This is a genomic window from Streptomyces cinnabarinus, assembly GCF_027270315.1.
Lineage (GTDB): Bacteria > Actinomycetota > Actinomycetes > Streptomycetales > Streptomycetaceae > Streptomyces > Streptomyces cinnabarinus.
The window spans coordinates 1-57,671 of record NZ_CP114413.1 but is presented as its reverse complement, the minus strand read 5'-3'; the positions used below and the strand labels follow the sequence as shown (position 1 = coordinate 57,671).

Sequence of the window (57,671 nt, the reverse complement as noted above, 5' to 3'; positions counted from 1 at the left end):
GATCGGCCGCCATCGGCGCTACACGCTCGTCCCCTCCCGGCTGGGAGACCTCGCCGCCTGGCTCACCCAGTTCGACACCCAGCAGGCCAGCTGGTCGCAGCGTCTGGCGGCGTTGGAAACCGAGGTCCACCGCACCCGACGGGACCGCCGCCGGGCTGAGCCCGACCACGACCAGCACACCGCACGCCACCCCAAGGAGGACACGGCATGACGCCCGAACCCACCGGACAACTCATCCCCACCCCAACGGGGTACGACCTGATTCTCACCCGTACCTACCGCGCCTCCGCGGACGACGTCTGGGCGAGCGTCACCGAGCCGGAGCGCACCGCCCGTTGGTTCGGACCGTGGCGTGGCCAGGCGGCACCCGGCAGCACCATCGAGGTGCAGATGGCGTTCGAGGAGTCGGCGCCCTGGTGCCCCCTGCGGATCGATGCCTGCGAACCGCCGCGTCGGCTCGCCGTCTCGATGGAGGACGAGGCCGGATCGTGGCTGATGGAGCTGCTCCTGGCCGAGGCCGATGGCACCACCGAACTCCGGCTGGTCCAGCACCTCACCTCCACCGAACAGCTCGGCCAGACCGGCCCGGGCTGGGAGTACTACCTGGACATGCTCACCGCCGCACGCACAGGCGGCCCGCGGCCTGACTTCGAGGACTACTACCCCGCACAGAAGGCGTACTTCGAGTCCCTGGCCTGAGCCTGGCCCGCGGCGGCCTTGAAACCCTCACATCGCGCTGGACGCGCCCACTCGTCCGAGCAACCGGCGGGCAGCCGGACAGCCCTCGCATGGTCCCTGTGCTTGCCGGGGGGCGGCGCCGGTCGCGTAAGCCGACAGTAACTCCCCGGCGTCATAGGCAGGGCGTGGTAGCGCATCTGTCCGTCTGGGTGCTGCACAGCCGCCGCGGGGTCGGACGGTCAGCCGCAAGTATTAGCGTGTGAGGTTGTGGCTGACATCTACGAACTCATGCTCGCGGTGGACCTGTGCGATGACGTGTCGGAGGACGAGCTCGCCGAGCTGCAATGGCACTTGGGGCTGGGCCCCCGGCCGGGGGCGCTGCGCATCGTGACCGGTTTTCCGTGCGTGGTGGAGGACGATCACGGCGAACTCGCCGTCGAGGACCATCCCGAGCCTCTCCTGGGCTGTCATGGCGAGGCGTCCATGGTGGAAGGCGTGCTGGTCTCGGTCCTGGTGCGCAGGCAGGACACCCGGCGCGGTGCCTGGGCTGTGACCAGCCGACAGGAGATCCACCCCGATGGCTTCGAGCGCACGGGCGAGCTCCTCGCCTGGCTCGCGGGCAAGGCTGGTGACGGCCATCGACGTCCCGATGGCAGCGTAGAGATGGGATGGACCCGGTTCTATGAAGAGCGCCGGCCTGAGCCGCTGGTGGTGCGTGACGGCGTGGTCGTCTGGCCGTCGTAGCCGGCGCCCCGTGTCAGTGCTGTGACCGTGAGCGTTCGCCGGGTCGGGGTCGCGATGTCCTCCATCGCCGGACGGTTGGACAGCCCAACCTGTCCGGCAGTGGAACCTCCTGAGGTCCTCCCTCAGCGGGTGCGCCCTCCTCCGCAGGTCGGAGGCAGTCCGCCGTAGTGGACGACGCGCGGCTGCCCCCTTCAGAGCCAGCATGTACGTCATGACGACAGCGAACGCCCCCCTCCCCACCGCTGTACCCGCGCCCGTCTGGGCTCGCCGCGCTGCCCACGCCATCGCGCTGTGCGCGGTCCCGTCGGGTCTGTGGCGGATCGCCATGGCATCCGGTGTCTATGTGGGTTACAGCGACCAGGTGTTGCGCGACGTCTTCGACATCCCGGGCTGGGGCATCGCTTACGTCGTCGGTCTGACCGTCCTCGCCGAACTGGCTGCTCTGTTACCGCTGCTGCTCGTCAGCGACCGGTGGCGGCCGCTGCGCCCCAGGGCCCTCGCTGCGCTGGCCTGGACCGCCTCGGGCGTCCTGGTCCTGGTGGCGCTGTGGCAACTCGTGGTTGCTTTCACCGTCGAGAGCCAGACATACATGTCGAGCGGCACGGCACAAACTGTCTGGGGCATCGCTTTCGCCCCCCTGTTCGCCATCCCTGCCCTGATGACCGCGGTGACCTGGTCGTACGCAAGTCGGCACCGGGCACGGGGGCAGGCATAGCCGCGATTACGTGCCTGAGATCGGCTACTCCCATCTCCCTCCGCTTCACGAGCCGACCCACGTGCCGAGCTGCCCTGTGATTACTGGCCACTGGGTCGAGCGGTCAGTGAGCTGCTGTGAGAGGGGCGTCCGCCCCAGCGCAGGGAGCGGTGGAGAGCCCGGGGCTCTGCGTAGGGTGGCTTCGGTGTGGGGAGTTGGTCAGGGGAGGCGCTCGTGGCATTGGTGAAGAAGGGGTCGCGACGTATCACGGTCGACGGCGTCTCCTACCGTTGGCGGATCCGGCGAAAGCCGACCTACAGCCAGGCCCTTGCCTGGTCACCGCTCACCTACGCAGTTGAACTCGCCGACTCACCGGGCAGCACCCTGGTGGTCACGACCAACCAAGCCCATCCGGACAACTGGATGCTCGTGCCGCCAAGTGCGGTCGTCCCCTCCGCAGTCGCTGAGGGTATCCGCTGCGCACGCTCCCTCGGATGGGCGCCGAAGAGCACCGGCTCCCCATTCCATCTCGACCAGTCGGACGGCTTCGTCTCTCCCCACTGACTGACTCCGTATCGAAGGACGCATCACCTGGTAAGCGGCGATTCCGTCGGCTGTCCGCCTTTGCTGGGTCGCTGCGCGATCCGAGAGGGCGAAGAGCAGCACTGGGGATACTTCCTTTCACCGATGAACGACGCGCAACGGCACGTGCGCCGTGCGGTCCGCCTGTCGTCTGTGTGCGGCGGTCCCCAGCCCGGCTGGGGACCGCCGTTGGTCAGACGCTCCGACGCAGGCTGATGGCCAGCAAGAAGGCGGTGGCATCTGCCGGAAGCAGGCCGGCGAAGATCATGGCGGTGAACGTTCCGACCGTGACGACGTTCACCACTGCTTCGGGCCAGCCCATGTCGGTGCGGTTTTCGGCAGGCGGGGGCGGGAAGATATTGTGCATGGGTAGGTGCTCCTCCGTGAGTACTGACCGAAGGCCCCGGCTTGAGCTTCGCAGGCAATGAGCTGGGGCTTTCGTATGTCCAGGCTCGGACATTTACGAGTATGGGATGCAGAGGGTCGATTGAAACCCCTAGATCACAAAGACGGGCGAGGTGTGTCCGATCTTCACCCTTGCCGTTCTCCTCGCACTCACTGGATACCCACCGATCAAGATTGGAAAGCGGCCGGAGCGCACGTCAAAGCGCTCAACACCCATCAGATGAAGTCCAGTTGGCGCCGCTGACCTGGGATGAATCCCGGGTGCAAGCGTCACGGAGTGGATCGAATGAGACCCGAACGCACTGCTCATAACCCCTACTGGCATGCCGGAAATGACGCTGGTCTGAGGCCTGACCTGCGGCGGCGAAAACGTCCGGGTGAATGCATCGAAGTACGTCGGACTTCGGACATGATCCGCGCCGGATCTGCCTGACCCAGCCGTGCGAGGGGACTCGCGAGGCGCCAAATAGCCCCCAGCACCTGTCGGCGGGGCAGCAATCAGCCGGTGGAGCCGATCACTCCGTGGTCCGCTGGATAGGAAGGCCGCGTCATTCCGCCGTGGCTTGGGGTTCCCGCGCTGGGAGAGCCGAGCGGGCACAACACAGGTGGGTGGTGCCTTCGTGTAGGAGCGGCGCTTTCGAGGGTGAGTTGCCGGACAGCCGCCTCGGACAGGGCGAGGCGCGCACCTGGATGCGCGGCCGAAGTAGGCGTCGATCAGGTTGGCGTAGTGACGGTGGAAGGTGGCGTGCGGGATGCCGAGGGACCGCTCGTCTTCAGTGATCGGCGGCGTCGGGCAGTCGTAGCCGCGGGCGAGGGCAGGGCTCAGTGTTCGGACCGGGGACGACTACCGCAGTGGTGTGAGGGCCGAGTGCGTACGGCGGTGGATGCCCGTAAGTCACCTCAAGGTCGCGACACGGCCTGTCAGTTCTCTCCTCTATGGTCGCCCGCATGCCTGAGCCCTCTTTTCTGGCCGCTGTGCGCGAGTCGTACGACACGGTCGCCGCCGATTACGTCGAACGCGTCCCGCCCCCGGCCGCGATGGACCCGCTGTCACGCGCGATGCTGGCGGGGTTCGCCGAATACGTGCAGGCGGCCCGTCTGGGGCCGGTCGCGGACCTGGGATGCGGCCCCGGCCGCGTGACGGCGCACCTGGCCGGGCTGGGAGTGTCCGCCTTCGGCCTCGATCTGTCGCCGAAGATGATCGGGCTGGCCCGGCACGCCTATCCGAACCTGCGGTTCACCGAGGGCTCGATGACCGCGCTGGAGATGAGGGACGACGAGCTCGGCGGCATCCTGGCCTGGTACTCCACCCACCACACGCCCCCGCAGTGGCTGCCGGCGGTGTTCACCGAGTTCCACCGCACGCTGGCGCCCGGCGGCTACCTGCTCTGGGGAGACTATGTCGGCGATGAACGACTGCAGCCGACCCAGGGCTATGGCCGTCCGGTGTCCTACGAGTCGTATCTCCTGCCCCTGGATCGCATGGTCGGCCTGCTGGAGCAGGCCGGACTCGTCGTCACCGCGAGGCTGGAGCAGGAGCCTGGCGGACGGGTGAACAGACCGCATGCCTGCCTGCTGGCCCGCAGGCCCAAACAGCCCTGACGGCGCTTGTGCACGCGGTGAGCCCGTTTGCGCCAGATTTGCCGACGGTCACGGCGCGGCGGTCAAGGCCGCGGGGAGGGCGGCCGCGGGAAGCGAGGGCTGCCCAGCGAGATCTGACGCGTCGTGACCTGTGCTCGCCGGGGCGCGAGGCTGGTCGTGTCAGGGCGTCACCCGGAGGATCAGGTCGTGGTCGGGGCCGCTTCGTCCGTTGGTGAGTACCCACAGTGAGCCGTCCGGGGCCGGTGTCACCAGGCGTAGGCGGCCGTACTGACCCGTCAGCAGCTGTTGGGGCGAGGAGCCGTCGGTGGCGATGCGGTAGAGGCGTTCTCCGCGCAGGCAGGCGATCCAGATCCGCCCGTCGTGGTAGGTCATTCCGCTGGGGGAGGCGTCGGCGGGCTTCCAGGTCGCGATCGGATCCGTGAACTCGGGCTCCCCGCCGGTGCCTTCGACCTCGGGCCAGCCGTAGTTGCCGCCGGGGGTGACCCGGTTCAGTTCGTCGAGGTTGTGGTGGCCGAAGTCGGAGACGTACAGCTGGCCCTTGTCGTCCCAGGCGAGCCCTTGAGGGTCGCGGAATCCCCAGCTGTAGACCGGTGAGCCGGCCGTAGGGTTGCCGGGTGCCGGCTTGCCCGCGGGAGTGACGCGAAGGATCTTTCCGCCCAAGTCCTTTTGGTCCTGGGCGCGGGGACGGTCGTCGGCTTCCCCGGTGGTGATGTAGAGCATGCCGTCGGGGCCGAACCTGATCCGTCCGCCGTTATGGATCTTGCCGCTGGGTATGCCGGTCAGGATCGGCTCGAGGGGAGCCGAGGACTCCAGGCGGAGCCGGCTCACCCGGCTGTCGTGCTCGGTGGTGTAGTAGACGTAGATCCAGCCGTCCCGTTCGTAAGTGGGGGAGATGGCCACGCCCTGCAGCCCCGCTTGGACGGTCGGCTCGGCGATCTCATCAATGATGCGGACATCGGTGAGCCCTCCGTCTGGGGAGATCTGGCGGAGGCGGCCCGATTCACGCTCGGTGACCAGCGCCGACCCGTCGGGGAGGAAGGCAAGGTCGAAGGGGTAGCGCAGGCCACTCGCGAGCTGCTCCACAGCCGCGGGTTCGGCTTCCGGGGCGTTGCGGACGGTCGGGCGGGCCCACCAGCCGAAGAACGCACCGTAGAAGTAGATCCCGATGGCAGCTGCTGTCACCAGTAGGCCTGTTGCGCCGAGTACGAGTGTCTGTCGTCTTCGCACGCGGTGATGCTAGGAAGCGCCCGGTCAGAGCAACTACCGCGAAACGGTGACCGCCAGCTGAAGGGTTGGCATTGCCGATGATGCAATGACGTTCCCTCGCCGGCCCGTTGACCGGCCCGACGCGTGACGGCGAACAGGGCCACCATGCCCGCAGGCCTCCGGCGTCGCGGCCCGCAAGGCGGCATTCACCGGGGTTCGGTGGGGCGTACGGGGTCTATCGCGCCTCCTTGACGGGTCTGTCGGGGGTGGGGCCGGTGAGGTCGGCTGCGGTGCGGGTGAGGTGCTGGGTCAGGACGTCGGCTGCGGTGTCGGCGTCGCGGGCCAGCGCGGCTTCCTCCAGCCGGCGATGTTCAACGGTGCCGTTGCGGTCGGGGTTGCGGTGTGCCGACCAGCGGCGGGCCAGCTCGCTCGCCGTCCACATGCGGTCGAACGTCTCCAGCAGGACGGGATTGCCGCACCCCTCCAACAGGGTGCGATGGAAGACCCGGTGGGCCTCCGACCACGTGCTGCTGTAGTGCTCGCCCTCGTCCGCCACGTATACGGGGGTGCGGGCCAGGCGGTGGTGGGCGGCTCGCACCCGGGCCTCCCAGTCGACGTCGCCGCGTTCGATGGACATGCGCAGCATGACCGGTTCGATGGTCGCGCGGGCCTCGGCGATCTCCTGCCACCGGCGGTCGGAGAAGGCTGGCACGGCGAAACCGCGGTTGGGCAGACGGTCGGCGAGGCCCTCGCCGACCAGCCGGACGAGCGCCTCGCGTACGACGGCCAGGCTCACGGCCTGTTGCTTGGCGAGGTCCTGGGGCTTGAGGGCGTCGCCGGGGGCGTAGTCGCCGCGCATGATCGCGTCCCGCAGGTGGACGTAGACCTGCTCGGAGAGCATCTGCTTGCCCGTTGAGGCCGAGGCGGGGGCCGTCTGAGTCATGCCTCCATCATAGACGATCCCTCAAATAATCGATTATCTATGTTAGTGTCGATTCAGTGGTCGACGGGGAACGCGGCAGCCCTGCGCGATGCAGCGGGCTTCTTGCCGGCGCCCCGACCAACCACCCCTGCCCAGCACTGCCTGAAAGGAATGACGCGATGCGCGCCAACGACCCCTTCGCCCGTCTCCCCGAGGCGGCGTCGTTCACCGTCACCAGTACCACCGTCACTGACGGCGCTCCCTGGCCGCCCGAGCAGTACTCCGGCATCTTCGGCGTTCCCGGCGGGAAGGACATCTCCCCGCAGCTGTCCTGGAACGGAGCCCCGGAGGGCACCAAGAGCTACGCGGTCACGGTCTACGACCCCGACGCCCCCACGGGGTCAGGGTTCTGGCACTGGGCGGTCGCCGACATCCCCGCCACCACCACCGAAGTGCCCGAGGGAGCCGGTGACGACACCGGCTCGGGCCTGCCCGAGGGTGCTTTCCAGCTGCCGGGCGACGCCCGCGCAGCCCGCTATATCGGAGCTGCCCCGCCGGCCGGACACGGCCCGCACCGCTACTTCGTCGTGGTGCACGCCCTCGATGTCGCCTCCGTCGGCGTTGCGGCCGACGCCACCCCGGCCGTTCTCGGCTTCACGATGGCCGGCCACATCCTCGGCCGTGCGGTCCTGATCGCCACCGCCGAAACCCCCGCCTGACGAGCAACGTGTCCAGGCTCATCGACACGACGCAGATGTATCTGCGCACCGTCCTGGAGCTCGAGGAGGAGGGCGTGGTCCCCCTGCGCGCCCGCATCGCCGAGCGCCTGGACCAAAGCGGCCCCACCGTCAGCCAGAGTGTGGCCCGCATGGAGCGCGACGGACTGCTGCACGTCGCCGACGACCGGCACCTGGAGCTGACGCAGGAGGGCCGGCGCATCGCCACCCGTGTAATGCGCAAACACCGGCTCGCGGAGTGCCTGCTCGTCGAGGTGATCGGGCTGGAGTGGGAGCAGGTCCACGCCGAAGCCTGCCGCTGGGAGCACGTGATGAGCGAGGCGGTCGAACGCCGCATCGTCACACTGCTGCACCACCCGACCCAATCGCCCTACGGCAACCCGATCCCGGGCCTGGAGGAACTCGGCGCAACGGGCACCGTGGGCCCGGTCCTCGGGGACAGCATGGTCAGCCTCCGCGACCTGCGGCTGGGGCCGAACGGCGCGAGCGCGGTCGTGACACGCATCGGGGAGCCGATCCAGGCAGACTGCCGGCTGATGTACGCCCTGCGATACGCCGGGGTGCGGCCCGGCACGGTCGTGAGCGTGACGTCGTCGTCCGTCGGCGTGATGGTCAGCAACGACGGGAGGACCGCCGAACTCCCCACGCAGATCGCCGCGCACGTCTTCGTGGCCAGGCGCTGAGCCCGACTCCGGGTGCTGGCCTGATGCATGGCAGGGAGGCAACTCCCGGTCCCCGACCCGGGCCCCGGCCATGGGGGCCCGGGTCGGGGACGGTGCGGGCGCGGAATCCGTGGTCGGGCCTGTGGTTGGCCCTGCCGCGGGTCGGGCGTACCCCCGGATGCGCGCTGATGACAGGGCGCGTCTGGTCCGGCACGGGCCTTCCTGGTCGACGACGATGTGCGGACGCTGGCACAGGCGGCGCCGCGCGACCGACGCTCGCGATGCGGCCAAGAGCCGGAAGACCCTTGCCTGCCGAATCGGGAGGTCAGTCCTCGGCGGGGACGACGCGGGTCACTGTGCCTTTCAGGTCGGCGTTGAGGTAGCCCGAGGCGTGCTCGTCGGACAGGTACACGCCCAGTCCCAACGGGGTGTCGAAGGTCTCGTCAGCGGGGCGGACGGTGAGGTAACGCAAGGTAGGGCGCGCCACGTTGAGGTCCTTCTCCGCCCGCTTCAGCAGGGCGGGGACGACATCCCAGTCGAAGTCGTCGAGGCTGAAAGGCTGTTCGCCGCCGATTATCGAGCCGCTGATGATGCCCTTCTCGACGCCACTGCCGGGGCGGTAGGTGTAGCTGTCGTGCTTCGTTTCGCTGCCCTTGACCATGATGTCCACGGTCACGTACTCCGGGTAAATGGAGAGGCTGGATGCGCGGTCCGTGCCGGTCGCGGTCTTGATCTCCGCGAGCGCCGTACGGATGCCGTCCGGCGTGAGCAGCCCGGTCTTCGTGTCGCTCGCTGCCGCTGAAGATGAGCGGGACGTGTCAGGCCTGGTGGCCGACGGACCAGGCGTGGTGGCCGATGAGGAGCCGGATGAGCCGGCCGAGGAGTCGCGGCCCTTTTCGCTGCTGTCGGGCAGCAGGGTCCACACCAGCGCTCCTACCAGTACCACCCCCGCGACGGATGAAGCGACGGCGACCGTGTGCTTCGAACGGCCGCCGGGCCGCGCTGTCGTGGGCCGGACCGTCGGGCTCTGGCTCGGAGGTGCGGGCGGTGCGCCGAAGTGAGCGGGTGGTGCGAAGCCGACCGGCGGTGGCCCGAAACCGGGCGGCGACAGCTGTGCGGACCGCGTGGTAGTCGGCTCCGTCGGGGGCGCCAGGTGATACGAAGTCGCCGCGTGCGGTGCGTCCGTGCGGCCGGGTGCGGTACTCGCGGCCGTGTCCTGCCCCTCTCCGGCCGCCGCGAGCATGTGGTCGGCTGTCGTCGTGTCGGGGCGCTGTGCCGGATCCTTGACGAGCATGGCGTTGAGGAAGCCGGTCAGCGGTCCGGACCGCTGGGGTGGTGGGAGTTCCTCGCTCAGCAGTGCCGCCAGGGTTGCTAGGGTGGTTGCCCTGCGTAGCGGGTGATGGCCTTCGACAGCGACGTACAGCATCATCGCCAGCGACCACAGGTCCGAACCCGGGCCGCCTTCGCCGCCGGCGATGCGTTCGGGCGCCATGTAGTCGGGTGTGCCGATGAGGGAACCGGTCGCGGTCAGGACCGTGGACTCCCTGATCGCCGCGATGCCGAAGTCCGTCAGGACGGGACGCTGGTCGGGCCGCAGCAGGACGTTGGCGGGCTTCACATCGCGGTGCTGGATACCGGCATCGTGTGCGGCGCGTAGCGCGGCCAGCACCTCGCGGCCGAGGCGGGCGGCGGCCACGGGTGTCAAGGGCCCCTGTTCGAGCCGGTCCTGGAGCGATCCCCCGGTGACCAGTTCCATGACCAGCCAGGGGTAGGCATGGTCCCCTCCGTCGACCACGTGGTGGATGGTCACCACGTTGGGGTGGTCGACACGGGCGAGCGCCCTGGCCTCGCGCAACACTCGGGCCCGGAGCATGGCCGCGGCCTGCGGATCGTGTTCGGCCAGCCCTGGATCCGACGGCCGGACCTCCTTGAGCGCCACGGCCCGGTCCAGGACCAGATCGCGCGCCCGCCACACCATGCCCATACCGCCGCCACCGAGCCGCGCTTCCAGCTCGAAGCGTCCGTCGATGACCCGTCTGCCGGATTGCCCGTCGTTCATGGCGTGGAGCCTACGAGATGCCGGTGACAGGCCCGCTGCGAGGTGGGTCGGATGCCTGGCGGCAGGTTGCGCTGGTGGCGGGGCCGCGGCGGTCACAGCCCGTCAGTTGTTCGCGGCTGTAGCTGTTCGCGACCTTGTCACGGTCGTGCCGCTGACGCGTGTGTGGGGATGGACCCGACTGGATGCCGTCCTGGCCGACCCCGCGCTTTCGCCTCGCGCGATCCGGGAGCATATTCGCTGACGCGGGGCCGCGCGACGCCGGCCGAGCAGGGATGAAAGTCAGCTGTCGTAGAAGAACAGTTCGAGATCCTCTATGGAGCCTGGCCCGGTGAGGAAACCCTCGGCCTGGGCAATCTCCTTCTCTTGCGGTGTCCGGCGCTCTCGAAGGAGCTGATCCATCCACATCTCACCCTGTGCGCCGATCGCGTAGATGCCGGACAGCAAATCGGCCATACCCGCAGGACGCTTCGGTCTGTGTCCGACGACAGGCTGGAGCTCCCACCTCCCTGCCCGAGCGGCAAGCCGGAGTACCCCGGCCCAATTGGCGATCCGCCCGATACGTACGTGCCATGAGTCCTCGGTGAAGGGCGCCGACCTTCCTCCGTGCAGGGCATTGGTCGATGCCATGATGTCCGCCACCACATCCCGCTCCAAGGCATCACGAACCCATCGGCCCTCCTGCGCATCCTCGATAGCGGCCGCCCACCACTCCCATGCGCCGTCCAGCCGGGCTGCGAATGAATCCATCCCGAGAGAATCCCACGCAGGCTGGCGTGAACCTGCAGGCGGAGGTCGGTCCTGAGGGCTCGTAACTGTTGGTGGCGTCTGGACCGCCGGCAGCAGGCAGGGGTCTCCCAACGGTTGCGCTGCATTCTGCTCTCGACACCGAACGCGGCCAGCAAGCTCACCGGTTCACGAGTGTGTGTGGATGACTCGCACGTCCGCGCGAAGCGGGGGAGCCGCGCCCGGGCCGTTGCCGGTCGACCAGCGCAAGATGTAGCAAACCCCACCAGATCCGCGACGGGAAGGGCACCCCGCTCAAGTACTGCAACGGTGTTGGTCGTGACTGATGGCCAGATTGGTCGGGGATCCCTGGCGTTGTCGGTGATCTCGCGAGCGGTCACCTCGCCGACGGTGAGGCAGGACGTGGCGAAGTGACCGCTGGAGGATCACGGCAGGGGTGCCTCGACCGGCGCCGCCCACGCCAGCACGGCCGCTGTCATCAAGCTGCTTGTCCAGGGTGCACTGGGCCCGATGCGTGCCGCTCGCCTGCGCCGATACGGATGTGCTGTACAGGGGCTGTGGATCGGCAGTGCTTCGAGTTGCCCAGCTTGGGTGGCCGCCGGAGCATGGAATCAAGGCGAAAGGAGTCCAGCATGAGTACATCGACTGGTGAGAACTTCGCTGAGTCAGACATTGACAACGCCGTCGAGTTTATGAAATTTCTCGCGAAGAACGATCTCTGGGACGAGATCAAGGAAACACTTCGGGTAGCCGGAATCACCGAAGTTCGCGTGAGCGCGGAACCCGTTCGGGAGATCCGTAAGATGATCAGCACCCAGGTTATGCCGGGCGACCGCCTCAGTCGGCAGGAACGTATCCATGCCTTGGTGATTGAGGAGTGTGGTTGCGGCGGTTCGCCGGGACCAGGACATGGACCGGTATCGCCGTCCGGCGGCGGAGACGGTGGCGCAGACGGCGGTCATCCGCAATAGAGGGGCACGTATTCCCATGACGGACAGTGGCCTGACGTGGGACGCTCTGGTGGCAGCCCGTGCTGCGAAAGAACGGTTCGCCGACGAATTGCTTGCCCACCCAGATGTGCACGGCATCGGAGTTGGGCGGCGGCGCCGCGCAGATCAAAAAGTCGACGAGTACGCGGTTGTGGTGCACGTCGAGCGGAAGCTGCCGTTGGAGCGTGTGTCAGAAGACCGACGTCTTCCGCAGGAGCTGCGTCTCATTGCAGCGGACGGCCGAGAGGTCGTCGCTAGGGTCGACGTCCAAGAACGTGCCAAGCCTGTCCCGGAGAACGCGCCCGCACCTGCAGGCGTCAATCTCGGTGGCAAGGAACGGCCAGTACCTGGGGGGATGAGCGCCGGCAACTCGGGCACTCTCGGTGGCTGGGTGTGGGATACCGTGACAAATCAAGCGGTGGCCCTGTCCAATCGCCATGTTTTCGGTTCTGTGACGGGGAAGGCGATTTCGCAGCCGTCAAGAGATGATGGCGGTCGACTGCCTGTCGACCTCATCGGTTCGGTGTTGAGGGCAGGTTCCCTGGATGCCGCGGTCGCTGCCCCCGTCGACCCCGCTGTCGTGAGTGCCTCGATCATTGGCGGAGGACCGGCAGTCTTCGGGATTGCCGACGCCACGCTTGACATGCGCGTTCAGAAGACCGGGCGCACGACCGGGCGCACGTTCGGCATCGTGGACCTGATCGACTACGACTCGGGGCACAGCGGATCACACGCTGACATGTGGATCGACGGCGATGGTAGTGACTTCTCCGACATCGGCGATTCCGGGGCCCTCTATATGGAGGCGGGAAGCCCCACCAATGACGGCGACTGGCGCCGGGTTGTAGGACTCCATTGGGGCGGAGCCGGCAATGACGGCGTGGGACACCACATCCGGGCCGTTTTCGACGACCTCGGCCTCACCACGCTCTAGTGTGGTGCGCCTGAAATCGCGGGCTTAAATCTGTCGCTGGTTATCGCTGGCTGGAGGAGTGACCTTGGCGAGGTGGTCGGCGAGCGAGTTGAGGATCTCGTCGGCGGTCTTGGTCCAGGTGAAGGGCCTGGGGTTCTCGTTCCACGAGTCGATCCAGGCTCTGATGTCATCCTCAAGCGCCTTTACCGAGGTGTGGACGCCGCGGCGGATGAGCTTGTCGGTCAGCAGGCCGAACCATCGCTCGACCTGGTTGATCCAGGAGGAGCCGGTCGGAGTGAAGTGGACATGGAAGCGGGGGTGCTTGCTGAGCCAGGTCTTGATCTCGAGGGTGTTGTGGGTGGCGTAGTTGTCACACACCAGGTGCACATCGAGCCCGGCGGGAACCCTCTTGTCTATCGTGACCAGGAACTTCTTGAACTCGACGGCCCGGTGGCGGCGGTGCAGTTCACCGATGACCGTGCCGTCGGCGATGTTGAACGCGGCGAACAGACTGGTGATGCCGTGCCGCAGGTAGTCGTGGGTACGCCGCTCGGGCATGCCCGGCATCATCGGCAGCACCGGCTGCGAGCGGTCCAGCGCCTGGATCTGGCTCTTCTCGTCCACGCACAGCACCACCGCCTTCTCGGGCGGGTGGTGATACAGGCCGACGACGTCGACGACCTTCGCGACGAACTGCGGATCGGTGGAGAGTTTGAAGGCATCCTGCAGGTGTGGCTTGAGGTCGAACTTCTTCCAGATCCGCCCGATCGTCGACTTCGACAGCCCGGTGCGCTCGGCCATGGAAGCCCGTGACCAGTGCGTGTCCTGACCCGGGGTCGATTCCAGCGTCGCGACGACAACATCCTCGACCTGGTCGAGCAGGATCGAGGGCGGCCTGCCGGGCCGCGGCTCATCGGTCAGCCCGTCCAGCCGCCGCTCGACGAACCGGGCCCGCCAGCGGCTCACCGACTGCTCGCGCACCCCGAGTTCGGCCGCCACCTGCTTATTCGTCCTGCCTTCCGCGCACCGCAGCACGATCCTCGCCCGCAGAGCCAGGAACTGAGCGGTCTTGGCGCGCCTGGCCCAACGCGTCAGCTGAGCCCGCTCCTCATCACTGAGCACCAGCTCCGACTTGCGCCGGCCCGGCCGCGGCTCATCCGCCAGTCCGGACCGCCACTTCCTCACTGTGTCCGCGGTGACCTGCAACTCCGCCCGCGCACGAGCGCCAAAACGCTGCGGGCCCGCTCGACAAGACGGGGCGCCACCGCCCCGCTCACCCAGCGCACCAACTCGGCGCGATTTAAGCCCGCGATTTCAGGCGCACCACACTAGACGGCGGCCGTACCATTCTGCTGAGGCGGCGGCAGCCGGTCTGTCATCTCAGTACCTGCCCACCACGAGCGATGCGTTGATGCCACCAACACCGAAGGAGTTGGACATGGCGGCGTCCACCTTTTCGTGCCGCTTGTGGTTGGCGATCACCTCCACACCACATTCTGGGTCGAGTGATTCGGCGTTGATCGTGGGCGGCAGTTGTTCTGTATGAACAGCGAGAACCGTGGCTGCCGCTTCGAGCGCTCCCGCGGCGCCCAGCAGGTGCCCCGTCATCGACTTGGTGGACGACACCAGGGGCGGGTCTTGTTGGAAGACTTTCTCGATGGCCTTTGCCTCAGCGCGGTCTCCGAGGAGGGTCGAAGCCGCGTGGGCGTTGACATAGCCTATGTCGGCGTGCGTGATATCGGCACATCTCAGGGCGGACTCCATAGCCTGCACGGCGCCTTGTCCTTCTGGATGGGGTGCGGCCCAATTGTGGGCGTCCGCGGAATGACCGTAGCCAAGGAGTTCGGCCAAGATCGGTGCTCCACGTGCGAGGGCGAAGTCGAGTCTTTCCAAGACCAGGACGACCGCTCCCTCGCTGAACACAAAGCCGTCTCGGGCTTGGTCGAAAGGACGGGAGGCGGCTGCAGGGGCGTCGTTTCGCTTGGACAGTGCCCGAGCGGAGCAGAAGCTCGCCATGCACAACAAGGTCAACGGCGCGTCGGTCCCACCGGCCAGAACGACATCGGCTTTCCCTGATCTGATCAGGTCCGATCCACGGCTCACTGCGTGGGCTCCTGAGGCGCAACCGGAGGCGATGCTCTCGGTCGGTCCGGTCGACCCGAGCTCCATCGAGACGAAGGCCGCCGCAGCATTGGCGCTGCACGTGAGGCTGATCTGCGGCGGTACTGCCCTTGGTCCCTTGGCGGCGAGCTTCACGACCTCTTTTTCGATACGGGAGATTCCGCCGTACGCGCAGCCGACGACAACACCGGCCCGGCCGCGGTCCACATCGTCGATGTGCAGGTTCGCGTCCATCAGAGCCAGGCGAGAGGCTTCGAAGGCAAAGTGGGTGAAACGCTCCGCCTTACAGGCTCGCTGCGGGTCCAAGGAGGCGGAGTGCTCGAAATCCTTGACCTGACCGGCGATTCGTGAGTCCAGTCCCGAGGCGTCGAACCGAGTAAGGTGATCGATCCCGGACAGACCGGCTACCAGCGAAGTCCAGAATTGCTCCCGCCCTATGCCGACCGGCGTGACAGGCCCTATGCCTGTCACCACGACTCGTCTCACGGCCTGCTCAGCTTGTTTTGGATGATCCCGACGATGTCCTTCACCACGAACATGTGCTGGGTTTCTTCGTCAAGGATGGTCACGTTGAACTTTTCCTCAAGCAGGGTGACGGCACTCAAGAGGTCCACCGAATCCATGCCAAGGTCGTTGAAGACATGAGAATCTGCTTTGATCTTCTCTCGTGGGATTCTCATGTCGTCGGCGAGCGCGGTAACCACCTGCTGCATGATGGCTTCGTGGCTGACATCGGTCATCGGTGAACCTCATCCCGTCTCGGTTCCAGCGGTGTGCGATCAGGATCCATCACGGGACGTTTCGAGAACACTTGACGAGGTGAAAAGTCGGCCGTTCGGGGCATCATCATCCGTCGTGACAGCCGACAGAAGCGGAGTCCTGCGCCCTGGGAGATCATCGCGGGAGATGTCCCGCACGAAGCCGAGCAGGGTGGGTGGCCATGCTGATCCGATTTCCACGACCGTTTCGTAGCCCTGGCGGAGAGCTGTCACGACTGCTTGTCGAAAACGAACGGGGTCCGTCACCCCGCGCAGTAGGAGTTCACGGATCTCCGTCGGGTCGGTTGTAAACGCCCCTGTCACTGTTGAGTAAAATGGAACGGTCGGTTTGGCAACGGACACTTTCTGCAGCTGATCCACGAGCTGTTCCCTGACAGAAGTCATGAACGGCGAGTGGGCCGCGAAAGGGACCTGGAGGATACGGGTACGCTTCGCGCCCAGTGAGCGACAGCGTGACGCGGCCTCAGGGAGCGCATCCGCTTCCCCGCTCAACACGGTCTGAGTCGAACTGTTGTAGGCCGCGATATGTATTGCCCGACCGCCTTCCCGCAACTCACCACGGACTTGGGACACGATCGTGTCCGGTAGCCCGATGACAGCAAGCATGGAGCCGGACCCGTCGGCCAGGCGGGCCATCGCCCGTCCTCGTGTGGCGGCAAGGCCGATGGCATCGTCGAAGGAGAGTGATCCAGCCACCACAAGAGCGGCATACTCGCCGAAGCTGTGTCCCAAGACACCTCCCGGCCTCACGCCCCGCTCCTGGCATGCTTGCGCCAACCCATGCGCAATAGACAGAAGGGCCGGCTGCAGCTCGGGCGAGTACCGAGAGGACTCCATTTCCCCGCTGGCGGGATCCGCGCCCGTCACGTCGATCAAATCGTGCACCAGTGCTTGGGCTCTCCGCGAGCCTGCCAAGTCGATCCACTGCCGTGACCCCTGCCCTGCAAAGATCCACAAGGGGCCTTCCGGGGCGTGGCTGGCCACAGCACACCGTCCTCAGGCATAGGCGTAGGAGCCGGATGAGTATTCCGAGTACTCTCCGCCTCCCTTACGTCTGGTCACGTCAACGGTGCGGTCACACCCCGCACACCGGACGGGACGACCACCGTCGCGGCCGCGAATAGTGATCCAAGCACCATTGCGGCCAGTGAGAACCTCGCGGAGCTGAGCGAGATCGTGTTGCCCGTCATCGATTGCTGTCTTGACGAAATCGAGAAACGTAATGACACGATCGCAGTACGAGCATTTGACATCGACTACCCTCAAGGGCCCTTCGATGGCTGCCGCGGGCACCTCAAGGTGGTCAGCCAGTTCTTGTGTCTCGCCCTCGTCCATCGCCCTCAAGTGGGGCGAAGTGTCCAGCGGAAGTCTCCTCAGGAGATCCGACGCTACGGGATAGGTTCTGGTGGCTTCAGGCCTGTCGGCAAGCAGTTCCAGCACCTCCTCGTACTTGAGCATCACGTCACCGTTCTCTCATCGGTCAGCAACGACTCCCTCCAGCAAGCCAGACCCACTCACAGTCGGCAAACTTGTTAGGGCAGCCGAGTTAGCCCTGGTCTACCTTGCTGGCGGCGTGTTGCCGCCGCCGTCCGCCTCAGGATCGACCGAAGCGACACCAACTGGCTGGGCCGGGGGTCGGCTGCCGCGGAATGTCCGTGGAACACTGCCCCCGGTGCGGGGAGAGCTCAGCGGGACCCGTTAGCGCGGCAAACGAACCTCCTGCCACTTGCGAGGCTGGGGGCGATGGGCATGCAACAAGTCCAGACTGCGCGCGTGATCATCGGTTGTGTGCGTTGTCGCCATCGGCGAGCCGGGATTTCTGTGCTGCCGGCTGCGCAACCGCCGCAACGGTTTTTCGCTTGCAGAGCTGAGTGGGCCCGGCTCGCGATGGGGCGTGGCCGAAAGGGGGAAATCCTCCCAGGCTCAACTCTCACTCGACCCTGTACGTCACGTAGTAGGCCGACCCATGGACGCTGTTCTTGGCCAGCTTGATCTTTTCCCCTTCGCCGGCCTCGGTGCCCAGCAACTGGATTGCGCCCAAGTGGTCGTTACCGCTGGGGAAAGGGTCCCGATCCCAGAGGGAGAGGTTCTGGGTTCCACCCACCGACACATCGGTGTAGGGCTCACTGGACTGGGATGCCCGCAGAGGGACGGTCGTCGGCTCACTGTCATCGTCGAGAGGCCAGATTCCGTTCGACAATGCGCCGTCGGTCGACGTGGTCAGGAAGAAGTCATCCGGGTAATCGCCCGCAGTGTCGATGGCCGTGATGACCTCGGGCAGCGAACCGAGGAACTCCTCTATACTCGCGCCGACTTCACCGAACGGAAGGCTGCCGGACAAGTTGGCGAGGGCATTGAGAACTGCTTCGTTGACAGCCTCATCGGTCCCACTGGAAGGCCGCACGCAGTACACGTTGAGAATCGTCGCAGTCGCCATGCTGCCACACCCTCTCTCGTCTAAAAGTGGCCGTGCACCACTACAGAATGGGCGCTGACAGTGGCATCAGCACCAATTGAAGCGTGGACGTTCTGTCCTTAAATCCGAGACTCCAAAGGGGACTTGTGCTCCCTTTAACCAGGATTGCGCAGGAGGTGAGATGTGCAACTTGGCAGCCCTCTGCAGCGATTGTGCGACTTGCTGTCCTGGGCACGTGGCGTAGGTATCGATTGACTCTGCGTTCCGGCCTCTTGGCTCATCTGAGGGTTCATAGGCTGTCCCTAATTGGGTGGTACCTGCGATTTACCTTTCAGCTGTCACACCGTCAACTACCTCTCAACAACAGCTACCTGCACTGGAAATATGCGGATCGCCGAGCAACGTGTGATGATGGAAGGGCAAGTGCAACTACGCCTCGACGAGGAGGCGGATCGTGCGAGTCATAGAGTGCGGTGGGGGACTGCTCACCGTGGTAACGGACTCAGCGCGGGCCGATGTTCATCTCCACGCGCCGGTTGTCCAAGGAACAGGGCGGTTCAGATCGGTCGGAGAAGACCGCTATCAAGGACTGCTGGACGTGACGCTTCCGCCGGTCTCGGTGAACGCTTTCGGGCAGTTCACCACTGGAAGTCGAGCTGAGGACTCCACCTTCCTGCTCGTGATGGGACTTGTTTTCCCGCCTCCTGGGGTCCAGGTCGGACTGGGCTTCGCGCTCCGGCGCCTCGGGGGTGTCGTCGGCGTAGGACACGCCGTCGATCGTGTTGCTCTGGCTCGAGTGGTGCTGAACGGGACCGCCGGAGACCTTCTGTTTCCCCCCGACACGGCAACGGCCGAGCAGCGCGTGCCGGCGGTGCTCGCAGTGTTCCCCCGTTCACGCGGACGCAATGTGATCGGGCCGATGTTCGAGGCGACATGGGGCCACGCCCTTGTCTCTGCCAAGCTCGCTGCGCTGATTGAACTGCCCGACCCGGTGCGGCTGTCCGTGATCGGATCGCTGTCCGTGCTGATACCGGAGCAGGCCCCCATCGTGGAGCTGCGCGCCGAATTCCTGGGCCAGTTCGACCCCGTGCAGCCCAGCATGATGATCACCGCCGCGCTGACCGGCTCACGCATTGCCGGAGTCCGGCTGTCAGGCGAGGTGTGTCTGCTCACACGGGGTGGTCGGGACGCCGCATTCGTCCTGTCCGCCGGAGGCTTTCATCCACAATTCCCGGTGCCGGTCGGCGTCCCGGAGTTGCGCCGGGTGGCGATGAACCTGAGTCCCAGTCCTTTGATGACGTTCCGGTGCCAGGCGTATCTAGCCCTGACCACCAACACTGTCCAGTTCGGGGCGCGGATCGATTTCCAGGCCCAGATTGCACGCTGCGGCCTCAGCGGTCATCTCGCGCTTGACGTCCTGGCGCAGTGGCGTCCGCACCTTGCGTTCACTGCCCAGCTGCACGCCGGAGTCTCCGTACGGGTTCTTGGCAAGAGCTTGATGGGAGTTCATCTGGACCTCCTGCTGGAAGGGCCCACACCTTGGCACGCCCGTGGACGCGGCTCGATCGATCTGTTCCTGTTCAGCGTGTCGTTCGACTTCGACACCACGTGGGGATCCGCTCCGCCCCTGCCGCAGGATCCTGTCGACATTGGGGCGCTCCTGACCGATGAGCTGGAACAGCCCCGGGCTTGGGCCACGCACCCACCAGACCCAGCCCTCTCTCCCGTCGTCCTTACGCCGGAGGCCAACCGTCTGCTCGGCGACGGCAAACTGGTGCATCCCCAGGGAACAATGACCGTCCGCCAGCAGATTGTTCCGCTGAGAACGGAGATCGAGCGCTTTGGCAGAGAGTCCGTGCCCCCGCAGATGTGGGACATCTCGGCGGTGACTCTGGGCAATGGTGATTCCGATCTGCCGACCATCGAGGTGAAGGACCGCTTTGCGCCTGGCCAGTTCAAGTCCCTCGCCGAGGACGAACAACTCAGTGGCGGGGCATACCGCGACTACCCCTCAGGGCGGCGGTTGACCGCCAGCCAGCTCAATGCTCCGGACGGCAAGGAGGATGAGCTGACCGTGGAGGCGTCCACGTTGGGTGGCGCACTCGGACCGGACCTGCGCGTCGACGCACTGCACGTCATGGTGGTGAAGATTCCCCTCGTGCTGGCCAAGGCAGCCGAGGTAGCGGCTGCGCTGCGGGCCGACCACGAACGGTGGTGGTGGCGTCCGAACGGGCGGGTCACCGTCCATACGGCACAGCCGGTCAGGCCGGTCGAGGCCTGGTCACTCGCACCGCTCTCCGACGGGCACGCCGGACTGATGATGGACGCCATGCCTTTCCACGGGGCGGTAACCGGTACGTCGGCGCCCCGGCCGGGCTCGCCCGTCCGGACCATTGTGGAGGCATGGGAGGTTGAGGATTGATGGCCAGCGTCAGGTTCCGCTCATGGGCACAAGGCCCCGTCGCGGCGGCCCTGGAAGCCGTCTCTGCGCCCTCCGACCGATTCCATCCGGGCCTTGTGCTCGATGGGCCCGGGGGAGGACCTGTTACCGGGCCCGAGTTCCGGATGCTCAGCCCGTCCGGGGTGATCGGCCTCGACCCCCGGGTGATCGGCAGAATGGAACCCGCGCCGGATGCCGCCGACTGTCCGCCGAACTTCCTCGCCTGCGTGGAGTTCTCCGCCCCTGAGCTGCCCTGGCTCTTCACACCCGCGCGCCCAAGTCACAAGGGCGACGGCCGAGAGGGACGACTGGCGCCGTGGATCGTCTTGGTCGTGGTGGAGACCAATCGCAGCAGCCTGGACGTGTCACGGGTGCCACTGCCGGTACTTGTCGTCGGCACGGACCAGCTTCCGGACTTGGACGACTCATGGGGCTGGGCCCACATCCAGGAGACGGATCGTCCCAGCGGCAGCCTGGGGGCGGGCAGCGCCCCAGGGTACGCGGTGTCCCGACTGGTGTGCCCACGCCGGCTGCGCGAGAACACTGGCTATCGCGCCTGCGTGGTGCCCGCCTTCCTGGGCGGAATGCAGGCCGGCCGCACGGGGTCGTCCCCAGCGGACGACTCCTCCGAGTACGACAAAGCCTGGGAGATCCATCCGACACACGACGTGAACCTCCCGGTGTACCTGCATTGGGAGTTCCGTACTGGGGACCAGCAGGGGTTCGAGGAACTGGTCAGGCGGCTCAAGCCCGCCGAGCCCGACACGGTCGACGCGCTCGGGTCGCGCGCCGCAGACATCTCACAGCCGTGGCGGGGCCATACTCTGTCCGAGGAGTCGGCCATTCTGCACATTCAGGGAGCGCTGCGACCGTTCGGCGACCCTCCGCCCGATACCGCGTCGCCGCAAGTGCGCGCCGATCTCACCCGTCTCCTGAGCGACCATCTGAACAAGCCGGCCAGCATGCTAGCGGGCCTGGCCGCGCCTGGCCCCGGTGACGAACAGGCCGAAGGGAACGGGTCGGTGGCCCCGCCGCTGTACGGCGGACGGCACGTCAACCGCGATCGGGTGGAGCCGGGGCAAGAGGGCTGGTTGGAAGCGCTCAACTTGGATCCGGCAACCCGCCTGGCCGCCCGCATCGGCGGCGACTGCGTTCGATCACGCCAGGAGACGCTGATGGCCACCGCCTGGCAACAACTGGGGGCTGCCCGCGAGGCCAACCGGCTTCGCGCGATCGCCGAACTCGCCACCGGCCTCTGCCAACGGCTCCATGACAAGCATGTCGCCCCCCTCACGACCGCGGAGTTGATGAGGTTCACAGCACCGGTGGCACCCCGCCTGCGCGGCGGCCCTGCGCCATCCCTTGGCCTGACTGTCGCCACCGAAACCACGGTGAGCGCCCTGCCGAACGGCGTAGCGACCAGCACCTTCGCCCGGCTGATGCGCCCTGCCGGACCAGTCGCCCGCGCCATGGGAACCCCGGTCGAGAACCTCGTACGGCGCGGCTTGGACGGAGACGTGACTGTGCCCGTGCCGGCCCCTGTAGTGCCGGCGGATCTGGCGGCGCCCGACATATCCCCGGACGGGGGCGGCACGGCATCCGACATCCGCATCGCGCTGAACGCGGCGAAGGCACGGATAGTCGGTCGGGCGCTGGTGACAGTCTCCGGTATGACCAACACGGCGCGGGTGCTGAGCGCGCCCGGCGGGGACGCCGAGCTCCCCGAGCTGCCTGACGACCTACCTACCTTGGCACTGGCCAGGGGGGACATGGACGCAGTCCAGACGTTCGTCATGGACAACCTGCCCATGGCTATGACCAGCCTTCACGCCGTCGCGGACAGCCTTGTCGACGGCCATTCCGCCATGACCGCACACGGAGTACGGGTGGACACCTCTCGTCTGCGAACGCAGGTGGTTGGGGCGCTGCAGCCGGGCACGAGGGTAGGGCGTCGGCTGGCCGACCGGGTGAAGGTGCCGGCGGACCTCAGACAGCAAGGGCCACTGGACCCTGTGCAGATGCACCCGCTGTTCCCTGTCCCAACCGCGCTGTACCTCCTGGAGACTGCACCGGAGTGGTTCCTGCCCGGAATGCAAGGGTTCCCGGCCGATCGAACCGTGCTGCTCACCCCCAACGACCGCTTCGTCGAAGCGTTCTTGGTGGGTCTGAATCATGAGATGAACTGCGAGTTGCACTGGCGTGAGTATCCGACGGACCGCATCGGCACCGGCTTCAAGCGATTTTGGCCCCGGCCGGACGGACAATGGGACATCCCCCCGATTTCCGCATGGGCCACGGGTGACCTCGGTCGGCACCTGACTTCCGCTGAAGGCGCGCTGACGGCCCTGCTGGTGCGCGGTGAGGTCATCCGGCGCTTCCCCGACGTGATCGTCTCGGCAGCCCCCGCTTGGGCGCCACCGCCGGGGGACCAGCACCTGTCGGTATCCGGGACAGAGTGGTGGAAAGCCCCGACGGGGGTCATCCCCGTCGACCCGTCCACCCGCGTCTACTTGTTCGACATCCCTCGCGACGCACTTCGCAACCGGCCCACGCGGGAGAGCCCGGGATGGTTCATCGTCTTCCAGGAGAACTGTCAGCGCCTGCGGTTCGGGTTCGACGAGGTGCCCTCCACGGAATACCGCACATGGCACGACCTGGACTGGTCCAAGGTTCCGCAGGACTCGGGACACCCAGGATTCGCAAAAGCGAGTGGGAGCCTTGCCCCTCCGAGCGACCCCGGTGACGCCCGATGGAGCACCGATGCCGCTGACGTCGCGCGTATCTCGCTGCAGCTTCCCTTCCAGCTGCGGATCCACGCCTACCAGTTGGTCGGTGAAGACCGATGACCGAACTACACGACCTGCGCGCTGCCGAACGCGACGGGTTCTTGTCCTACGACGCCCGGCAGCACTTCCTGCACTATCTCGAGATGCGGCTGGAGTACTTCAACTTCCAGTTGGCGGGCCACACTCCTGAAGAATTGGAGTCCGAGCCGGCACAGCACCTGCTCGCATGGTTGGCGGAAGCCGAAGCCCAGTTGCCAGGGGCCTCGGAGGATGCCGAGCGCGCAGGGCAGTCGTGGCAGGCAAAGGCCTCGGCCTACGCGGACGCTGTGGCGGCCACCCCGGAACTCTGGGGCGGCGACAATGCGCCGGTGCTGCTGCTGCCGTTGCGGCTGGAGACCGTCTACCACGACGGCGATGACGGCACGGAGTTGTGGATCCGCGTCTACCCCGATGACGTCCACGTCGATGTGCACGAGACGCAGCTCACTGCGGTGGAGCGGGCTGCGGGCGAGGAGTACTGGCGCCAGGTCTGGGCCGCAGGCCCCGACAGGGGGCGCCGCGCAGCGGCATGGGCTCGGCTGCTGGACCGATTGGGCTCTGGCCGCGCCACCTGGGTGGTGGAGCAACTGCGTCCCGACGGCTCGCCGCCCACGCAAATGACCCCTCACGGAGCCGTACCCCCCGATCCCGGTCCTTTCCGGGACCTGCCGTCCCGGGAGGATACGTGGACTCGACCTGCACGGACCATGCTCCTGCCCAACCAGCTGGAGTTCACCGCCTACTCGGGCGAGCGCGTCGCCTGGCGGCGCCAAGGCCTTCCCATCCCTCCTGATCTGGCCCTGGGTATGGCGCCGCCGCCCGCTGCCGAACCGCAAGAGGACCCCGCAACCGACGGGCTTCCCTGGGATGTTGCCAGTCGTTGGCTGGTCGACTTCGACGAGGCTGAACGGGTCGGCATGGGGCTGAAGGTGAAGCTGGCAGATGCACAACAGCAGTTCGATCTCCTCACTGTTGTCGGTGTCAACACTTGTGACGCGGCGGAAGGTGCCCGCAGGTTCGCTGGTGCCCTGCAAGCCCACGCCTGCACGGACGGACTGGCTATCCTGCCGACCGGGACACCCACCAACAACACCCGGGCGAGCCGCTCGGGCTGGCGATCGGACAGTACGCCGCTCAGCCCGCTGGAACGCGACGCTCAACTGTCTCGCTACGACTTCGCCGGCACACAGGACGCCTCGCGTGCCGAGCGGGCCCTGGGGCTCGGGCCGCGCAGCCCCCTGGCCGTTTCCCGAGACGCACTCGGGGGAGACGAGGACACGCTGGCCATCCTCCACGCGGTCCTGGCCCGCCAACTCAACCTCACCACGTTCGATGTGGCTCACCCAGCGGGGGGCGGATGGGAGGTCGCAGGGCCGCTCCTGGACTTCCCCGGCGCGCATTTCGCCGCATTCGTTCGCAGCCGCGGGCCCCTACCGACCCTGCGCATCGGTCGCCAGCCTTACGGACTCGTACCCGCGTCCACCCTCGATCGGCTCGGTTCCCTCCAGCACCTGCCCTCGTTCGTCAGCAACTTCCGGCGGGAACTGCAGAAGGTGCCACGAGTAGGAGAAGGCACGGACCAGGATGCAGTTCTCCTGGACATTCTGACGCGGCGCCCCGTCTCCGACCGCGTGCGGTGTGCGCGCATGGGTACGCCCTGGCGGCCTGGGGGGGAACCCGAAATGCCACGGATCGGATCGATGCCAGGGGACTGCGGGTACGCGTGGATGGACCCTCCCGCTGCGCCTGCCTCCCTCCCAGAACTCCCGGCCCCCGACCTGACCGCCGTCGCCGACCTGGCCGCCAAGCGGCCGCTGGGCAAGTACGGGGAACTGCTCCAAGGGCTGGATGCCCTCCTGGACGTGGCCGACGGGGTCGTTCCGGCAGCCTTGGACACGCTGGAGCCCGAGGCGCAAGAGCTCAATGCCGTCCTGCGCTCCCTGGCCGAGTCCATGGCCGTAGGTGTGTTCTACCGATTCGCCGCTCCGGTCGTCGGCCTCGCCTTCTCTCGAGGCGTGGAACTGCATCGCCTTCTCAGCTCGGCTGCCGCACCCGAGCGAGTGGCCCCGGCGCGCAAGGCGTATTGGGACGCGCGGAAGTCGGCTGGGCAGGTCATCTCGCTGGAGACCGCGGACCGCGAGGGTATTGCCCGGCTGGAACGCCTCACGTTCGAAGTGTTGGACACCGTGTCGCACCGCACCGATGCGTGGGTGACATCGGTGGCCACGTCCGATCTCGCGCGGCTGCGCGCGCAACGGCCCACGGGCCTGCACATCGGTGGCTATGGATGGATCACCGACCTCAAGCGTGCCGATGAGACGAGTGGTGGCGAGTACGTCATGACCCCGTCCCTGCACCATGCGACCACCGCAGCTGTGCTCCGCTCTGGCTTCGACGGCCATGCCGACCCCAGGGCGCTTGCCGTGCGGCTGACATCCTCCAGAGTGCGGCGGGCGCTGGATGTCCTCGGCGGTGTCCGCGCGGGACAGCGCCTGGGAGCCCTGCTCGGCTACCAGCTCGAACGGGGCATGCACGACGCGGGCCTCGACGAGTTCATCGACGACCTCCGCGAGGCCTACCCCCTGCCGCAGGAAGTGGACCCCACCGAGACGGGAAGCCAGGAAGCCAGGACCGCGCTGGCCGCCCGCAATGTCGTTGATGGGGAAGCATTGCGCAATGACGGGGCAGCCCTGGCCCCAGCGGCTCTCGGCGGAGACGTAGCGTTCCGTGCCTTGGTCGCGGACCTCGAGGACACGGTCGATGCCGTCGCCGACCTCCAGCTTGCCGAGAGCGTCCACCAGTTGGTGGGCGGTAGCGCGGCCCGGGCAGGTGCTGCCGCGGACGTCACCGGACGCGGCGAGAACATCCCCGATGACTACGACGTCGTCGCCACACCGCGCAGCGGCGCGGCTGTCACTCACCAGCTCGGGCTGCTCACTCGCAGGGATGCCGAAGCCGACTCGGGGTGGCCGCAAGCCCGTGCGCTCACCGCTCTGGAACCAGGGCTGGAGCAGTGGTGCCGCCATCGGCTCGGTGCTCCAGCCGACTGGAGCTTCCCCCTACGGGTCGGGCCTCAAGGTCCGCCGGACGGTAACGGCGAAGTCCGCCTCAATTTGGCCGACCTCGGATGGAGCGCCGTGGAGGTGGTGCTGGGTGCCTCGGGGGACAGAGCCGCGCCACTGCTGGGCGAGCTCCTGCGCACGGCCGAGATCGCCGGGCCGGCACCCGCTGGGCTGACCGAGGAGGGGCAGTCCCGATACAGTGAACTCACAGCCCTATGCGGCAGACTCCGCGACGTGCTCACGGCCGCGACGCCTCTTCTCGCCTCACATCTGGACCCCGCGCAGCCCGGTGGCTGGGGCGACGCAGAACTCGGCGAACTTCTCGGCCGCACCACCGCATGGCTTGACCGGGCCGTCGGCGCGGACGGCCCCGTCGGCCAACTGCGCGAACGCCTCGCCGCCCTGCGGGGCGTGCCACCGGAACTCCGGCCACAGACGGCCGAGGAGACGGCTGCCGCCCTCCGGGCAGTGGGGGACCTCGGTGTCGTCAGCGCCCGCATCGCTGGCGACGCGGCTGATGACATCGCCGCCCTGACCGGCCGGGCGGACAACGTGCTGGCATGCCTCGACGCGGCCCTCCCCGCCCTGACACTGTCACGTGAGGAGGACCGACCCACCGAGGCGTGGGCCGACAGCGCTGGCAGAGCTGTGAAGTCCCTCTTCGGAGACGCCATGATCCTTCTGCCCGCCCTGGACCTCCCGGCGGACGGCGATGCGGCCCGCTCTCTCACCCCCGAGGCCCGACCGCACCATGCCGACGGCCCTGCCGTGACGGACGACGAAGTTCACGACTGGCTGCGCGGTGTCCACCAGGTCAGGCCTCGCGCCCGCACACTGGGCGAGGCGCTCACCGCCTCCGGCGTCCTCACGGTGAGCCCAGTTCCGCGGACCATCCTGGCCCAGACCCCGGCCAGGGGCGGGACATGGGCCGCCACTGCGCCTGCCGCCCAGGGGCCGTCCGCCCCCGTCTGCACGGTTTTGTACTCGGACGACGAACCCGCCCTCGGTCAACTCCTCGCAGGGTTCCTGACGGATACTTGGACCGAAACCGTCCCCTTTGACGGGAAAGCGGCCGACCTTACGGACGATGCCGACGACACCGGCAATCAGCCGCACGAAGTTGTGGGCGTCGCTCTGCATTTCGACCGCCCTGACGCGCGTCCGCCGCAGGCTCTCCTGCTTGCCGTGTCGCCGAACCCCAACCGGGGCTGGCGGGCGGCGGATCTGCAGGCGATTGTCGAGGACACCCTTGAGCTCGCCCGCCTGCGAGCTCTGGACCTGCATGATCAGCCAGGCATCCGGCAACTGCTTCCCCTGCCCGTCCCCGACCTCCCCACCCCGCCGGCCTGACCGGAGTCAGGAGGACCAGGTCATGCAGCGCTTCGAAACGATTCCGCGCGACGATGACGTCGAAGACGCCGTGGCATTCCGGGTACACGATCCCCTTTGGCTGCTCTCCCGGCAGTGGCAGCTGGGTGAGTTCCGCGGGCAGGATGCCGCGTCCCCTGTCTTCGCCGACGTTCGCGCCGAGAGCCATGTACTGGACTCCTGGCGGGCCGACGACGACACCTGGCGTCCTTACGACCCGCGGACCCAACCGCTCGAGGAGCTCGTCGAGGCCGAGCCCGCACCGGCGGCGGACCACGAACTGAGAGTCGACGGGGGCGTGCGATGGCTTACGCAACTGGCCTCCGCCGGCTTGCCTGAGACCGCCGAGGCGTTCGTCACCCATTGCGGTTTCAGCGACGAGAGGGCCCAGCCAGCGACGGGCCTGCTCGCACTGGTGCACGGAAGGATCGCTGACGGGTTGCGGCTGGCACCCTTGCTCGACAGATTGAACACTCCCGCAGAGTCCGCCGCGGTCGCTGAGGAACTCGGCTTGTCGGAAGCCGCCCGTGTTCCGCTGTCCCAAGCAGCCGATCAGTGGCTCCGCTGGTGGCGGCCGCGAGTTACCGCCTCCGGCGCCATGGCCGGCGACACCGCATGGGACGAACACCACCTGGAGTACCGATGTGCGGCCCGCAGTAGCACGCTGCCCTCTCACGAAGTCCACGCGACTGCCTGGACAGGCGGCCGACTGGATTGGTGGGCGTTCGATCGCGTGGCCGTGAATGCCGCCCCACCGCCCGGCGGGCGGCCCATGGCCGTCACAGCCCGCAACGTGCCTGCGCCCGCACGGTTCCCCGGCATGCCCACTCCTCGCCTGTGGGAGATGGAGGACGCGCGCATCGACTTCGGTGCGATCGACACCACGGCCTTGGATCTTGGCCGCCTCCTGATGATCACCTTCGGCACGGTGTACGGCAATGACTGGTACACGCTCCCTCTTCGCCTCCCCGTGGCGTCTCTGACCCGGCTGACCGACTTCACGGTGACCGACGTATTCAGCCGACGGCACGCCGTCGAGCGCGCGGCCACAAACGACAGCGGATGGGAACTCTTCGGCCTCACGGACACCGCGGCACCCGACACTACGGACCCCTGGTTCTTCCTTGCTCCCGTCCTTCCGCAAGCTCTCGAAAGCCCGCCAGTCGAAGCCGTGCTGCTGCTGCGTGACGAGATGGCCAACCTCGCTTGGGCTGTGGAGCAGAATGTCCAGGATGACGAAACAGGCGAGGTGATCGACTGCTACGACCGGTGGACCGCGGCCCGCCCCGAGCCGGACCTGCTGCCACCGGACGCCGCCCCGCGCTACCGCGTGGACAGCGAGGTGCCCAGCTACTGGTTCCCACTGGCACCAGTACGTATCGGCGCCGGCGCCGCGGTCCGCCTGCAACTCACCCCACTCGCCCGGTACTCCGCGTCCCCGGAGGCCGCGCCCGCACCGCAGCTTCCCGAGGGCCGCTTCCTCGGCCATGTCGAAGCAGACCGTCCCGTGTGGGTGTACGAGGAGGAGGTCCCCCGCTCTGGGGCCTCCCTCACCCGCACTCGCCAGCGTGCGCGTTGGCACGACGGCACCATCCACACGTGGACCGGACGACACAAGACGAACGGCACCGGCGAAGGGGCAAGCGGCTTGCGTTTCGACTTCCTGGAATCCACGCTGCCCTAGGGTCTTCGCCCAGGGCCGGATACCGGCCCCAGCGGGCCGAGCGTTCCGACATGCCGACACGGAGGGTGTGACGCGAGAGTCATGCCGGGCGGGCGGCAGCCGGTGGAGGAGGAGTGTGCTCCACCAAGGAACGCTCATGCCCAGGGCGAAGGTCGTATGGATGAGTTTGTCGCATCCGCCCGATCGCATGCATTGGCGTAACTGCCGTGCAATCCAGGGCGAGTTCTGCGCCTGTCTGACCGCTTGTCCGGGGCCCCGTCGTTCGCGCTGGCTGATTTGCCCTTCTGTGCGGTGAGGTCGGGGGCCGAGCTATCGATGGCGCGTGCCCAATGTCGCGGCCACGGTGGCCTCTACGCGGCTGTGGCCCGTGGACTTGATGGTGTCCCTTGTCGTGGTGTACGGGATCAGGGGCTGGGAGTGCGCGGGCGTCTGCCCGGGGCGCACTTCCACGGGTGCGGACCGCTCCCTCAACAGGAGGCGGGCCATCGCGTAACTCTCCTTGGTGAACGCCCAGTTCAACCACGAGGAGTGCACGATGGCCCTGTCCCAGTCTGACCTGATACGGCTCCTTTGAGTCACTACGCTCGACCGACGGAATCGAGCTCATCCGCGCCATCGCCGAGCGAATGGTGCAGGAGCTGATCGAGGCCGAGGCAAGTGCCCACATCGGTGCGGAGTGGAACGAGCACACGCCGACACGGACCACCGTCCGCAACGGGCACCGCGAGAAGGTGCTGACCACGCTGGCCGGCGACCTGGACCTGGAGATTCCCAAGGTCGGCACCGGCAGCTCCTTCCCCAGCCTGCTGGAGCGACGGCGCCGCATCGACCATGCCCTCTACGCGGTCATCATGGAGGCATACGTGCACGGCGTCTCCACCCGCAGCGTCGATGACCTGGTCAAATCCCTGGGCGGGGACAGCGGGATCTCCAAGTCCGAAGTCTCGCGGATCTGCACGATGCTGGACGAGCCGCTGACCGCATTTCGCACCCGCCCGCTGGATCACGTCCGCTTCCCCTACGTCTACTTGGACGCGACTTACTGCAAGGCGCGGGTGAACCATCAGATCGTCTCGCGGGCCGTTGTGGTCGCCACCGGCATCACCGAGGACGGCAACCGCGAGGTCCTGGGCCTGATGGTCGGGGACAGCGAGAGCGAGGCGTTCTGGAAGGAATTTTTGCGCTCGCTGCGAGAGCGTGGCCTGTCCGGGGTCCGTCTGGTCATCACCGACCAGCACGCCGGGCTGGTCGCCGCGGTCCGCAAGGTCATGCTCGGCGCCGCCTGGCAGCGGTGCAGGGTTCATTTCCTGCGAAACGCCTTCAGTGTGATCGACCGGGACTCTGGGGAAATGGTCGCCGCGACGATCCGCACGATCTTCACCCAGCCCAGCGCCAACCTCGTGCGCACTCAGCTGGACACCGTCGCCGGCATGCTCGGCACCCAGTTCCCCAAGGTCAAAGCGTTGCTGTTGGAGGCGAAGGAGGATCGGACCGCCTTCGCGGACTTCCCGCCCAGGCACTGGAAGAAGATCCAGTCGACGAGCCCGCTGGAACGGGTGAACCGGGAGATCAAGCGCAGGATCGACATCGTCCAGGTCTTTCCCAACGACGACGTGCTCATCCGGCTGGTCACCGCCGTGCTCTTCGAGATGCTTCCCAATCTGGATGTCAAGTGGCGTGGGTGACTGGTGGGGCGACGGTGTAGCACCGTCGGTCACGGATCAGGGCCCACAGGACGTTGACACGTCGACGGGCGAGGGCGAGCACGGCCTGGACATGCCGCTTCCCTTCCGCGCGCTTTCGGTCGTAGAACCGACGGGAGTTGGGGTCACAGCGGATGCTGACCAGCGCGGAAGTGTAGAAGACACGCTGCAGTCGCCGGTGATAGCGCGTTGGCCGGTGGAGGTTACCGCTGACCTGGCCGGAGTCTCGTGGTGCTGGGGCCACGCCGGCGAAGGCAGCGAGCCGGTCCGGGGTGGGGAACGCCTCCAGGTCTCCGCCGGTCGCGGCGAGGAGCTCAGCACCGAGGATGGGGCCGATGCCGGGCATGGACGTGATCACGTCGGCGAGTTCGTGTTCGCGAAACCGGCCCTCGATGAGCTTCTCGGTCTCGATGATCTTCTTGTTGAGAGCCGTCACCTCCTCCGCCAGGGTGTGCACCATCTTCGCAATGGCTCTCTCCCCGGTGACGGCGGTGTGCTGCTTCTCGGCGGCCTCAACGGCCGCGGCCGCGAGGGTCTCGGGCCGATAGACGCTGCGGTTGCGCAGCCATGTCGTCAGACGTCGCTTGCCCACCCTGCGAATCGCTGCGGGGGTCTGGTAGCCCGTGAGCAGCATCAGCGAGCCGACGCTGCCGATGTCGAGGGCACGTTCCAGGGCGGGGAACATACTGTTGAGCAAGGACTTGAGCCGGTTGATGGTCCGGGTGCGGTCGGCCACCAGATCTGCACGGTGCTCGGTGAGCAGCCGCAGTTCGATGGCCATCTCGTCACCGGGCCGGATCGGCTGCAGGTCACGGCGCATCCGGGCCTGGTCCGCGATCACCTTGGCGTCCCGGGCGTCGGTCTTGCCCGCCCCGCGGTAGCTGGCGGTGGCCCGGTTGACCGCGATACCGGGAATGTAGACGAGTTCCTGCCCGTGATTGAGCAGAAGCTCGATCAGCAGGGCGGGCTCGCCGCCCGTCATATCCATCGCCCAGGTCACTTCGCGGCCATCGGCCAAGTCCAGGACATCACCGATCAGCTGCAGGAGTTCGGACTCGTCGTTGGCCACCCGGCGCGACAGCAAGGTGTCGCCCTCATCGTTCAGGACCAGGCAGTGGTGGTGGCTCTTGCCGCAGTCGCTCCCCGCCCATATCCGGCGCATCGTGCTCCATCAGGTCGTTCGATTCTTGGGTACCACGGACGACCTCGCCGGCATTGCTCTACACAGCGACCTTCTCGCACTTCCCAATCGGCGGCCGAGTCGTCGTGGGGATCCGGGCGGCCAAGCATCTCGAGCCACGACCGGCAGCACGACGACAGCCACACCCTGATCCCCTGGGTGCCGCAACCCTACGAATGGCTGGGGCGACCTGTGAAGGAACGTAGAGCACGACGAATGGATCGCCTTCCCTCGCCGCTACCTCCCCGAAGGCAGCATGGGCGAGATCTACCGCGAACTTCCCGAAAGCGCCCCGGCGCTGCCCAACACTCCGAACGCGCCCGCCAGTTGATCCCCAACACCACAGCAAGGGACACGACCCCAGGTCAGCGACCCCTTCAGCTGGGGTGTTGCAACGACCGATTGAACTCACCGAATACACGTCGGCGCAGTTCCGGGAGCGAATAGGGAAGTTCGGGCTGCGGCAGAGCTGCGGACGCACCGGATCATGCTTCGACAACGCCGCCGCGGAGAGCTTCTGGGCCCTGCTCAAAGAAGAGATCGGCACCCATATCTGGCCCGACCGGGCCACCGCCCGCGCCGAGGTCTTCTCCTTCATCGAGACCTTCTACAACCGCCGCCGCCTGCGCAAGCACAAGACCTTCGGCTATCTCACCCCAGCCGAGACCAGGCAGCGGTATCAGCACGCTCTCGCGGCATAACGATCATGTGTCCGAGATCACGGGGAAACTTCACCCCCTATCCCGGCTTTAGCTGAGGATTGAAGGGCAGGCTCGATACGCGGCTCGGCGGGCTGGGGCAAAGGGGGAAAGGAATGCAGCCCTCGGATGAGGACGCGGGCGGTCGTGCGGCCCCCGGGGACATGGTCGATTTCCGCCATGGCACCTTCCACGGGCCCGTCCTGGGCGAGTGGGTGCAGCACACCCACTTCACCGCGCCTCAATCAGCGGCCTCGTGGCCCTGCCAGGTCGGAACAATACCCCCGCAGGCGGCGTGCTTTCAGGCTCGTGCCGAACCCGCTCGGGCAACGCCCGCTCTGGCCGGCAGCTGGCTTGCGGATATGCACCCGACCGCGGTCGTGAGTGTGGTGACAGGGCTCGGCGGCGTAGGCAAAACCCAGCTCGCTGCGCATTACGCCCGCAGCCTGTGGCAAGCAGGTCAGCTGGATGTGCTCGTGTGGATCACCGCCAGCAGCCGTGAGGCAATCATGGACGGTTATACAGCCGCGGCCGCTGACCTCATCGGCGCCGACCCGGGCAATCTGGCCCGCGCGGTGGCCGCCTTCCTGGCGTGGCTTGAGCCCAAGGAAGGTCAGCATCCGTGCCGGTGGCTGGTCGTGTTGGACGACGTGAGCGACCCCGCGGATCTCGACGGCTTGTGGCCGCCGCCCTCACTCACCGGCCGGGTCCTCGTCACCACCCGCCGCCAGGACGCAGCTCTGACCACCGGCTGTCACCACATTCCTGTTGGTGTCTTCACACCCGGCGAATCTCTGGCCTACCTCACTCACGCCCTCCCACCCGGTATACCGCCCGAGCAACTGGCCGACCTGGCTGCAGACCTGGGACATCTTCCGCTTGCCCTGTCCCAGGCCGCCGCCTACCTCACCGACACCGCCACGCCAGCGGCGGACTATCGGCGCCTTCTCGCCGACCGCACCACTCGCCTGTACGAGGCCGCACCCGATCGCCTCCCGCACGGACAAAGAACGGCGGTGGCCGCCACATGGGCGCTGTCGATCGATCGCGCCGACCGACTCCGCCCGCACGGACTGGCCCGACCCCTGCTCCAACTGGTTGCCTTCCTCGACGCCAACGGCATCCCTGAGACCGTTCTGACAAGTGCTCCGGCCTGCATGTACCTCGCCCGCCACCGCAGCGGTATTACCGCGTCGGATGCTACGAACGGCAGGCCAGGCAGGGAGATGGTGTCCGAATGGGAGGTTCGTCTGACGCTGAGCGCACTGCGCCGGCTCAGCCTCATCGAGCACGTCCCCGACACGCCACAGACTCCCGTCCGTGTCCATCAGCTCGTCCAGCGCGCGGTCCGCGACACCCTCACTCCGGCCTCGTACGCCCCCACAGCGCGCATCGCTGCCGACGCCCTGCTTGCCGCCTGGCCCTCTATCGAGCACGACGCTGCCCTGGGAAAGGCACTATGCGCCAACACCTCTGCCCTGATCACCTGTGCTGAGGATGCAGTGTTCCAGCCAGACGCCCATAAAGTGCTCCACCGTATGAGCCGTAGTCTCGGCGAAGCAGGACAAGCTGCCGCCGCCCGCGACCAGTTACACCGCCTCGCCACCATCACCGCTTCCCGTCTCGGCCCCGACCATCCCGAGACCCTCGGCGCACGGCGCAATCTGGCTTACTGGCGGGGCGAGGCCGGCGACGCGGCGCGGGCTGCTGCGGCCCTCGCCGACCTGCTTCCCGATCAGGTCCGGGTGCTGGGCGAAGACCACCCAGAAATCCACGGCACACGGCACGACCTGGCACGAATGCGAGGGATCGCAGGCGATGAAGCGGGGGCTGCCGCCGCCTTCACCGACCTGCTTGCCGACGACGTCCGTGTGCTGGGCGAAGCCCACCCCCACACTCTTGGCACGCGACACAACTTGGCTTACTGGCGGGGGGAGTCGGGCGATACGGACGGCGCTGCTGCGGCTCTCGCCGACCTGCTTCCCGATCAGGTCCGCGTGCTGGGCGAAGACCACCCTCAAACCCTCCGTACGTGGCGCAGCCTCGCACGAATGCGCGGGATGGCAGGTGATGCGGCGGGGGCTGCTGCGGCTCTCGCCGACTTGCTTCCTGAACAGGTCCGGGTGTTGGGCGAAGACCACCCAGAAATCCTCGGCACACGGCACGACCTGGCTTACTGGCGGGGGGCGGCGGGCGATGCGGCGGAGGCGGTTGCCAGCTTCGCCGATCTGCTTGCCGACGAGGTCCGCCTGTGGGGCCCAGACCACCCCCGCGCCTTGGACACGCGGCGTAACCTGGCCGCCTGGCAGGGTAGGTCGGGCGATGCGGCGGGGGCTGCCGCGGTTCTCGCCGATCTGCTTGCTGACGAGGTACGCCTGTTGGGTGCAGACCACCCTCACACTCTCACTACCCGGTACAACCAGGCACGTTGGCGGGGGTTGGCGGGGGATGTGCGAGGAGCCGCGATCGCTTGCTCAAGACTGCTCGCCGACGAGATCCGGGTGCTTGGCGGGGGGCACCCTCATACCCTTCACACTCTGCGGAGCCTGGCCCTCTGGCACGGGGAAGCGGGAGACGCAGCAGGGGCCGCGAATGATCTTACGGGGGTGCTGCCTGCCTTCGTGCGGGTGCTGGGTGAAGACCACCCTGCCGTCCTCACCACCCGGTACAACCTGGCCCACTGGCACGGGGTAGCGGGAGACGCGGCGGAGGCCGCGGCCGCTCTCGCCGCACTGCTCGACGACCAGGCCCGGGTGCTGGGCGGGAGTCACTCCGACACCCTGGCCACTGACAGAGCTCTTGTCTACTGGCGGATGTCGGCTGAGACGCTGACGCTGCGAGGTCCGCGCAGGCTCTTGGTAATGCTGCTCAGAGGTCTCACTGCCAGGCCGGATCACCGGGTTCGAACTGTACGGACTGTCAACGGCCATTTCGTTCTGGCTCTTCGGCACTTTCCGTGAAACCAGTCAACTGGCCAACAGGATGCGGCGTTTGAGGAGATCGAATCCGGCCCGTCCGTAGTGTTGGCGCTTGAGTATCTTGATCCTGTTGACGTGGCCCTCGACGGCTCCGGAGTTCCAGGACACGGAGAGCCCGGCGGTGACGGGTCTTGACCCTTGATCCTGGACACACGAGCCACTGGATCCTGAGGATCTGAGAACAGCGTTCATCCTCGACGCGGCGGACAGCTGTACGAGTCTTCGCGGAAACGCTCCGGATTCGCCGGACTGTAACGTGTCTGTGTGGCCGCCACGGCTCGGCACGGACGGTCTTCGGGTGCCTATGCGGCATCGCCCTTTCTGATCAACATGCCGCTGTTCTGCAGCGGACGGGGCTGGCTCCGCATGCACGATCGAGCTCCCCGTCACTTGGGGTGCTCGTACTTTTCACCAACCTTCACGCGTTTGCCGGTCACGGCGTGATGCCGAAACCCGCCGACATGTGCTCTCGCTTGAAGCCTGCGCAGGTGGCGAGGGGGTGCGCATCGTGTTGTCGGCGGGGTCTGCCTCGCTGGTTGCGCCCTACGTCATGTGTCTGTCCTGGAGGTCGTCCGGCTGGGGTGGCCGTTTGTGTGGATGGTCCGGAGGCGGCCGTGCTGCGGCCGGTTTCCGGGCCGGTTGTTCGGCGGATTGGTCTACCAGGGGACGTTGATGGCCCTGGTCAGGACTGGGTCCAGCATGACTGCCGCCCGCACTGGTGCAGGGCGCTGGCCCGCGGGGCTGCCTGTCAGAGTGTGCGGGGAGCGCCGGCGGGCGGGTGCGGATCCCGGGTGCGTGGATTACGGGCTGTTGGGTGGTTTGATCCAGCCCAGGGAGCGTTCGACGGCTCGTTGCCAGTTTTGGTATTCCGATGTCCGTCGTGCGGGGTCCATGTGTGGCAGCCATTGGGCTGCTCGGTGCCAGTTGCTGCGTAGGACTTCCAGGTCTGCCCAGTACCCGGCGGCCAGTCCGGCGGCGTAGGCGGCGCCCAGGGAGACCGTTTCGGCGGCCATGGGTCGCACGACCGGCACGTCGAGGACGTCGGCCAGGATCTGCATGAGGAGGTTGTCGGACGTCATGCCGCCGTCGACCTTCAGCTCTCTCAGGGTGAGCGAGGAGTCGGCGTTCATGGCGTCGACGACCTCCTTGGTCTGCCAGCCGGTGGATTCCAGCGCCGCCCTGGCCAGGTGTCCCTTGGTGATGTACGAGGTCAGGCCGACGATGACGCCGCGTGCGTCGCTGCGCCAGTGGGGTGCGAAGAGACCGGAGAACGCCGGGACGATGTAGCAGCCGCCGTTGTCCTCGACGGTCCGCGCAAGGGTCTCGATGCCCGGTGCGCTGTTGATGATCTCCAGCCGGTCGCGGAACCACTGGACCAGGGCTCCGGTGACGGCGATCGGGCCTTCCAGCGCGTAGACCGCGGGCTGCTCGTCGATCTTGTAGGCGACGGTGGTGAGCAGTCCATTGCTGGAGCGGACGACATCGGTGCCGGTGTTGAGCAACAGGAAGCTGCCGGTTCCGTAGGTGCACTTCGCCTCGCCCGGGGAGAAGCAGGTCTGCCCGAAGAGCGCGGCCTGCTGATCGCCGAGCGCGGCCGTGATGGGCCTGCCGGGGAGTACGATCCGGTCCTCGCCGTACCACTCCGCCGAGGACCGGATCTCGGGCAGAATCGCGTGCGGAATCCCGAAGAACCCCAGCAGTTCCTCGTCCCATTGGAGTGTGCCCAGGTTCATGAGCATCGTGCGGCTGGCGTTGGTCACGTCGGTGATGTGGCGGCCTCCCGCCGTCCCCCCGGTGAGGTTCCAGATCAGCCAGGACTCCATCGTGCCGAACAGGACGTCGCCGTTCGCGGCCCGCTGTCCCAGACCTGGCACGTGGTCGAAGAGCCAGCGGATCCGTGGTGCGGAGAAGTAGGTCGAGGGCGCCAGGCCGCAGCGTTCCAGGAAGAACGCGTCGCCCGGGTCACTGCGCAGGTCTCCGACGAGCGGGGCGGTGCGGGTGTCCTGCCAGACGATCGCCCTGTTCAGCGGGGTGCCGGTCCGCCGGTCCCACAGGACGGTCGTCTCGCGCTGGTTCGCGATGCCCAGGGCCGAGACGGCCTCGGCAGCGACGCCGTCGCCCGCGCTGGACAAGGCCTCGGGCACGATGCGTCGCAGATTGCGCCAGATCTCCAGGGCGTCGTGCTCGACCCAGCCGGGTTTCGGGAAGAACTGCTGGTGCTCGCGCTGGGCCACGGACACCAATCGCCCGCGGTGGTCGAACAGGATGCAGCGGGTGGAGGTGGTGCCCTGGTCGATGGACATCACATACCGCTCGACCATGATCCGGACCGCCTTCCGATGCGTTGAGATGCGCTGCGAGGGACCTACCAGCGGGCGGCCCCCAGGTTTCGTGAGATCGCCCGGGCGGCCTCACGGAGCAGGGTGAGCAGCTTGAGTTCCGGCCGGCCCCTGACGTCGCAGATCCGCTCGACCGGGCCGGACAGGCCGATGGCGCCCACCGCGAGGCCGCCGTGCCCCCTGATGGGCGCGGCGACGCCGGCTTCCCCCATGCTCATCTCCTGTACTTCGGCGCCCCAGCCGTTCTCCCGGATCTCGGCGAGGGCGTGGGTCAGCTCGTCCGCGTGGGCCAGGGTGTGCCGGGTGTACGCCTCCATCCCGGCGTCGACCGCCGAATCGAGGTTGGCGGTGCCGAACGCCAGCAGCACCTTTCCGAGCGAGGAGGCGTGCAGGGGAAGCAGTGCGCCCACATCCAGGGTCTGGAGGGTGTCGTCCGGCCGGAAGACGTGATGGATGACGAGCACCCGGCCTTCCAGGGGAGTGCCCAGGCGGACCGCTTCGCCGCTGCGGGCGGCCAGGGCGTCGGCCCAGTTGATCGAGTGCGATCGCAGTTCGTTCACATCGAGGTAGCTGGTGCCGAGATGCAGGAGGGCCGCCCCGAGCTGGTACTTCCCGGTCGCCGCGTCCTGCTCGACGAAATCCACGTGCTGGAGTGTGCGCAGAATGCCGTGGGTCGTCCCCTTCGCCAGCCCCAGCGAGACGGCCACCTCCCCGAGCCCGAGCCGACGGGGGCCCGCGGCGAGCAGGCGGAGAATTGCCGCCGCCCGTTCGATGGACTGGACGGGACCGGCCATACCGCGATTCTAGATCCGCCTTCCCCGTCCCGTGTCGGCCATGGCACGGCGGTTCCCCCCGATCTCGACTTGCGTTCGGTAATGCCGACCGACGTTTATTGACCGGTTTCTCATCACTTCATAGCGTGCGTGACGTCGGCACCCGTCGGCACCGTTCGTCGAGGAGGGCAGATGGCCGCCCAGCTCAACATCGTCGGCCCCAAGGCAGCCGATCGCCTCGCACCCGACGCTGTCGATCATGTCTGCCCCGTGCCACACGCCCCGGGGGCGGTGCCCGTCGTCCGCGGGCGGGTCCGCACCATACTCACCGAGTGGGGCCTGTCTCCCGACGCCATCATGGACGCACTCGTGGTGGTCTCGGAGCTCCTGACCAACGCGCTGGTCCACGCCCTGCCACCGGCGACGCTGCGCTTGTCGTGGGTCCGCTTTGACGGACGAGGGGCCCTGCGCGTGGAAGTCACCGACGCGGGACCCGTCCTCGCCGGTGACGGGCTGGGAGCCCAGGACCCGGACGAACACGGCCGCGGCATCGACATCGTCACCGCGTTGGCTGCCCGCTGCGGCATACGCGTTGACACGGAGGGGATCACACGCTGGGCCGACCTCCCCGCGGCCTGGTCCACTGACTCGCAGGGCTGACCCGCCGGGCCCCGAGGCCACCGGGCTGAAGCCCGGCGATCCGGTCATCCTCATGGCCCTTCCGGACGCGAGCGCCAGGGGCAGCTACGCCGAACACCACACAGTCCCCGCGAGCCAGGTCGTCACCCGGTCTGCCGCGCTCGACATCTCGCAGGTGGCAGCGATCTGGGTCGCGTACTTGACCGCCTACGGCTGAGGGTGAGCTTGAGGCACCTCGCTGTCCTTGAGTGCGAGAGCCTTCAACTGTTCCGCGGTCAGGGCGAGTCCAAAGGTCTTCGAAGGCTCTGTTGACGCCTACGCCGACGCCCCGGTCGAGCGTCCGGCCTCCGTCGAGCGCTTGCTCGCCTGCACCGTCGCAGCCATCCTTGGCCACTCGTCCACAGCTCGTGAGCCGCTCACGCAGGGACCCCGCGGATGGCCGGCCAGGGCCTGGGCGGACATGACGGGGCCTTGGCGGGGCGGTACGGCGAGGGCCCGCCGCAGATTCGACGGCAGCCACGGGTCGAAGCCGATTCCGGGGACGGACCGGTTTGGACCACTGGCGGCCGCGAGGGCTCGCGGTGGCGTGGATGGGGCCGGTGGGTGTGTCGATGGTCAGGGTCGGGCGGGTCAAGGGCTGCTGCTCCTGCGACTCCCGGGGTTCGGTGGGATGGGTTGGGGGTCTGGCGCCCGATGCTCGGCGTAGGGGGAGGGAGGCGGGCGTCGGGGCGGCAGTCCGTCGGTGGTGTGCTGGCGAGGGTGGGCGTCCACACCCCCGGTACCGGGGTGGGGCGTGGACGGCGTCTGAAGGGGATTACTCCTTGGGCGGTTTGCGTCGGTGGAGGTTGCCCCGGTCGGTCAGGCTGGGGCGGTGGTCACAGGGACGGTCCGCGGAGCGGCGGCCGTGGAACAGGATGACCTTCCCGTTGAGCGCGTGGGCGTTGACCTTTTCGGTGGCGCCGGGAAGCGGCGCCCTTGTGATTGCAGTATCCGTCCGGTGTGATGGCGGGCTTCTCGCTCATGGGCGCTCCTCGGCGGTGGTGTGGGGGCGGTGCAGTGCGGGGGCGTGACAGATCACGAGTGGCGCGGCGTCGTGTGTGGAGAAGGCCGCGGCGGCCTGGTGGAGTTCGGCCGTGTCCATGGGGTGCAGCCACCCGTCGCGTACGTCGGGCAGGCCGAGATCAGAGGCGATGAGCGCAGCCTGGTTGTAGACGGCCGATGCGAGGCCCTGGTCGGTCCTCTTCACCGCGGTGTCGGCGAGTTCGGCGAGCGCGTGCACGCGCTGGGGAAGGGGCAGGCAGGCGGGCCGGAACCGGGCGACGAGCGGGAAGCGCTGGGCTGTGCGTCCGTGCGGGTCCATGGACTTCCCCCTGGGACTGAGTGGGAACTGCTGAGGTGGCGGTGGCCGTCGGTCGTCCTGCGGCGGCCACCGTCCGCTACTCGTTGGGCGTCACTGCCAGTCGACAGCGATGCGGTTCAGCGGAGTGTCGAGGGTGAAGAGGCCGGGGCGCTCGATGCTGGGGGCGTCGAGGGGCTGGATCTCGAACGTGGCCTCGCGGTCACGGAATTCGCGGTCCCAGGTACGAATGGCGTCAGCAACCTTCGCGGTCAGCTCGTCGCTGCCCGGGCCATGGCCGATGACGCCGAACTCCCAGAGCTTGTCGCCCTCGGGGGTCTTCTGCTCCGACAGACGCCGTGCCAGATAGGTGACGGCACCCTTGTCGACGACGGCGGTCGACGAGGGGTAGGGGTCCTCGGTGAGCAGAGTGCCCTTGGCGCTCTGGGGGAACAGCATCCGGGTCAGGCCGGAGGGAAGGGAGCAGGAGACGAACAGTTCCATCCACTCCGGCGACTCCATGGCTTGGACCGTCATGCCAGTCCATTCCTCGGTGCGGGGTTGGTCCAGGACGCCGGCAAGGGCATCGGTGTCGATGTTCTGCCCGGCGGGGGCCTGGAGCCGGACGGTGCCGTCCGCGCTGAGCGGGATGACGCGTCGGTCGTCGTCGGCGATGCCCCGCCGCAGCGGCATGAAGGTGTTCATCTCGCTGCCGAGGGACAGCCATCGGCCGTCGCGCTGCTCGTAGGCGATGGACCGGGACACCGTGCCTTTGAGGCGCTGGGGAACAAGGAGCCTGCCGCCGGGGGCGAGCTGCTGCAACCAGGCGTGCGGTACGCCGTGCGCGCCGACGGTGGCGATGATCCGGTCGTACGGTGCTCCCTCGGCGTGGCCCAGGGCCCCATCACGGGTCACGGCCTGGACGTTGGTGATCCCGGCGGCGGCGAGGTGGGCGCGGGCGTCTTGGACGAGGTCGTCGTCGACGTCGAGGGTGGTCACGTGTCCGCTCTCGCCGACCAGGTGGGCGAGGAGTCCGGCGTTGTAGCCGGTGCCGGCGCCGAGTTCGAGGATCCGTTCGCCGGGCTGGGCGTCGAGTTGGTCCAGCATGAGGGCGACGACGCCCGGTTGGGAGGCGCACGAGATCGATGTGCCGTCGGTGTCGTATTTGATGTGCACGGGTGCGTTGGCGTAGGCGTCTTCGAGGGACGCTTCGGGCACGAACACGTGGCGGGGTACGGTCCGCAGCGCGGTCTCGACGGCGGGCGTGCGGGCGTGTCCGTCCGCACGGAGCTGGTCGACCAGGGCGTTACGGAGGCGCTCGGCGTCCGCCGTGGAGGTGGTGATCGTGTCGGTGTTCACCGCGCTGACGCTATCGATCTCGGCCGTTGCCGTGTCGGGCGACGCGGTGTGGTCACTCGTTCCCATGACTACCTCTCGTGCGATGTGGGACAGGGCGCTCTGGTCGTCTTGGAGGAGACCGGCGCGGTTGGCGTGGAAGATCACGTGGTGGCAGATGACGGCCCGTAGGCCGCGAGTGAGGGCGCCGCGTGCTGCGAGGTCGGCGAGCGTGGCGCCGGTCCGCTCGAAGGCGGTTACCCATTCCTCGTGCCCCTGGAGCGGGCCGTTCGGTCGGCAGAGGCTGTAGGTGTCGGCGGTCATGAGCTTTCGCGTTGCCGGGGCCAGTTCTGCGGCTCGTTGGGGTGGCAGAGGGTTGGTGGCGGGCCGGAGGGTGGCGACCTTCGCCCATACGTCGCCCTGTTCGAACCAGTCGAGTCCGGCGCCGCGCATCATGGCGCTCGCCAGGAGGACGGCGGTTTCCCGGCGACCCAGGTGCTGGGGACTCATCTGGTAGGTGAGCAGGTGGCGACAGTCGCTGTGGAACAGCTCGTGGGCGGCGTCCATGGCCTGCGGACCGCCGAACGTGTCGGTCTCGGGCTCGTATATGCCGGGCAGACACGAGATAGCCGCGCCGTCGGCGACGAGAGCCAGGTGCGGCTGGAGTAACAGGTACTGCAGGCCGAAGCCGAAATCGCTACCCGTCTTCTGCCGCGCCCGATGCTGGGCTGGGCCTGCCGCAGCCGCCCGGTACGGGGAGGGGAACAGCCGGGGATTCGAACTCGGCGCTCCAAGATAGGCGGCCCCCCGGCATGCCTGCGGCCGCCGTCGCATCATCCCCGGGCGAGGGGGGTCTGCGGGGGTGTAGCGGAGGGGCGGGTCGGGTGGTTGCGAGGCGGGCTGGCCAGGGTCCGCGGGTCAGGGATGCGGGGCTTGTGGCTGGTGCCATGGTTGGGTCGGCCGCCACGGTTCGGGCCTTGGGGGCAGTTTGCTGAACGTGGGGAGCGGGACCCGTTCGGCTCGGTCGTCGGCGTCTTGGCCTGTCTCGCTGGCGGCTGCGGCGTGGTCCTCGGCGATCCCGTCGGGTGTCCACTGGTATCCGTCCCACTGCTGGATGACACGTGGTGCGTCGGGGTCGGTGTGGGCGCCTTGCTGCGGTTGGTCGCTGAGTGGGGTGGCCCGTCGTTCCCCGGGTGTGGGACGGCGCTGCTCCCGGCGTGCTGCCCACTCCTTAAGCGGTTCGGACTCGTCCATGTGGGTGCTCCCTGCCGTGTGGTTAATCCAGTCTGCTGTGTGCCTGGCCGGGCCTACAGGGTTGCCGTCCACCCCCCGCGGGAGAAGGTGGTCGTCCCGTCAGGGCTGATGGTGGCCCTGGCGCCGTACACGGGCAGCTCGCCGTGCTCCAGCCACCTCCAGCGGATCGCTTCGAGCACGTCGTACAGGCGGCGCGGCCCGCCCTGGTGGACGGTGGTGGTGCGGTCGCCCGGTGCCGTGCGTGCGCGAGCCCAGGAGCCGTCGGGGTGCAGCATCCACGCCATGCGGCTGCCGTCCTCACCGGTGCCGGTGCGGTGCTCGATGCCCGGCGCGGCCAGGGAGAGCATCGACCACACCTCCCACGCCTGCATGACGTTGAGCACGGGGAACGGCGAGACGGAGACGTCGCCCTCCTCGGTGCTCGCCGTGGTGAACAGGCCACTCAGACCAGGCGGGTAGTCGTCGCTGGTGCGGGTGGTCATGAAGGAAGCCCGGTCCCACTCGACGCGCCCGGCGGCGCCGCCGTCGTCGGTCTTGTCGGCGGTGATGATCAGACCGGTGCCGGTGATCGTGGTGACCAGCCGCCCGCCGGGCGCGAGGGCCGTCAGCCAGGAGGCGGGAATGCGCGGCATGGACACCATGGACACGATGCGGTCGAACGTGCCGGGCAGTTCGCTGCCTGCGTCGGCGGTGACGACGGTCGGGTGCAGGCCGATCCGGTCGAGCCGGTCGGCGGCGGCCTCAGTCAGGTACGGGTCCACGTCCAGCGTTGTCACCAGGCCGTCACCGAGCCGGTGACAGGCCAGGGCGGCGCTGTACCCGGACCCGGTGGCCAGGTCCAGCAGCCGTACCCCCGCGGTGAGGCGACCGTGCTCCAGCATGGTCACGACGAGACTCGGCAGCGTCGACGACGAGGTGGGGAGCCCGGTGACCGGCTTGCCGAGGGCGGCCAGGTCGGCGTGTACGGGTCCGACCCGGGTGACCAGCGTGGTGTCCGAGTAGGCAGCGTCCGCCCACATGCCCTCATCGGACGGGCCGTGGAAGGCCGTCCACCCCTGAGCGTCCGGCGTGAACCAGCGCTCCACCAGGACGTGCCGCGGCGTCTGTCGGATCGGCCCCCACCAAGCCGATTCAGGGTGGGTGACCTTGGCCGCGAGGGCTGCCGCGTGCGGCTTCCAGTCCATCAGGCGACTCCTTGCAGCTCATCAGCGATGGCTTCGACGATGGGGAGGCCGGTCGCTTCCTGTATCCAGTCCCACTGGCCGCACGGGTTGACCTCCAGGAACGTCCACCGTCCGTGAGGGGCCACGATGAAGTCTGCCGCACCGTAGCGCAGTTGCAGCCGTGCCATCAGGCGCCGCATACCGACGACGACGTCCTCGGGCACCGTGGTGGTGGTGTAGGTCAGCGCCCCGTAGTCCCTGCGCCAGTCCTCGTGGGCTGCCTTGCTGCCGGCGTGGATCGCGGCGGCGAGCATCCGCTGGCCGATGACCGTCAGCCGGACCTCATGCGCCTTGTCGACCCACGCCTGGAAGAGGTGCGCTGTCGTGTCGATGCCGCGCAGGTCGGCCAGGTCGGACCTGGTCAGACGCTGCGTGTAGACGGATTTGAGCTGCCCGTCCTCGATCAGCACGGGCGACGCCACTGGCTTGCAGATGATCGCACCGCCGTGCTGGATCGCGAAGGTGCGCACGTCGTTGGGCTGGTTGGTGATGAGCGTCGGAGGGATGCGCAGACCGCACTCGCGAGCGGCGGCGAGCTGCACGGGCTTGTACTCCGCGCGCGCCATGCAGGTCGGGTGGTTCACCCATCGGCAGTCCAGTGCGGACAGGACTCCGCCGAGGCCGGCGCGGGCCTGGGCGGCGGCGAATCTCTCCTCCGGGCCGGACATTCCCGTGGGGAACCGGAACGCCCCGGGGGCACGGTAGTAGACCGCGCCGACCCGGGACAGCTCCACCGTCCGGTGGTCGGTGGTGAGTTCGCCCGTCCAGCCATGCCCCTGGTCGATCCTGCCAGCCAGGGTGAGCCGCTGCGGGAAGTCGGCGGTGTCCATGCGGAACACCTCGGCTCCGCGGTTCTCCAGCTCGACGACGACCCGGTCAGTGGGCCAGTCGTCAGCCGCGGCGACGATCAGGACGGGCGCGGTCATCAGTCCTTCGGCCCCTCGTCCAGCGGCGGCGGGTTGCTGGTCGAGCCGTCCGGCACGGTCGGCGTGTGCGTGTTGGCCATGCACGTCAACAGGCCGCCGTCGTCGGAGATGTTGACCTGGCGGCCGTGGTCGTAGGTGTGCTGGGGAACCCGGGCGGCGCCGGTGGAGTCGGGGGTGCGGGCGAACCGCAGGGCCCACGGTCGGGTTCGGGGGCTGGAGGGCGTCTCCGCGCTGAAGGGGGTCCGGCCTCCGGGCGGGGTGAGGGGGAACGCCTCCCGCTCCAGTGCTGTCGTCACGTTTGTACTCCTCGTGGTGGGTTGTGGGGATAGGGGTGGGTGGGCTCGTTGCAGGGGTGGAGCCGGGGACTCCTCGGGCCCGCCTGGCGTCGGCCGCCTGTCCTTCGTGTGGCCGGCCAGCGCGTCTGGCCCCGGCGCGGGGCGGTGACTTCGCCGTGGGGAACACGAGTCGGTTCAGCTCTCCGTGCTGGGTGTGCTTGCCGTCCGGTGGCCGCGGAGTCCGAGGTCGTGCGGTCGCCGGGCGGGGGTCTATGCGGCCAGTTCCAGCTCCTGTAGCAGTTCCTCCAGGTCGAGGACGCGGAAGGAGCTGAGCCGCCGAATCAGCTGTGATCCGAGGAGGGTCGGGAGGTTGGGGTGGCCGAAGGGCAACGGTTCGTCGGGCTGCGCCACGGCGTGCACTTCGTTGCGGGCGTTGAGGCCGTAAATCGTCCCGTGGACTCCGTACAGGGGCGCGCTCCGGGCGAGGAAGACCATCGGGTTCTCCTCCAGGTGCGGGCAGAGCGCCGCAGCCGCGCGGGCGTGCTTGGCGCACACGGGAGGCTGGTTGGTGCAGATCGTGGGCCGGGTGGGGTCCTGGTCCTTCGGTCCGGCGAGGAAGATGAAGCCGAGCGGTGTGCGGGCGGGCTTCGCGCAGACCTGGCAGTGAAGGCTCTGCATGGTGATCATCTGCCGGTAGGGGTGCATGAGCTTCCAGTGCGGGGCGCCGGTGGGCATCTGCCGCCCGTCCAGGGGGTTGAAGCCGCAGCGCGCCCACAGCACCCCGCGCAGGGGCCTGTCCCTGGGGTCCTCGTCGCCGTAGTACAGCCGTGGTCCCGAGGCGTGCGGAAAGATGAGGAGGTTGTCCGGCGCGGCGTCCTCGCCCTGCCGCTGGGTGATGAAGGGGATCAGGGAGGGTCCGGTCGCGGTGCGCACGGAACGGGTCTTCTCTCGGGTCGGGGCGTGAGGATGGAGGGGAGCAGGAGGCGCCGGTCACGGCTCCTTGCTGAGGCACTGGTTCGCCGGGGCGCGGAGGCTGCGTCAACTCCACGCTCATGCTTGGGGGCTTCTTCGCCTCAGTGCGTGTGCCAGTTGCAGGGCGACGTCGGCGCGGACCTCGCCCAGCTCGATGAGCCTGGGTTGCGACGAGGCCGAGTTGACCCAGAGCCCGGGGAGGGTGATCCCGGCTTCGTCGAGGGCTGTTCTCAGCGTCTCCATCGCCTCGAAGGGGTCGACGACCACCTGGGCGGTGTCCGCCGGCCGTGTGCTCGTGGCCTGGTGAGGCTCGGTGCCGGTCACGGCGTGGCCTCGCCTTCGTCCTGGTCGGCGAGGGCTCCGCCCGCCATGGCCAGGGTCAGCACGTCCGGTACCTGGCACAGCTTGCCCGGCCGGGGCACGGGAACCGTCCAGTACGAGCAGAGCGTGCCTTGGTCCGGCTCCGTGAGGTCGGGGCGGGGGACCCCGAGGTAGGTGCCCTCTCCCAGGCACTGGGCGGCGGGTGCGCGCCAGTGGGGGGCGGTTCCGGGCGGGACCAGGGCGTAGTAGCGGCTGCCTGCGGGGTCGTGGATGACGGGTCCGCCGCACAGGTGCCGCGCCATCCGCCGGGCCACGACCGGCAGATCGTGGCTGGCGAACGCGTGGTGGGCGACGGCCGCGGGGATGCGGACCGCGTCGAAGCGCCGCCCCAGCGGGATGAGCGCCAGCCGGGCCTCGCCGTCCCACTCCCCATACGGCGTGGCGGGCGAGGGGTGCGCGGAAGCGAGCCACGCCTCAACGCCACTCGTCGTGGGCGGACTCGATGGAGCTAACGCCTCACTCCGGGCCGTACTGTTCGTCATGTCGACGCTCCTCAGCGGCGTTGGCCAGCCCCGGAGTCGTTCGCGCGGCTGCCGGGGCGCACTTCGCGACGCATGCTGCGGGCCGCGCGGACGTGCGTGCCGACGCTCTGGGAGCGGTCTGAGCACGCGTCATTGCGCCGCCTGCGCCTCGTCGTTGACCAGGTGTAAGAACAGCGTGACGCTGCGAGAGGCGTGGAACTCTCACAGTTCTGTGAGAGTTGCCAGAGCCCGTTTACAGGCCGACCCAGGCCGCCATGTAGGTGAGGGTGTCCGGGGTGCGCCGGGACATGTGCACGAGACCCGTGATGGTGTCGCGGGCGGCGGGGTGGTACCGGGTCTGCTCGGGGGCCACACGCCGGGCCTCGAGAAGCGACTTCAGGGCGGACTCGGTGTGCCCGGTCTCCATTTCTGTGCGGGCCTGGTCGATGAGGAAGTGCGCACGGCGGGAGGCGGCAAGCTGTGGCGGCAGCTTGATCTTCCGGGCCTGCTTCAGCGCGTCGTCGTACCGGCGCATCTCCACGGCGGCGGACATCCTGTGCAGGGCCACGTTGGACGGACCGAAGCTCAGCCAGTGCACATCGGAGGCGTCGCCGATCCGCCTGGCGATCTTCCTGGCTTCGCCGATGTGCACAACGACTGCCCCGACGTTCTCAGAGCGGGCCGCGATGACGGATCCACCGAGGTGGAGCTGCCCCGTGACCGCCAGAGCTTCGCGGGTTGTTTCCGCCTGACCGACGATGGTGTGTCCTGACGCGATGAGCCGCTGCCCGATGCGGTACTCGCCCTCGCGGAAGTACACCAGTGCCCGCATGTACTGGCGGACTGCGCCCAGACACGGGTCACCGGCGCGGTCGGCGGCCCACGCCATCCGGTCCAGGGCGACGGCCGAAAGGTCGTAGTAGCCGAGCTTCACGCTGATGTCGTGCGCCGTCCGGTAGAGCGAGGCGAGCGCCCGCCACCGCTCGGTGGACGGATCCGACCACGCGGTGTGCGTGAGCTCAGCGATCAGGCCCGGAAGCCTGCGAGCCGCGTTCCGCAGATGCGTAGCGCGGACCTCTTGGCACAAGTGGTCGGCTCCGGCGATGAGCTGGTGGGCCGGCCGTGCGGTCAGGTCCGGGTTGGGCCCGAGGTCGTACAGGTCGAGAGACTCACGGATGGGACGTACGAGTTCTGCGAGCCGGTCGCGTTGCAGTTCGGTCACATACGGCTGCCCGGTCAGGACGGTCACATCGACGTTCAGGGCTTTGGCACACGCAGCGACGAAGTCGGCTGTGGCCGGGCGGGCGCCGCATTCGACCTGGGTGAGCAGACTGTACGAGTACGGCAGCAGGTCGGCGAGTTGGCGTTGTGTGAGCCTGGCCAGTTTGCGCTGTTCCGCGATCCGGGCGCCCGTGTGGTTGTCGTCCAGTGGGGGCATACCGGTCTCCGTTCTGAGCAGCCACTGGGAACAGTACCGGCCCCCGACTGCCTTCAGAGCGGGGTCGGTTGCCTGTGGTCGGATGGGACCATGACGACTGATCGCGTGCTCTACCTGTTCGGTTCCGCAGCCCCGCCCGTCTTCGACGTCGACACGGTGATCCAGCAGGCGCAGGCCCGCGGCTTCGAGGTGTGTCTCGGCCTCACCCCCACCGCCGCGCGCTGGCTGGCCCCGCGGCTGGCCGGGCTGGAGCTGCTCACCGGGCACCCTGTGCGCAGCGAGTACAAGATGCCCGGCGAACCCGACGTATGGCCGAAGGCGGACGTCATCGCCGTCGCGCCGGCGACGTTCAACACGGTCAACTCCTGGGCTCTGGGTCTCACCCATGACTTCGTGGTGGGGGTTGTCGCGGAGGGCGTCGGCAAGGGCATCCCGATGGTGACGATGCCGTGCGTGAACGCCGCGTATGTGCAGCACAGCCGGTTCGAGCGCAGTATCACCGAGCTGCGGGACATGGGGGTCCGAGTGCTGTACGGCGAGGGCGGCTTCGTGCCGAACCAGCCCGGCCAGGGAAAGCCGAAGGAGTACCCCTGGCACCTGGTCCTCGACGCTGTGCAGGAAGCGGCCGGTGCGACATAGGCACCTGCTGCTCGAAGAGTCAGCAGGTGGGCGTCGTCGAATCGGTACCCGCATGCGTCGTCCGCGGCCGCCGCGACCAAGGCCTTCGCGAGCAACTGCGGGTCGGCCGCGTGCTCGTGGCACTGCCGGGCGAACAGCTTCGGGGCCACCTGGTCCAAGACCCCGTCGTGCAAGCGGCACCAACGGACCTCCGAGGGGGCCTGCGCCTGCCGGCACGTCGCCGCCGAGGCCTGGGCGAGCCCGAGCCGCGGCCGGTTGTCGTGGAGCTCCGCCGCCAGATGCACCGCCGCGCCCTCGTTGATCCGCAGCCACTCGCCCATCGTCTGGTCGGTCGACCACTGCCTGAGCGAGACCCCGTTCCACCTGTACGCCCTGCAGTCTCCGATCCAGTGGACGCTGCCCCGGCTGGGCACAGGCGAACACCGCTGACGCGTGCGGGCGCCGCTGGTAGGCCGCGGCCATCTGCCCGGCCGCCATCAACCCGGCCAGCCCGCTGACCGCGGCTCCGCCATGGGTGATCACCGCCAGCGTGATCGCCGCGCAGGACGCTATGCTGCGCGCGGACCCCGCCGACCATCGGCCGGTGTGGATGCTTGCCTTCTACGACCAGTCCGAGCTGGACTCCCTGGCTCTGTCGGCGCACTTGGCGCTCGGTGATTACGCGACCGCCGGGTACCACGCCCACCGCTGCCTGTCCGCCCTGCTGCCCCACATGGTCCGCTCCCGGGCCATCACCACCCCCGGAGGCGGTCAGTGTGCTGTGGGTGTGCGATATGGCCGTTTGGATGCGGCACCGGATCGGACACGGCAACTCGTTGCCTGGTCCCGGCCATGCTGGTTGCCGTGACCGGCGTCCCTTGTGGGTCCGGGTCGCGGGTGGAGGCGTCAATCCCCGGTCCGGTGTTGGTTGAGGAGTTGGGTGATGAGGCGGCCGAGTCCTTGTTCGTTGCGGTCGATCGCTGTGTTCGCGTCCTGCACCCACCGCTGGTCCACCGGGTGTCCCGCGATCCGCCACTGTTCCAGCATGGCCGCGAGGTAGCGTTTGGTGAATTCCGGCCGTGCCGGGTCGAACGCGTAGATCGCCCGGAGCGCGTCCAGGTGGAGTTCGGACAGTCCGCCCGGAGTACCTGCTGTCCCTGACTCGGCCCACAGCCGCACCAGCAGGTGCGCCGAGGACGCGGCCCGCCCGTCCTCCCGGCGCGCGAAGCCGGTCACCAGATCCCCGAACCCGGTCTCATACAGGCCCTGCACGGCCCCCAGCAGCATGTCCACGTCCCCGTCGCACAGCAGCCCGCTGTCTCTGAACAACTCGCCGGAGTCGCGCATGGCCCACCCCCAGATCTCGCCCATCCTGGGGTGGATGTCATGCTCCGGCCCCCAGTTACGGGACCAGAACGGGTCCGGCGCGGATGCCGGCTCCGGAACACGTTCGGCCGTCTGAGGGTCTGTCAGCCCTACCGAGACCTCGCGCCGGCCCTCGTGCCACACGCGCTGGAGCCTGACGTGTGTGACGAGCCCGTGCCACTCGGCCGCCAGCAGCTGCGACTTGGCCAACCACATCAGCGAGGTCCACCCCTCCACGGGATCGTGGGCTGCGGGGAAGAGCTCCCTGCCGTGCACGGGCTCCCCCGTGGCAAGGGCAAGCAGCAGCAGGTTGGTGCTGTGCAGGGCGTGCCGGGCCGGTACCGGCCGCTGGGCGGGCCGGTAGTCGGCGTACAGCGAGGAGCGCCGCTCCCGCTGCACCTCGTGGAAGAGGTCCAGGAGCAGCGCCCGCACCCGGGCTCGGCGCTCGTGGGGGAGCGGGTCCAGGGTGTCGATGAGGAACCGGATCACGGGGGTGCGGGCGCACAGCGCGGCGTACGAGAGCAGGGCGTGCAAGAACGCGTCGTCGGGCGCGGCGCTGCGCGTACGCCGGGCCTCAGGCCGGGCCGCGTCGGCCAGTTCCAGCAGCTCGCTCGCGACGAGCCTGGCAACGAGGAACTCGCCGAAGGTCGCGTGCGCGAACTCATACGACCGCAGCAGCTCGTTGTCGCGGAAGGCCTCGGCGCGGTGCACGAAGAAGAACCGGCCGACCGTCGCCTGCCCCCGGCTGACCGGTGCCCGCAGACCCGCCGGGGATACGGGCGGGAACTGGCGCGGCAGCAGCACGGCCAGGTCGGCGTCGAGCTCGTTGTCGGTCACCCACTGCCGGCCCCGGTTGAACATGGCGAGCGCGGCGACGGACAGCCGCAGCAGCTCCTGCTCGGCGGCGTGCGCCAGCTCACGCTCGGGGAGCGAGGGGGCGTGCTTGAGCACCTCCCGCCGGGCGAACCGCTCCAGTAACCGCTCGTACAGGTCGAATCCGGCGATGTCGTGCGCCTCCCGCTGGAAGGCGTTGTCCTGCGCGTCGTACAGCGCGAGCATCAGCAGCAGCAGCGGCTGGCCCGCCAGGTCCGGCTGGCACAGCACGCGGTCCGCCTCAAGGGGCTGAAGACCGCGCTGTGCGAAGTGCCCGGCGTTCTTGCCGTTCCACAGCTGAAGCCACTGGCGCGTCTGGGCGGGGCTGAAATCCTCCAGCCGAACCGCGATTCCCCGGGAGGTGAGCCGGGCACGGTCGGCGACGGCCGTCCGGCTGGTGACCAGGACCGCGAGAGGGCGGCCGAAACCCGCCTCGCGACGCTGGAAGGCGGCGACCTGCTCCAAGTAGTCGGACTGGTTGAGGCCGGTCGCCTGGAGGAGCTCGTCGAAGCCGTCGAGCAGCACGACGGGCAGCGCGCCGTCCGCAGCCCGCACGACAGCAGGCCAGTCCATCGTCTCGCCAGTGGCCTGACGCACCGCGTCCTCGATCTGCTCCTGCACGCCCGCATCAGCGGGGACGCTACGCAACGCCACCCGGACCACCAGGAAGTCATCGACCGGCAGCCGGGCCGCGAGCACCTTGGTCAGGTACGACTTGCCGGAACCCGGCTGACCCAGCAAGAGCACCGGCGCCTGGGCGGCAAGCGGCGCAACGAGCAGTTCCGCAAGGAAGGCGTCCAAGCCCGAGCGGCGTTCGTACGCCTCCCACCAATAGTCCTGGTGGATCGCGCCGTCCGCCCGCCGGTACTCGGCCACCCGGAAATCAGGGCTCACATACGCCTCGCGCAGAGCGGGCACGACCATGCCGTCGGCAATCTCCTCAAAGGAGCCGAGCACCGACCCATCCAGACCCATCACGCCCGCCCGGTGGAGCGCGGCCAGCCTGCCGGGCGGCAGAGCGCCGTCCACGACCCGGGCAAGGGAGTCCTCCAGGCTCACCAGCACGGCGCGGGTCGCCCGGTGGTCGGTGCGGTCAATCCAGGCCGCGACTTCGGGGAAATCCGCCGTGAGCTGCCGGAACAGCTCCTCGTAGCGCTCAACGGCCAGGGCAGGCACCCGGTCGGCAAGGACGGACCCGACCTCCTCGCGGGCCTCTGCTGTCAGGTCGTCCCACACCGCGCAGCCCGCCACATAATGGGCCGTCAGCTCAGCCGCCTGCGCGTAGTAGCCGAGGAGCTCCTCAAGGGTCTGCTCATACGGGAGGTGGGGCGAGGGCACGGGGAGGCCGGCACGGAGCAGGTGCTCAGCGACGGCCGCGAGCCGCTCCGAATCCGGGGCCCGCCCCGTGCTCAGGTGCACCGACTCAACCCGGCTCACCCCTAGCTGCCGGTGGTCGAAGGGCAGCTCGACCTGTCCCATCGCCTCGCTGTAGCCGGCGATGACGAGGACCGCGTGGGCGGCGGCAAGACGCTCGGTACGGCCGAAGCGGCTGAGCCCCTGGAGCCGTTCGGCAAGACCCGACACCAGGTTCCGGCTGAGCTCAGCCAGCTCAGCCTTGGCATCAAACAGGCCCAGCACCAGATCGGGCGCCGGCCCCGCCGCGGAAAACAGCGCCCCGCCAACGACCCGGTCGAGAGCGGCGAGCACAGGGCCGCTACCGCCGAGCAGCCTGACCGCGTCGCCGTACCCCAATGGCCCGAGCATCGGCCGCTCCCTCCCCCACTGCGCTGCCGGGAGCATGCCCTGTTCGCGGCCGCCACAGCCAGCCTGACTCTGAGCGATTGGCAAGTCCTGCTGCTCATCACAGCCGCGGCAGGAAGCCCCCGGCGCGCCCCGGACCCTGCGCGCTGTGGCCACGCCTGATCGTCGACAAGCAGAATCAGCAAAGCGTCCGATCCCTCGACTCCACCATCGAACAACCCACCTCCATCACCCCCGCCTCTGGGAACCGCCGACTTGGCGGTATGCGCGCACCGCTGAGGTGGTTAGGGGTGGTGGTTGTGCATCCACCCGGTCTTCTGGTCGGTGTCGTGGATGGGGTGCCATATGGGTGCGGTGGGTCCGTGGTGGCGGAGGGCGGCCATGGGCGTGGCGAGGACGGGGACCTGCCGCAGGAAGCCGGCCACTGCCGGTATCTGGATGGTGGCGTGCAAGGCGCTGATGCGGTTGTCGATCCCGGCAGGCCCGGTGCCGTCCAGGACGAACAGGAGCCGGGGGAAGATGGGATAGCGTCGCCGCCAGTCCTCTTCCACTTCCCCCAACCCCACCCGGCGCTGTGTCCCCGGTATGGGTGCGGGAATGTACTGGTGCAGGCGGGCGTAGGCGGTGAGTTTCGCGGCGAGACGTTCGGGCCCCATCGTCGCCCGGTCCACCTCGACGAAGGCCCTCAGCATCGCCCCGCCCCCTCCGCCCTCACGGGCACGCCGGTAGTACAACAGCGCGTCGGGGGTGACCGCCTCACCGCCCCCAAGGGGGTGGTAGACCTCGGGGATCCAGTCCAAAGGCCGACACACATCCCCGCGGCGGCGCGCGTCATGCAGGAAAGCCAGCCCTGTCTCCGTCACCGCCAGCGTGTGGCCTGCGCGCAGGCGCGCTGCTGTGGGGTCGGACAGGAGCTTCGGTGACCGGCCATCACGCAACTCCGACCATTCAGAGGCCACCTGCACCCCGTAAAGGGAGGGAAACCACACCCGCATCCGCCCCGCCCGCGGCAGGGTGATCCGATCGATGAGCCCTTCCTCGCACAGCTTGGCCAGCCGCCGCCGCGTCTGCTCGGCCCGCACCCCAGGTGCAATCACCCGATGCATCTGCTCGGTCGTGGCCATCCGGTACTGCACCAGCACCGCCAAAGCCAGCCGATCCACACTCCCAGCATCCGTATCCACCATCAGCAGCAACCCCCGCCCGGATAGGGCGCGGCACCGCCTGCCCGGCGCCACGTCTACCGGACAGGCCATCAGCCGCCCCCACCCATCACGGCGACCATCACGCCCCGACCACGGTCACGATGCGATAACCCCGCTCCCAGCCGGGCCGCAATCCCCGCCACCAAACCCGACCCACAACCCCGCCCACAACTGCACCTACACAGCACCCGCCTTGACAGCGTTTCACCAGCTCACCACGCCCGCACGGGCATGGTCGACAGCCCGACATCCCCCTCTGCACACCCTCGTTGCCCCCGAAGACCAGAAAAAGAAGAAAGGGAAAAGGGACGGGACGGGGCGGGCGGCGCGCATCGGGGGAACCGGGGCGCTGCTTCCTGCTGCGCGGCGGCCAGCGCCCGCCGCGCTTCGCGCCCCGAGGTCCCGCGGCACGCCCCCCACACCGACCGGCACCGGCAGGCACTGTCAGGCTCCGGGATCGCTGCCCGGCTCCTGGCCCTGCTCGTACAGGGCGCGAGCTTCCGCGACAGCGCGCTGCCAGCTACGCGCCACACCGCCATGCTCACGGGCGAGTTCGGCGGCCAGCCCGCGACGGTGGCCGCCGGCCTTCCGCAGTGCCTTGAGTGCTATCTCCACCGCCCGCTCACGCTCCGCCCTGCTGTGTCCACCGCCTCGCGCACCCTGCCCATCGCCGGCCCGCCGCCCCGACACCCCCAGCAAACCGGTCCCCACGTCCTGCTGCCAGGCCGCCCAAAACGCCTCCACCGCCTGCTGATCGAAATAGTGCATCCGCTCCACCGTGCACACCACCTCCGGATGCCGCAGCTCCTTCGGCTGCCGATCCCGCTGCGCGTACCACCGCGCCACCGTCGAGGACGCAGCCCCCGTGTACCGCACGATCCAGGCACGGCTGACCACCCACCGCCCCTCACACAGCCGACGCAACCGCCCATCCTCCACAGCCCACCACACCCCGCCTCACCCAAACCAGGAGCACAACCGCCGCCGCACCCCCGCACACGCCCTTCGCATCACCTACCATAAAGAAAGCCTCACTCGGGCGAGTGAGCAGCTGGCGGGGAATACCGGACCAAGGTTTGCCGACCTTACCGGACCACAAATTCCCCGCCAGCCAAACCCCAACACCCCAAACCCCACACCACAATTCCAGGCGCGCGGTCTGCTCCGCAGACGCGATGCGCCGCCGCTACGCGGCGGAAAAACCCCGAGCAGAACCGTGATGCTCCGCATCACCAAAAACAAGGCAACCCGGCATCGCTACGCGACGCACAAAAAACAGGAGAGGGAGGAGCGCCGCGCCCCGCACCACGGGACACGACACCCCTCCCTCTCCTTCTTTGGCTCTGCGGCGCTCCGCGCCACTGAAAGCCCCGGGGTGCCGGCCCAAGCGGGCCAGCACCCCGCACTCCCCGGCGGGCCAACGGGGCCTGAAGCGGGCGGGGTTGCCATCCCCGCCCGCACGCAGCCCCTGTTACAGAACGGTGTAGGCCACCGGCGGGTAGACGGACTCAGCCCCGTCCCCATCCTCATCATCCGCAAGACAGTGGACTCCGAACGCGTCGGTGAACAACGCCGGTTCACGCTCCCCGATCAGCTCCTGCGCTCGGGCGGCATCACACTCCGTCAGCGTCCCCCAGTCCAGGTCCCACGCCTGCACGGTGTAGGACGGGCCGCCAGCAGCCACGGGGGAGGGGGAACGCAGGTACATCACGCCGTAGGACAGCGTCTGGGCCAGTCCGCAGGCCAACAGGAAAACGAAGTTGTCGAAGAACTTCGGCTCCACGCCCACCAAGTCCTCCGCGCTGCCCTCGCCTTGCACCGTGATGGGGAGCGTGGCGCTCAGGACCTGGTCCTGTCCTTCCATGCCGACTCCGAGCCGGACGACGTGCTCGCCGGGTGCCAGACGGGCCATCAGGTGTGCGAGGACGACGTGGGCTTCCTCGCGGGCTTCAGCGAAAGCGGCGATGGAGACGGGCTTGAGTTTTGCCATTTTCGTGTTCTCCTCTTGTTTCTCGGGCGAGTTCATGGTTTCTGATCCGGAAGAGTTGCCGCCCCTCCAGACACTTCTAACTATACTGATTACAAGTCAGGTCTGTAACACAAATTCAAGCCAACCGAAAGCTAAAACGCGAGGCGCAGGCTGGCCCAGCCAGCCGCTTTTCAGGAATTCGCGGAGCGAATTCCTGCGTTCAGATCGCGGAGCGATCTGAACAACCGTCACGGAGTGACGGTCCATCAACTGCCTTGCGGAGCAAGGCAGTTGAACCGCCGCGTAGCGGCGGCGCGTCGTGTCTGCGGAGCAGACC

The 57,671-nt window shown here is 68.1% G+C and carries 46 protein-coding genes and 4 pseudogenes (1 of these 50 running past the window's edge); 21 read left to right on the top strand and 29 right to left on the bottom strand.

Features of this window, described 5'->3' with window-relative positions:
• The 5 genes from STRCI_RS00245 to STRCI_RS00225 all read left to right on the top strand — a co-directional run.
• Window positions 1–211: the 3' portion of an ArsR/SmtB family transcription factor gene (locus STRCI_RS00245; RefSeq protein WP_269656713.1), read on the top strand. 182 nt of this gene lie to the left of the window's left edge; 211 of the gene's 393 nt are visible here — the last part of the coding sequence; its start codon lies beyond the left edge, outside the window; it ends in the stop codon at window positions 209–211.
• Entirely contained in the window at window positions 208–699 is a 492-nt protein-coding gene (locus tag STRCI_RS00240; protein ID WP_269656712.1) for an SRPBCC family protein, read from the top strand. Before STRCI_RS00245 ends, STRCI_RS00240 begins: the two co-directional genes overlap by 4 nt.
• Window positions 700–945: 246 nt before the next feature.
• On the top strand, window positions 946–1,422 hold the full coding sequence (locus STRCI_RS00235; RefSeq protein ID WP_269656711.1) for a hypothetical protein: 477 nt from the start codon (window positions 946–948) through the stop codon (window positions 1,420–1,422).
• Between the two features lie 202 nt (window positions 1,423–1,624).
• Window positions 1,625–2,137 (top strand): hypothetical protein, encoded by a 513-nt coding sequence (locus STRCI_RS00230; RefSeq protein WP_336298778.1) that lies wholly within the window; start codon window positions 1,625–1,627, stop codon window positions 2,135–2,137.
• Between the two features lie 213 nt (window positions 2,138–2,350).
• Entirely contained in the window at window positions 2,351–2,680 is a 330-nt protein-coding gene (locus tag STRCI_RS00225) for a hypothetical protein (RefSeq protein ID WP_269656709.1), read from the top strand.
• A 211-nt stretch (window positions 2,681–2,891) separates the two neighbouring features.
• Here STRCI_RS00225 and STRCI_RS00220 read toward each other — a convergent pair whose 3' ends face one another.
• Window positions 2,892–3,065, bottom strand: a complete 174-nt coding sequence (locus STRCI_RS00220) for a hypothetical protein (RefSeq protein WP_269656708.1) — start codon at window positions 3,063–3,065, stop codon at window positions 2,892–2,894.
• A gap of 986 nt (window positions 3,066–4,051) precedes the next feature.
• Between STRCI_RS00220 and STRCI_RS00215 the strand changes: the two genes are divergently transcribed.
• Window positions 4,052–4,705, top strand: coding sequence for a class I SAM-dependent methyltransferase (locus tag STRCI_RS00215; protein ID WP_269656707.1), 654 nt, complete (start codon window positions 4,052–4,054; stop codon window positions 4,703–4,705).
• Between the two features lie 159 nt (window positions 4,706–4,864).
• Here the strand turns inward: STRCI_RS00215 and STRCI_RS00210 are convergent, their stop codons facing one another.
• Window positions 4,865–5,932 carry a PQQ-dependent sugar dehydrogenase gene (locus STRCI_RS00210; protein WP_269656706.1) on the bottom strand — a complete coding sequence of 356 codons (1,068 nt, stop codon included), beginning with the start codon at window positions 5,930–5,932 and terminating at the stop codon, window positions 4,865–4,867.
• Window positions 5,933–6,146: 214 nt separating this feature from the next.
• Window positions 6,147–6,854, bottom strand: a complete 708-nt coding sequence (locus STRCI_RS00205; protein ID WP_269656705.1) for a GntR family transcriptional regulator — start codon at window positions 6,852–6,854, stop codon at window positions 6,147–6,149.
• Between the two features lie 158 nt (window positions 6,855–7,012).
• On the opposite strand from STRCI_RS00205, the gene STRCI_RS00200 reads away from it, so the two are divergent.
• Both STRCI_RS00200 and STRCI_RS00195 read left to right on the top strand, forming a co-directional pair.
• Window positions 7,013–7,552, top strand: coding sequence for a YbhB/YbcL family Raf kinase inhibitor-like protein (locus STRCI_RS00200; RefSeq protein WP_269656704.1), 540 nt, complete (start codon window positions 7,013–7,015; stop codon window positions 7,550–7,552).
• 8 nt (window positions 7,553–7,560) lie between these two features.
• Window positions 7,561–8,253: an iron-dependent transcriptional repressor DtxR gene (locus STRCI_RS00195; protein WP_269656703.1), complete on the top strand. Its 693-nt coding sequence runs from the start codon at window positions 7,561–7,563 to the stop codon at window positions 8,251–8,253.
• 304 nt (window positions 8,254–8,557) lie between these two features.
• On the opposite strand, the gene STRCI_RS00190 is transcribed toward STRCI_RS00195, so the two are convergent.
• Window positions 8,558–10,291, bottom strand: a complete 1,734-nt coding sequence (locus STRCI_RS00190; RefSeq protein ID WP_269656702.1) for a serine/threonine-protein kinase — start codon at window positions 10,289–10,291, stop codon at window positions 8,558–8,560.
• A 279-nt stretch (window positions 10,292–10,570) separates the two neighbouring features.
• A complete protein-coding gene (locus STRCI_RS00185) occupies window positions 10,571–11,038 on the bottom strand; it encodes a hypothetical protein (RefSeq protein WP_269656701.1) in 468 nt (155 codons plus the stop codon).
• Window positions 11,039–11,667: 629 nt separating this feature from the next.
• Between STRCI_RS00185 and STRCI_RS00180 the strand changes: the two genes are divergently transcribed.
• Both STRCI_RS00180 and STRCI_RS00175 read left to right on the top strand, forming a co-directional pair.
• Window positions 11,668–12,006 (top strand): hypothetical protein, encoded by a 339-nt coding sequence (locus STRCI_RS00180; protein ID WP_269656700.1) that lies wholly within the window; start codon window positions 11,668–11,670, stop codon window positions 12,004–12,006.
• Between the two features lie 16 nt (window positions 12,007–12,022).
• Window positions 12,023–12,958, top strand: a complete 936-nt coding sequence (locus tag STRCI_RS00175) for a hypothetical protein (protein WP_269656699.1) — start codon at window positions 12,023–12,025, stop codon at window positions 12,956–12,958.
• Window positions 12,959–12,982: 24 nt separating this feature from the next.
• Here STRCI_RS00175 and STRCI_RS00170 read toward each other — a convergent pair whose 3' ends face one another.
• The 6 genes from STRCI_RS00170 to STRCI_RS00145 form a co-directional block, all read right to left on the bottom strand.
• The gene (locus STRCI_RS00170; protein ID WP_269664453.1) at window positions 12,983–14,101 is read right to left on the bottom strand and encodes an IS630 family transposase; all 1,119 of its coding nucleotides are present in this window, start codon (window positions 14,099–14,101) and stop codon (window positions 12,983–12,985) included.
• 216 nt (window positions 14,102–14,317) lie between these two features.
• Window positions 14,318–15,544: a beta-ketoacyl-[acyl-carrier-protein] synthase family protein gene (locus STRCI_RS00165; RefSeq protein WP_269656698.1), complete on the bottom strand. Its 1,227-nt coding sequence runs from the start codon at window positions 15,542–15,544 to the stop codon at window positions 14,318–14,320.
• Window positions 15,541–15,798 carry an acyl carrier protein gene (locus STRCI_RS00160; RefSeq protein WP_269656697.1) on the bottom strand — a complete coding sequence of 86 codons (258 nt, stop codon included), beginning with the start codon at window positions 15,796–15,798 and terminating at the stop codon, window positions 15,541–15,543. Before STRCI_RS00160 ends, STRCI_RS00165 begins: the two co-directional genes overlap by 4 nt.
• A 39-nt stretch (window positions 15,799–15,837) precedes the next feature.
• Window positions 15,838–16,674: an ACP S-malonyltransferase gene (locus STRCI_RS00155; protein WP_269664452.1), complete on the bottom strand. Its 837-nt coding sequence runs from the start codon at window positions 16,672–16,674 to the stop codon at window positions 15,838–15,840.
• 159 nt (window positions 16,675–16,833) lie between these two features.
• Entirely contained in the window at window positions 16,834–17,295 is a 462-nt protein-coding gene (locus STRCI_RS00150) for a hypothetical protein (RefSeq protein WP_269656696.1), read from the bottom strand.
• Window positions 17,296–17,767: 472 nt separating this feature from the next.
• Window positions 17,768–18,274 carry a hypothetical protein gene (locus STRCI_RS00145; protein WP_269656695.1) on the bottom strand — a complete coding sequence of 169 codons (507 nt, stop codon included), beginning with the start codon at window positions 18,272–18,274 and terminating at the stop codon, window positions 17,768–17,770.
• A 433-nt stretch (window positions 18,275–18,707) separates the two neighbouring features.
• Between STRCI_RS00145 and STRCI_RS00140 the strand changes: the two genes are divergently transcribed.
• From STRCI_RS00140 to STRCI_RS00120, 5 genes and pseudogenes are all read left to right on the top strand, one after another.
• Complete coding sequence (locus STRCI_RS00140; protein ID WP_336298777.1) at window positions 18,708–20,675, top strand: DUF6603 domain-containing protein; 1,968 nt, start codon at window positions 18,708–18,710, stop codon at window positions 20,673–20,675.
• Window positions 20,676–20,836: 161 nt separating this feature from the next.
• Window positions 20,837–23,539, top strand: a complete 2,703-nt coding sequence (locus STRCI_RS00135) for a hypothetical protein (protein WP_269656693.1) — start codon at window positions 20,837–20,839, stop codon at window positions 23,537–23,539.
• Window positions 23,536–27,930, top strand: coding sequence for a hypothetical protein (locus STRCI_RS00130; protein ID WP_269656692.1), 4,395 nt, complete (start codon window positions 23,536–23,538; stop codon window positions 27,928–27,930). The genes STRCI_RS00135 and STRCI_RS00130 overlap by 4 nt, the downstream gene beginning before the upstream one ends.
• A 22-nt stretch (window positions 27,931–27,952) precedes the next feature.
• Window positions 27,953–29,632: a hypothetical protein gene (locus tag STRCI_RS00125; RefSeq protein ID WP_269656691.1), complete on the top strand. Its 1,680-nt coding sequence runs from the start codon at window positions 27,953–27,955 to the stop codon at window positions 29,630–29,632.
• Window positions 29,633–30,167: 535 nt separating this feature from the next.
• A pseudogene (locus STRCI_RS00120) lies at window positions 30,168–31,284 on the top strand (IS256 family transposase); the annotation flags it as partial.
• A gap of 16 nt (window positions 31,285–31,300) precedes the next feature.
• Here the strand turns inward: STRCI_RS00120 and STRCI_RS00115 are convergent.
• A complete protein-coding gene (locus tag STRCI_RS00115; RefSeq protein ID WP_269656690.1) occupies window positions 31,301–32,497 on the bottom strand; it encodes an IS110 family RNA-guided transposase in 1,197 nt (398 codons plus the stop codon).
• A 407-nt stretch (window positions 32,498–32,904) separates the two neighbouring features.
• Here STRCI_RS00115 and STRCI_RS00110 point away from each other — a divergent pair, with 407 nt between their 5' ends.
• Together STRCI_RS00110 and STRCI_RS00105 are read left to right on the top strand one after the other, a co-directional pair.
• Window positions 32,905–33,216, top strand: coding sequence for an integrase core domain-containing protein (locus tag STRCI_RS00110; protein WP_269656689.1), 312 nt, complete (start codon window positions 32,905–32,907; stop codon window positions 33,214–33,216).
• 113 nt (window positions 33,217–33,329) lie between these two features.
• Window positions 33,330–36,173, top strand: a complete 2,844-nt coding sequence (locus STRCI_RS00105; protein ID WP_269656688.1) for a tetratricopeptide repeat protein — start codon at window positions 33,330–33,332, stop codon at window positions 36,171–36,173.
• Window positions 36,174–36,991: 818 nt separating this feature from the next.
• Here STRCI_RS00105 and glpK read toward each other — a convergent pair.
• Window positions 36,992–38,512: a glycerol kinase GlpK gene (gene glpK / locus STRCI_RS00100; RefSeq protein ID WP_269656687.1), complete on the bottom strand. Its 1,521-nt coding sequence runs from the start codon at window positions 38,510–38,512 to the stop codon at window positions 36,992–36,994.
• A gap of 44 nt (window positions 38,513–38,556) precedes the next feature.
• Complete coding sequence (locus STRCI_RS00095) at window positions 38,557–39,324, bottom strand: IclR family transcriptional regulator (protein WP_269656686.1); 768 nt, start codon at window positions 39,322–39,324, stop codon at window positions 38,557–38,559.
• Window positions 39,325–39,495: 171 nt separating this feature from the next.
• On the opposite strand from STRCI_RS00095, the gene STRCI_RS00090 reads away from it, so the two are divergent.
• The gene (locus STRCI_RS00090) at window positions 39,496–39,963 is read left to right on the top strand and encodes an ATP-binding protein (protein ID WP_269656685.1); all 468 of its coding nucleotides are present in this window, start codon (window positions 39,496–39,498) and stop codon (window positions 39,961–39,963) included.
• Between the two features lie 52 nt (window positions 39,964–40,015).
• Entirely contained in the window at window positions 40,016–40,159 is a 144-nt protein-coding gene (locus STRCI_RS00085) for a hypothetical protein (RefSeq protein WP_269656684.1), read from the top strand.
• A 903-nt stretch (window positions 40,160–41,062) separates the two neighbouring features.
• Here STRCI_RS00085 and STRCI_RS00080 read toward each other — a convergent pair.
• From STRCI_RS00080 to STRCI_RS00040, 10 genes and pseudogenes are all read right to left on the bottom strand, one after another.
• Window positions 41,063–41,302: pseudogene (locus STRCI_RS00080) on the bottom strand (hypothetical protein); the annotation flags it as partial.
• Window positions 41,303–41,392: 90 nt separating this feature from the next.
• Window positions 41,393–43,261: pseudogene (gene fxlM / locus STRCI_RS00075) on the bottom strand (methyltransferase, FxLD system); the annotation flags it as partial.
• A gap of 270 nt (window positions 43,262–43,531) precedes the next feature.
• A complete protein-coding gene (locus tag STRCI_RS43500; protein ID WP_418953295.1) occupies window positions 43,532–43,867 on the bottom strand; it encodes a DUF6087 family protein in 336 nt (111 codons plus the stop codon).
• Between the two features lie 53 nt (window positions 43,868–43,920).
• Window positions 43,921–45,051, bottom strand: a complete 1,131-nt coding sequence (locus tag STRCI_RS00070; RefSeq protein WP_269656683.1) for a methyltransferase domain-containing protein — start codon at window positions 45,049–45,051, stop codon at window positions 43,921–43,923.
• Window positions 45,051–46,016, bottom strand: coding sequence for an ATP-grasp ribosomal peptide maturase (gene tgmB / locus STRCI_RS00065; protein WP_269656682.1), 966 nt, complete (start codon window positions 46,014–46,016; stop codon window positions 45,051–45,053). The genes STRCI_RS00070 and tgmB overlap by 1 nt, the downstream gene beginning before the upstream one ends.
• Window positions 46,016–46,312, bottom strand: a complete 297-nt coding sequence (gene tgmA / locus STRCI_RS00060; protein WP_269656681.1) for a putative ATP-grasp-modified RiPP — start codon at window positions 46,310–46,312, stop codon at window positions 46,016–46,018. The genes tgmB and tgmA overlap by 1 nt, the downstream gene beginning before the upstream one ends.
• 249 nt (window positions 46,313–46,561) lie before the next feature.
• The gene (locus STRCI_RS00055; RefSeq protein ID WP_269656680.1) at window positions 46,562–47,224 is read right to left on the bottom strand and encodes a hypothetical protein; all 663 of its coding nucleotides are present in this window, start codon (window positions 47,222–47,224) and stop codon (window positions 46,562–46,564) included.
• Between the two features lie 117 nt (window positions 47,225–47,341).
• Window positions 47,342–47,587 carry a hypothetical protein gene (locus STRCI_RS00050; RefSeq protein WP_269664803.1) on the bottom strand — a complete coding sequence of 82 codons (246 nt, stop codon included), beginning with the start codon at window positions 47,585–47,587 and terminating at the stop codon, window positions 47,342–47,344.
• Window positions 47,584–48,126: a hypothetical protein gene (locus STRCI_RS00045; protein WP_269656679.1), complete on the bottom strand. Its 543-nt coding sequence runs from the start codon at window positions 48,124–48,126 to the stop codon at window positions 47,584–47,586. Before STRCI_RS00045 ends, STRCI_RS00050 begins: the two co-directional genes overlap by 4 nt.
• Window positions 48,127–48,358: 232 nt before the next feature.
• Window positions 48,359–49,543 (bottom strand): helix-turn-helix domain-containing protein, encoded by a 1,185-nt coding sequence (locus tag STRCI_RS00040; protein WP_269656678.1) that lies wholly within the window; start codon window positions 49,541–49,543, stop codon window positions 48,359–48,361.
• A gap of 90 nt (window positions 49,544–49,633) precedes the next feature.
• On the opposite strand from STRCI_RS00040, the gene STRCI_RS00035 reads away from it, so the two are divergent.
• Together STRCI_RS00035 and STRCI_RS00030 are read left to right on the top strand one after the other, a co-directional pair.
• A complete protein-coding gene (locus tag STRCI_RS00035) occupies window positions 49,634–50,182 on the top strand; it encodes a flavoprotein (RefSeq protein WP_269656677.1) in 549 nt (182 codons plus the stop codon).
• 538 nt (window positions 50,183–50,720) lie between these two features.
• Window positions 50,721–50,921: pseudogene (locus STRCI_RS00030) on the top strand (XRE family transcriptional regulator); the annotation flags it as partial.
• A 146-nt stretch (window positions 50,922–51,067) separates the two neighbouring features.
• On the opposite strand, the gene STRCI_RS00025 reads toward STRCI_RS00030, so the two are convergent.
• From STRCI_RS00025 to STRCI_RS00005, 5 genes are all read right to left on the bottom strand, one after another.
• On the bottom strand, window positions 51,068–54,163 hold the full coding sequence (locus STRCI_RS00025; protein WP_269656676.1) for an NACHT domain-containing protein: 3,096 nt from the start codon (window positions 54,161–54,163) through the stop codon (window positions 51,068–51,070).
• Between the two features lie 281 nt (window positions 54,164–54,444).
• Window positions 54,445–55,347, bottom strand: a complete 903-nt coding sequence (locus STRCI_RS00020) for a replication-relaxation family protein (protein ID WP_269664451.1) — start codon at window positions 55,345–55,347, stop codon at window positions 54,445–54,447.
• 462 nt (window positions 55,348–55,809) lie between these two features.
• The gene (locus STRCI_RS00015) at window positions 55,810–56,262 is read right to left on the bottom strand and encodes a hypothetical protein (protein WP_269656675.1); all 453 of its coding nucleotides are present in this window, start codon (window positions 56,260–56,262) and stop codon (window positions 55,810–55,812) included.
• 574 nt (window positions 56,263–56,836) lie between these two features.
• On the bottom strand, window positions 56,837–57,391 hold the full coding sequence (locus STRCI_RS00010) for a hypothetical protein (RefSeq protein ID WP_269656674.1): 555 nt from the start codon (window positions 57,389–57,391) through the stop codon (window positions 56,837–56,839).
• Window positions 57,392–57,451: 60 nt separating this feature from the next.
• A partial coding sequence (locus STRCI_RS00005) for a hypothetical protein (RefSeq protein ID WP_269656673.1) occupies window positions 57,452–57,671 on the bottom strand: 220 nt, incomplete at its 5' end.

What these genes read in the sequence shown, in the direction of transcription:
- STRCI_RS00240 (WP_269656712.1), top strand. Translation starts at nt 208, where the DNA reads ATGACGCCCGAACCCACCGGACAACTCATCCCCACCCCAACGGGGTAC.
- STRCI_RS00230 (WP_336298778.1), top strand. Translation starts at nt 1,625, where the DNA reads ATGTACGTCATGACGACAGCGAACGCCCCCCTCCCCACCGCTGTACCC.
- STRCI_RS00220 (WP_269656708.1), bottom strand. Translation starts at nt 3,065, where the DNA reads ATGCACAATATCTTCCCGCCCCCGCCTGCCGAAAACCGCACCGACATG.
- STRCI_RS00215 (WP_269656707.1), top strand. Translation starts at nt 4,052, where the DNA reads ATGCCTGAGCCCTCTTTTCTGGCCGCTGTGCGCGAGTCGTACGACACG.
- STRCI_RS00205 (WP_269656705.1), bottom strand. Translation starts at nt 6,854, where the DNA reads ATGACTCAGACGGCCCCCGCCTCGGCCTCAACGGGCAAGCAGATGCTC.
- STRCI_RS00200 (WP_269656704.1), top strand. Translation starts at nt 7,013, where the DNA reads ATGCGCGCCAACGACCCCTTCGCCCGTCTCCCCGAGGCGGCGTCGTTC.
- STRCI_RS00190 (WP_269656702.1), bottom strand. Translation starts at nt 10,291, where the DNA reads ATGAACGACGGGCAATCCGGCAGACGGGTCATCGACGGACGCTTCGAG.
- STRCI_RS00185 (WP_269656701.1), bottom strand. Translation starts at nt 11,038, where the DNA reads ATGGATTCATTCGCAGCCCGGCTGGACGGCGCATGGGAGTGGTGGGCG.
- STRCI_RS00180 (WP_269656700.1), top strand. Translation starts at nt 11,668, where the DNA reads ATGAGTACATCGACTGGTGAGAACTTCGCTGAGTCAGACATTGACAAC.
- STRCI_RS00175 (WP_269656699.1), top strand. Translation starts at nt 12,023, where the DNA reads ATGACGGACAGTGGCCTGACGTGGGACGCTCTGGTGGCAGCCCGTGCT.
- STRCI_RS00160 (WP_269656697.1), bottom strand. Translation starts at nt 15,798, where the DNA reads ATGACCGATGTCAGCCACGAAGCCATCATGCAGCAGGTGGTTACCGCG.
- STRCI_RS00155 (WP_269664452.1), bottom strand. Translation starts at nt 16,674, where the DNA reads ATGGAGTCCTCTCGGTACTCGCCCGAGCTGCAGCCGGCCCTTCTGTCT.
- STRCI_RS00150 (WP_269656696.1), bottom strand. Translation starts at nt 17,295, where the DNA reads ATGCTCAAGTACGAGGAGGTGCTGGAACTGCTTGCCGACAGGCCTGAA.
- STRCI_RS00145 (WP_269656695.1), bottom strand. Translation starts at nt 18,274, where the DNA reads ATGGCGACTGCGACGATTCTCAACGTGTACTGCGTGCGGCCTTCCAGT.
- STRCI_RS00130 (WP_269656692.1), top strand. Translation starts at nt 23,536, where the DNA reads ATGACCGAACTACACGACCTGCGCGCTGCCGAACGCGACGGGTTCTTG.
- STRCI_RS00125 (WP_269656691.1), top strand. Translation starts at nt 27,953, where the DNA reads ATGCAGCGCTTCGAAACGATTCCGCGCGACGATGACGTCGAAGACGCC.
- STRCI_RS00115 (WP_269656690.1), bottom strand. Translation starts at nt 32,497, where the DNA reads ATGCGCCGGATATGGGCGGGGAGCGACTGCGGCAAGAGCCACCACCAC.
- STRCI_RS00105 (WP_269656688.1), top strand. Translation starts at nt 33,330, where the DNA reads ATGCAGCCCTCGGATGAGGACGCGGGCGGTCGTGCGGCCCCCGGGGAC.
- glpK (WP_269656687.1), bottom strand. Translation starts at nt 38,512, where the DNA reads ATGGTCGAGCGGTATGTGATGTCCATCGACCAGGGCACCACCTCCACC.
- STRCI_RS00095 (WP_269656686.1), bottom strand. Translation starts at nt 39,324, where the DNA reads ATGGCCGGTCCCGTCCAGTCCATCGAACGGGCGGCGGCAATTCTCCGC.
- STRCI_RS00090 (WP_269656685.1), top strand. Translation starts at nt 39,496, where the DNA reads ATGGCCGCCCAGCTCAACATCGTCGGCCCCAAGGCAGCCGATCGCCTC.
- STRCI_RS00085 (WP_269656684.1), top strand. Translation starts at nt 40,016, where the DNA reads ATGGCCCTTCCGGACGCGAGCGCCAGGGGCAGCTACGCCGAACACCAC.
- STRCI_RS43500 (WP_418953295.1), bottom strand. Translation starts at nt 43,867, where the DNA reads ATGGACGAGTCCGAACCGCTTAAGGAGTGGGCAGCACGCCGGGAGCAG.
- STRCI_RS00070 (WP_269656683.1), bottom strand. Translation starts at nt 45,051, where the DNA reads ATGGACTGGAAGCCGCACGCGGCAGCCCTCGCGGCCAAGGTCACCCAC.
- tgmB (WP_269656682.1), bottom strand. Translation starts at nt 46,016, where the DNA reads ATGACCGCGCCCGTCCTGATCGTCGCCGCGGCTGACGACTGGCCCACT.
- STRCI_RS00045 (WP_269656679.1), bottom strand. Translation starts at nt 48,126, where the DNA reads ATGACGAACAGTACGGCCCGGAGTGAGGCGTTAGCTCCATCGAGTCCG.
- STRCI_RS00040 (WP_269656678.1), bottom strand. Translation starts at nt 49,543, where the DNA reads ATGCCCCCACTGGACGACAACCACACGGGCGCCCGGATCGCGGAACAG.
- STRCI_RS00035 (WP_269656677.1), top strand. Translation starts at nt 49,634, where the DNA reads ATGACGACTGATCGCGTGCTCTACCTGTTCGGTTCCGCAGCCCCGCCC.
- STRCI_RS00025 (WP_269656676.1), bottom strand. Translation starts at nt 54,163, where the DNA reads ATGCTCGGGCCATTGGGGTACGGCGACGCGGTCAGGCTGCTCGGCGGT.
- STRCI_RS00020 (WP_269664451.1), bottom strand. Translation starts at nt 55,347, where the DNA reads ATGGTGGATACGGATGCTGGGAGTGTGGATCGGCTGGCTTTGGCGGTG.
- STRCI_RS00010 (WP_269656674.1), bottom strand. Translation starts at nt 57,391, where the DNA reads ATGAACTCGCCCGAGAAACAAGAGGAGAACACGAAAATGGCAAAACTC.